Origin of the sequence: Thermanaerosceptrum fracticalcis (genome assembly GCF_000746025.2) — a bacterium.
Taxonomy (GTDB): Bacteria; Bacillota; Peptococcia; order DRI-13; family DRI-13; genus Thermanaerosceptrum; species Thermanaerosceptrum fracticalcis.
This window is the reverse complement of the sequence record NZ_CP045798.1, coordinates 827839-885509: the sequence shown is the minus strand read 5'-3', so window position 1 is coordinate 885509 and position 57671 is coordinate 827839. Positions and strand designations below refer to the sequence as shown.

At 43.9% G+C, this 57671-nt stretch carries 63 protein-coding genes and 4 pseudogenes (2 of these 67 only partly in view); 50 read left to right on the top strand and 17 right to left on the bottom strand.

Translation table 11 applies throughout. The features are described 5' to 3' along the window. Window positions 1-273: the end of an aminotransferase class I/II-fold pyridoxal phosphate-dependent enzyme gene (locus tag BR63_RS04655; protein ID WP_034419875.1), read on the top strand. The gene continues 1239 nt to the left of window position 1, outside the view; only the last 273 of its 1512 coding nucleotides appear in the window; the start codon falls outside the window, past its left edge; the stop codon is at window positions 271-273. Window positions 274-294: 21 nt separating this feature from the next. On the opposite strand, the gene BR63_RS04650 is transcribed toward BR63_RS04655, so the two are convergent. Then, on the bottom strand, window positions 295-1218 hold the full coding sequence (locus BR63_RS04650) for a L,D-transpeptidase family protein (RefSeq protein WP_051965377.1): 924 nt from the start codon (window positions 1216-1218) through the stop codon (window positions 295-297). 234 nt (window positions 1219-1452) lie between these two features. Between BR63_RS04650 and BR63_RS04645 the strand changes: the two genes are divergently transcribed. The 16 genes from BR63_RS04645 (at window position 1453) to BR63_RS04575 (ending at window position 19484) form a co-directional block, all read left to right on the top strand. Further along, on the top strand, window positions 1453-2316 hold the full coding sequence (locus tag BR63_RS04645; RefSeq protein WP_034419878.1) for a patatin-like phospholipase family protein: 864 nt from the start codon (window positions 1453-1455) through the stop codon (window positions 2314-2316). A 229-nt stretch (window positions 2317-2545) separates the two neighbouring features. Continuing rightward, window positions 2546-3868, top strand: coding sequence for a tRNA (N6-isopentenyl adenosine(37)-C2)-methylthiotransferase MiaB (miaB, locus tag BR63_RS04640; RefSeq protein ID WP_034419880.1), 1323 nt, complete (start codon window positions 2546-2548; stop codon window positions 3866-3868). A 160-nt stretch (window positions 3869-4028) separates the two neighbouring features. Continuing rightward, window positions 4029-6662, top strand: coding sequence for a DNA mismatch repair protein MutS (mutS, locus tag BR63_RS04635; protein ID WP_034419881.1), 2634 nt, complete (start codon window positions 4029-4031; stop codon window positions 6660-6662). A gap of 30 nt (window positions 6663-6692) precedes the next feature. Further along, complete coding sequence (locus BR63_RS04630) at window positions 6693-8357, top strand: hydantoinase/oxoprolinase family protein (protein WP_034419882.1); 1665 nt, start codon at window positions 6693-6695, stop codon at window positions 8355-8357. A 4-nt stretch (window positions 8358-8361) separates the two neighbouring features. Continuing rightward, window positions 8362-9678 carry a histone deacetylase family protein gene (locus tag BR63_RS04625; RefSeq protein ID WP_034419884.1) on the top strand — a complete coding sequence of 439 codons (1317 nt, stop codon included), beginning with the start codon at window positions 8362-8364 and terminating at the stop codon, window positions 9676-9678. A gap of 9 nt (window positions 9679-9687) precedes the next feature. Further along, window positions 9688-11505, top strand: a complete 1818-nt coding sequence (mutL, locus tag BR63_RS04620; RefSeq protein ID WP_034419886.1) for a DNA mismatch repair endonuclease MutL — start codon at window positions 9688-9690, stop codon at window positions 11503-11505. Window positions 11506-11578: 73 nt separating this feature from the next. Then, complete coding sequence (locus BR63_RS04615; protein WP_051965378.1) at window positions 11579-12304, top strand: class I SAM-dependent methyltransferase; 726 nt, start codon at window positions 11579-11581, stop codon at window positions 12302-12304. Beyond that, complete coding sequence (gene miaA / locus BR63_RS04610; RefSeq protein WP_051965379.1) at window positions 12301-13293, top strand: tRNA (adenosine(37)-N6)-dimethylallyltransferase MiaA; 993 nt, start codon at window positions 12301-12303, stop codon at window positions 13291-13293. The genes BR63_RS04615 and miaA overlap by 4 nt, the downstream gene beginning before the upstream one ends. 36 nt (window positions 13294-13329) lie before the next feature. After that, a complete protein-coding gene (hfq, locus tag BR63_RS04605) occupies window positions 13330-13566 on the top strand; it encodes an RNA chaperone Hfq (RefSeq protein ID WP_034419891.1) in 237 nt (78 codons plus the stop codon). A 400-nt stretch (window positions 13567-13966) separates the two neighbouring features. Beyond that, the gene (locus BR63_RS04600) at window positions 13967-14383 is read left to right on the top strand and encodes a hypothetical protein (protein WP_034419893.1); all 417 of its coding nucleotides are present in this window, start codon (window positions 13967-13969) and stop codon (window positions 14381-14383) included. Between the two features lie 219 nt (window positions 14384-14602). Beyond that, complete coding sequence (locus BR63_RS04595) at window positions 14603-17218, top strand: PAS domain S-box protein (protein ID WP_051965380.1); 2616 nt, start codon at window positions 14603-14605, stop codon at window positions 17216-17218. A gap of 12 nt (window positions 17219-17230) precedes the next feature. Continuing rightward, window positions 17231-17491 (top strand): MCP four helix bundle domain-containing protein, encoded by a 261-nt coding sequence (locus tag BR63_RS04590; RefSeq protein ID WP_034419895.1) that lies wholly within the window; start codon window positions 17231-17233, stop codon window positions 17489-17491. A gap of 147 nt (window positions 17492-17638) precedes the next feature. After that, the gene (locus BR63_RS04585; RefSeq protein WP_034419897.1) at window positions 17639-17878 is read left to right on the top strand and encodes a hypothetical protein; all 240 of its coding nucleotides are present in this window, start codon (window positions 17639-17641) and stop codon (window positions 17876-17878) included. 127 nt (window positions 17879-18005) lie between these two features. Further along, entirely contained in the window at window positions 18006-18902 is an 897-nt protein-coding gene (locus tag BR63_RS04580) for a response regulator (RefSeq protein ID WP_420825493.1), read from the top strand. Further along, window positions 18829-18990, top strand: a complete 162-nt coding sequence (locus BR63_RS19460) for a GGDEF domain-containing protein (protein ID WP_420825492.1) — start codon at window positions 18829-18831, stop codon at window positions 18988-18990. Before BR63_RS04580 ends, BR63_RS19460 begins: the two co-directional genes overlap by 74 nt. A 158-nt stretch (window positions 18991-19148) precedes the next feature. Beyond that, complete coding sequence (locus BR63_RS04575) at window positions 19149-19484, top strand: hypothetical protein (RefSeq protein WP_034419898.1); 336 nt, start codon at window positions 19149-19151, stop codon at window positions 19482-19484. Here the strand turns inward: BR63_RS04575 and BR63_RS19960 are convergent. Further along, complete coding sequence (locus BR63_RS19960; RefSeq protein WP_420825501.1) at window positions 19474-19620, bottom strand: arsenate reductase family protein; 147 nt, start codon at window positions 19618-19620, stop codon at window positions 19474-19476. The two genes, BR63_RS04575 and BR63_RS19960, sit on opposite strands and share 11 nt — an antisense overlap. On the opposite strand from BR63_RS19960, the gene BR63_RS04565 reads away from it, so the two are divergent. Next, entirely contained in the window at window positions 19588-20586 is a 999-nt protein-coding gene (locus BR63_RS04565; RefSeq protein ID WP_187142901.1) for a hypothetical protein, read from the top strand. The two genes, BR63_RS19960 and BR63_RS04565, sit on opposite strands and share 33 nt — an antisense overlap. Before the next feature lie 135 nt (window positions 20587-20721). Here the strand turns inward: BR63_RS04565 and BR63_RS04560 are convergent, their stop codons facing one another. Both BR63_RS04560 and BR63_RS04555 read right to left on the bottom strand, forming a co-directional pair. After that, the gene (locus BR63_RS04560; RefSeq protein ID WP_034419903.1) at window positions 20722-22053 is read right to left on the bottom strand and encodes a hypothetical protein; all 1332 of its coding nucleotides are present in this window, start codon (window positions 22051-22053) and stop codon (window positions 20722-20724) included. Beyond that, window positions 22034-22270 (bottom strand): hypothetical protein, encoded by a 237-nt coding sequence (locus BR63_RS04555; RefSeq protein ID WP_034419905.1) that lies wholly within the window; start codon window positions 22268-22270, stop codon window positions 22034-22036. The genes BR63_RS04560 and BR63_RS04555 overlap by 20 nt, the downstream gene beginning before the upstream one ends. 433 nt (window positions 22271-22703) lie before the next feature. Here BR63_RS04555 and BR63_RS04550 point away from each other — a divergent pair. The 3 genes and pseudogenes from BR63_RS04550 to recD2 form a co-directional block, all read left to right on the top strand. Further along, window positions 22704-22799 (top strand): annotated as a pseudogene (locus BR63_RS04550) (SEC-C metal-binding domain-containing protein); the annotation flags it as partial. A 177-nt stretch (window positions 22800-22976) separates the two neighbouring features. Next, window positions 22977-23582 (top strand): annotated as a pseudogene (locus tag BR63_RS19955) (transposase); the annotation flags it as partial. A 731-nt stretch (window positions 23583-24313) separates the two neighbouring features. Beyond that, entirely contained in the window at window positions 24314-26452 is a 2139-nt protein-coding gene (gene recD2 / locus BR63_RS04540) for an SF1B family DNA helicase RecD2 (RefSeq protein WP_034420004.1), read from the top strand. A 536-nt stretch (window positions 26453-26988) separates the two neighbouring features. On the opposite strand, the gene BR63_RS04535 is transcribed toward recD2, so the two are convergent. Together BR63_RS04535 and BR63_RS04530 are read right to left on the bottom strand one after the other, a co-directional pair. Beyond that, a complete protein-coding gene (locus BR63_RS04535) occupies window positions 26989-27408 on the bottom strand; it encodes a PIN domain-containing protein (RefSeq protein ID WP_034419909.1) in 420 nt (139 codons plus the stop codon). Then, entirely contained in the window at window positions 27392-27619 is a 228-nt protein-coding gene (locus BR63_RS04530) for a type II toxin-antitoxin system Phd/YefM family antitoxin (RefSeq protein ID WP_034419910.1), read from the bottom strand. Before BR63_RS04530 ends, BR63_RS04535 begins: the two co-directional genes overlap by 17 nt. Window positions 27620-27890: 271 nt before the next feature. Between BR63_RS04530 and BR63_RS04520 the strand changes: the two genes are divergently transcribed. From BR63_RS04520 to larAH5, 25 genes and pseudogenes are all read left to right on the top strand, one after another. Beyond that, window positions 27891-28052 (top strand): DNA methyltransferase, encoded by a 162-nt coding sequence (locus BR63_RS04520; protein WP_243270065.1) that lies wholly within the window; start codon window positions 27891-27893, stop codon window positions 28050-28052. After that, window positions 28042-28254 (top strand): helix-turn-helix domain-containing protein, encoded by a 213-nt coding sequence (locus BR63_RS04515; protein ID WP_034419912.1) that lies wholly within the window; start codon window positions 28042-28044, stop codon window positions 28252-28254. The genes BR63_RS04520 and BR63_RS04515 overlap by 11 nt, the downstream gene beginning before the upstream one ends. Window positions 28255-28294: 40 nt before the next feature. Beyond that, window positions 28295-28471, top strand: coding sequence for a hypothetical protein (locus BR63_RS04510; protein ID WP_243270064.1), 177 nt, complete (start codon window positions 28295-28297; stop codon window positions 28469-28471). A 157-nt stretch (window positions 28472-28628) separates the two neighbouring features. Further along, on the top strand, window positions 28629-30533 hold the full coding sequence (locus tag BR63_RS04505; protein WP_051965381.1) for an MBL fold metallo-hydrolase: 1905 nt from the start codon (window positions 28629-28631) through the stop codon (window positions 30531-30533). Between the two features lie 29 nt (window positions 30534-30562). Next, window positions 30563-31375, top strand: a complete 813-nt coding sequence (locus BR63_RS04500) for a hypothetical protein (protein WP_153801987.1) — start codon at window positions 30563-30565, stop codon at window positions 31373-31375. A 188-nt stretch (window positions 31376-31563) separates the two neighbouring features. Next, window positions 31564-32139 carry a DinB/UmuC family translesion DNA polymerase gene (locus BR63_RS04495; RefSeq protein WP_161781847.1) on the top strand — a complete coding sequence of 192 codons (576 nt, stop codon included), beginning with the start codon at window positions 31564-31566 and terminating at the stop codon, window positions 32137-32139. 101 nt (window positions 32140-32240) lie between these two features. Next, window positions 32241-32527 (top strand): annotated as a pseudogene (locus tag BR63_RS04490) (AAA family ATPase); the annotation flags it as partial. Window positions 32528-32617: 90 nt separating this feature from the next. After that, on the top strand, window positions 32618-32845 hold the full coding sequence (locus BR63_RS04485; protein ID WP_081907984.1) for a UPF0175 family protein: 228 nt from the start codon (window positions 32618-32620) through the stop codon (window positions 32843-32845). 168 nt (window positions 32846-33013) lie between these two features. Further along, window positions 33014-33118, top strand: a complete 105-nt coding sequence (locus tag BR63_RS20120) for a hypothetical protein (RefSeq protein ID WP_476718256.1) — start codon at window positions 33014-33016, stop codon at window positions 33116-33118. A gap of 37 nt (window positions 33119-33155) precedes the next feature. Further along, on the top strand, window positions 33156-33317 hold the full coding sequence (locus tag BR63_RS19450; protein ID WP_476718257.1) for a DUF3368 domain-containing protein: 162 nt from the start codon (window positions 33156-33158) through the stop codon (window positions 33315-33317). A gap of 50 nt (window positions 33318-33367) precedes the next feature. Beyond that, window positions 33368-33611 (top strand): annotated as a pseudogene (locus BR63_RS04475) (IS4 family transposase); the annotation flags it as partial. A gap of 212 nt (window positions 33612-33823) precedes the next feature. After that, a complete protein-coding gene (locus BR63_RS04470) occupies window positions 33824-34804 on the top strand; it encodes an AAA family ATPase (protein WP_034419915.1) in 981 nt (326 codons plus the stop codon). A 76-nt stretch (window positions 34805-34880) separates the two neighbouring features. Continuing rightward, window positions 34881-35141 carry a hypothetical protein gene (locus tag BR63_RS04465; RefSeq protein WP_034419917.1) on the top strand — a complete coding sequence of 87 codons (261 nt, stop codon included), beginning with the start codon at window positions 34881-34883 and terminating at the stop codon, window positions 35139-35141. A gap of 111 nt (window positions 35142-35252) precedes the next feature. Further along, entirely contained in the window at window positions 35253-37043 is a 1791-nt protein-coding gene (gene hflX, locus BR63_RS04460; protein WP_034419919.1) for a GTPase HflX, read from the top strand. A 3-nt stretch (window positions 37044-37046) separates the two neighbouring features. Continuing rightward, window positions 37047-38318: a methionine gamma-lyase family protein gene (locus tag BR63_RS04455; protein ID WP_034419921.1), complete on the top strand. Its 1272-nt coding sequence runs from the start codon at window positions 37047-37049 to the stop codon at window positions 38316-38318. Between the two features lie 14 nt (window positions 38319-38332). Then, a complete protein-coding gene (locus BR63_RS04450; RefSeq protein ID WP_034419922.1) occupies window positions 38333-38812 on the top strand; it encodes a DUF456 domain-containing protein in 480 nt (159 codons plus the stop codon). A gap of 88 nt (window positions 38813-38900) precedes the next feature. Next, window positions 38901-39995 (top strand): D-alanine--D-alanine ligase, encoded by a 1095-nt coding sequence (locus BR63_RS04445; protein ID WP_034419923.1) that lies wholly within the window; start codon window positions 38901-38903, stop codon window positions 39993-39995. 5 nt (window positions 39996-40000) lie between these two features. Continuing rightward, the gene (locus tag BR63_RS04440; protein WP_034419924.1) at window positions 40001-41020 is read left to right on the top strand and encodes an Ldh family oxidoreductase; all 1020 of its coding nucleotides are present in this window, start codon (window positions 40001-40003) and stop codon (window positions 41018-41020) included. Between the two features lie 387 nt (window positions 41021-41407). Continuing rightward, on the top strand, window positions 41408-41734 hold the full coding sequence (locus BR63_RS04435; protein WP_034419925.1) for a UxaA family hydrolase: 327 nt from the start codon (window positions 41408-41410) through the stop codon (window positions 41732-41734). After that, window positions 41734-42906, top strand: coding sequence for a UxaA family hydrolase (locus BR63_RS04430; protein WP_034419927.1), 1173 nt, complete (start codon window positions 41734-41736; stop codon window positions 42904-42906). The genes BR63_RS04435 and BR63_RS04430 overlap by 1 nt, the downstream gene beginning before the upstream one ends. Window positions 42907-42976: 70 nt before the next feature. Continuing rightward, window positions 42977-43720 carry a FadR/GntR family transcriptional regulator gene (locus tag BR63_RS04425; protein WP_051965383.1) on the top strand — a complete coding sequence of 248 codons (744 nt, stop codon included), beginning with the start codon at window positions 42977-42979 and terminating at the stop codon, window positions 43718-43720. Between the two features lie 79 nt (window positions 43721-43799). Further along, window positions 43800-44261: a tripartite tricarboxylate transporter TctB family protein gene (locus tag BR63_RS04420; RefSeq protein WP_051965384.1), complete on the top strand. Its 462-nt coding sequence runs from the start codon at window positions 43800-43802 to the stop codon at window positions 44259-44261. A gap of 22 nt (window positions 44262-44283) precedes the next feature. Continuing rightward, window positions 44284-45795: a tripartite tricarboxylate transporter permease gene (locus tag BR63_RS04415; protein WP_034419929.1), complete on the top strand. Its 1512-nt coding sequence runs from the start codon at window positions 44284-44286 to the stop codon at window positions 45793-45795. Window positions 45796-45894: 99 nt separating this feature from the next. Then, a complete protein-coding gene (locus tag BR63_RS04410; protein ID WP_034419930.1) occupies window positions 45895-46869 on the top strand; it encodes a tripartite tricarboxylate transporter substrate binding protein in 975 nt (324 codons plus the stop codon). 109 nt (window positions 46870-46978) lie between these two features. After that, window positions 46979-48250 (top strand): nickel-dependent malate racemase, LarAH5 family, encoded by a 1272-nt coding sequence (gene larAH5, locus BR63_RS04405; RefSeq protein WP_051965385.1) that lies wholly within the window; start codon window positions 46979-46981, stop codon window positions 48248-48250. Between the two features lie 48 nt (window positions 48251-48298). Here larAH5 and lexA read toward each other — a convergent pair whose 3' ends face one another. Beyond that, window positions 48299-48907 carry a transcriptional repressor LexA gene (gene lexA, locus BR63_RS04400; RefSeq protein WP_034419931.1) on the bottom strand — a complete coding sequence of 203 codons (609 nt, stop codon included), beginning with the start codon at window positions 48905-48907 and terminating at the stop codon, window positions 48299-48301. Window positions 48908-49068: 161 nt separating this feature from the next. Between lexA and yneA the strand changes: the two genes are divergently transcribed. Both yneA and BR63_RS04390 read left to right on the top strand, forming a co-directional pair. Further along, complete coding sequence (gene yneA, locus BR63_RS04395; protein WP_034419933.1) at window positions 49069-49371, top strand: cell division suppressor protein YneA; 303 nt, start codon at window positions 49069-49071, stop codon at window positions 49369-49371. A gap of 74 nt (window positions 49372-49445) precedes the next feature. Next, window positions 49446-49634, top strand: a complete 189-nt coding sequence (locus tag BR63_RS04390; RefSeq protein WP_081907987.1) for a hypothetical protein — start codon at window positions 49446-49448, stop codon at window positions 49632-49634. A 153-nt stretch (window positions 49635-49787) separates the two neighbouring features. On the opposite strand, the gene BR63_RS19445 is transcribed toward BR63_RS04390, so the two are convergent. Continuing rightward, window positions 49788-49913, bottom strand: a complete 126-nt coding sequence (locus tag BR63_RS19445) for a glycine radical domain-containing protein (protein WP_243270063.1) — start codon at window positions 49911-49913, stop codon at window positions 49788-49790. A 215-nt stretch (window positions 49914-50128) separates the two neighbouring features. Between BR63_RS19445 and BR63_RS04380 the strand changes: the two genes are divergently transcribed. Next, window positions 50129-50434 (top strand): zinc-ribbon domain containing protein, encoded by a 306-nt coding sequence (locus BR63_RS04380; protein ID WP_081907988.1) that lies wholly within the window; start codon window positions 50129-50131, stop codon window positions 50432-50434. A gap of 255 nt (window positions 50435-50689) precedes the next feature. Here the strand turns inward: BR63_RS04380 and pdxT are convergent, their stop codons facing one another. The 6 genes from pdxT to BR63_RS04350 all read right to left on the bottom strand — a co-directional run bounded on the left by pdxT (window position 50690) and on the right by BR63_RS04350 (window position 54335). Further along, entirely contained in the window at window positions 50690-51280 is a 591-nt protein-coding gene (pdxT, locus tag BR63_RS04375; RefSeq protein ID WP_034419941.1) for a pyridoxal 5'-phosphate synthase glutaminase subunit PdxT, read from the bottom strand. Between the two features lies 1 nt (window position 51281). Further along, entirely contained in the window at window positions 51282-52160 is an 879-nt protein-coding gene (gene pdxS / locus BR63_RS04370; RefSeq protein WP_034419943.1) for a pyridoxal 5'-phosphate synthase lyase subunit PdxS, read from the bottom strand. 200 nt (window positions 52161-52360) lie between these two features. Then, the gene (locus BR63_RS04365) at window positions 52361-52708 is read right to left on the bottom strand and encodes a hypothetical protein (RefSeq protein ID WP_034419944.1); all 348 of its coding nucleotides are present in this window, start codon (window positions 52706-52708) and stop codon (window positions 52361-52363) included. Between the two features lie 41 nt (window positions 52709-52749). Further along, on the bottom strand, window positions 52750-53169 hold the full coding sequence (locus tag BR63_RS04360; RefSeq protein WP_034419947.1) for an Hsp20/alpha crystallin family protein: 420 nt from the start codon (window positions 53167-53169) through the stop codon (window positions 52750-52752). 215 nt (window positions 53170-53384) lie between these two features. Further along, a complete protein-coding gene (locus tag BR63_RS04355; protein WP_034419949.1) occupies window positions 53385-53726 on the bottom strand; it encodes a hypothetical protein in 342 nt (113 codons plus the stop codon). A gap of 120 nt (window positions 53727-53846) precedes the next feature. Then, the gene (locus tag BR63_RS04350) at window positions 53847-54335 is read right to left on the bottom strand and encodes a hypothetical protein (protein WP_153801988.1); all 489 of its coding nucleotides are present in this window, start codon (window positions 54333-54335) and stop codon (window positions 53847-53849) included. Between the two features lie 291 nt (window positions 54336-54626). On the opposite strand from BR63_RS04350, the gene BR63_RS04345 reads away from it, so the two are divergent. Further along, window positions 54627-55886 (top strand): IS110 family RNA-guided transposase, encoded by a 1260-nt coding sequence (locus BR63_RS04345; RefSeq protein ID WP_187142874.1) that lies wholly within the window; start codon window positions 54627-54629, stop codon window positions 55884-55886. 216 nt (window positions 55887-56102) lie between these two features. On the opposite strand, the gene BR63_RS04340 is transcribed toward BR63_RS04345, so the two are convergent. The 3 genes from BR63_RS04340 to BR63_RS04330 all read right to left on the bottom strand — a co-directional run. Next, window positions 56103-56357 (bottom strand): hypothetical protein, encoded by a 255-nt coding sequence (locus BR63_RS04340; protein ID WP_034421363.1) that lies wholly within the window; start codon window positions 56355-56357, stop codon window positions 56103-56105. A gap of 162 nt (window positions 56358-56519) precedes the next feature. Further along, window positions 56520-56663: a hypothetical protein gene (locus BR63_RS04335; protein ID WP_153802050.1), complete on the bottom strand. Its 144-nt coding sequence runs from the start codon at window positions 56661-56663 to the stop codon at window positions 56520-56522. Window positions 56664-56972: 309 nt separating this feature from the next. Beyond that, a protein-coding gene (locus tag BR63_RS04330) for a polysaccharide deacetylase family protein (RefSeq protein WP_051965605.1) crosses the window boundary here: on the bottom strand, window positions 56973-57671 show its 3' portion. 210 nt of this gene lie beyond the right edge of the window; the window shows 699 of its 909 coding nt (coding positions 211-909); the start codon falls outside the window, past its right edge; it ends in the stop codon at window positions 56973-56975.

Below are 57671 nucleotides of genomic sequence, written 5' to 3'. Positions count from 1 at the left end.
CAGGCCTTTTACAGCGAAACCAAAACACTTCCCCTCAATGAGGCGGAAGGAGAGATCAGTGCCGAAATGATTATGGCTTATCCGCCGGGGATTCCCATCATCTGCCCGGGGGAAAGAATCACCCAGGATATCATTGATTATGTCAACGTTCTCAGGAGTGAAATGGCGGAACTGCAAGGTACGGAAGATCCAGAAGTTAAGCAAATCAAGGTCCTTAATAAACGGCTTGTGCTCATCCAAAACAAAGATAATATTGCTGAACAGGTAATTTAAAAAGGGCGAGACAATCGCCCTTTAATATTTTATGCCCAGGAGTTCATATTCCTTATAACCAACTTGTCCCGTTGCCGGCAAACCATGGCTTTTCTGAAACTCCATGACCGCTTTTACCGTACCATAACCGTATCTTCCGTCTGGTTTGCCCTGGTAAAAGCCGCGCCGCCATAATTTCTCCTGGATAAACCATACATCGGAACCGCTGTCACCCTGGTTCAGTCTTTTCAGACCGCCGGACATATACCCAAAAGGATTACCAACCACTGTTACACTTGTGCCATATTTAATCCAGGGATAAATTGTTTCTACATCTTTATTCCACATGCGAAAACAGCCATGGCTGGCCATGGAGCCGATACTCCACGGTTTGTTGGTTCCGTGTATACCGTAAACCCCCCAGGGCACATTAAGACCCATCCATCTTGTACCAAAACCCGTGCCCCAGTTAACCGCCTTACTGGTTACTTTCCAATTTCCGATAGGGGAGGGTGTCTCCGCTTTACCAATGGCGATAGGGAACTGGGCATAGGGTATCCCATTGTTTAAAACAACCAATCTCCGTTTAAATGTATCAATAACAATGGAGACTTCACCTGCGGGAGGGGGTAGCAGTGGTTTCCTGGCCATCACTTTTTCCGCTTCACCGGCCAGCTTCAACCAGACATGGTATCTTACTATGCCATCTACAGCAAGACCCATTTCTTTCTGAAATGCTTTGACCGCATTAACAGTCATCTCATCATATTTCCCTGTGATTTCACCGAAATAGAAGCCGGTCATCAGCAGGGCTTTCTGGACTTCTTCTACCACAGAGCTGCTATTAAATGGATCAGCCTGTAAAATATCGTTGAACTCCTCCGTACAACAGGTTTCCTGATGATGTTTGTCTGGCACGGCATAACTTAAGGAACAAGGGAAAATAACCCAAAGACCTATCAACACGCTAACGATAACCCTTTTAGACAGCTTAATTATTTTAGCCTCACCTCCTGGAATATATTTTCTCCTTGTTATATCCCAGTAATACTGCCACTGGAAAGTAATTATTGGGAAATCCCCTTTGAAAACAGAACATGGTAGCATTTCCCAGGTAATATTTAGTATATAGTATTTTCACCAATCCAGGTACTGCCATCATATAGTGTAGTAGTATCCCAAATTCAAGGTGAGGAAACTATGACACTGGGATTAGTACTTTCCGGAGGAGGCGTGAGGGGAGCAGCCCACATCGGCGTGCTTAAAGCTCTCCACGAAGCCAAAATCAAACCGGCTATGGTTTCCGGCACCAGTGCCGGTTCAATTGTAGCAGGACTATATGCCTATGGTTATTCCCCCGAGGAAATAAAAATATGTGCCAAGGAGATTTCTTCCCGCTATTTTGACATAGATTACTCGGGCATCCTTGCTTCTTTGGTTAATCTATTTTTCCACGGTACCCCGACCATCAGTGGTTTAATCAAGGGGGATCATTTAGAATATCTCTTCAATAAGTTCACCAAAGGCGCCTATCTGAAAGATGCCAAGATTCCCTTGGCCATTACGGCCGTAGATATTAACAACGCCCATATTGTTACGTTCTGTTCCCATCCCCTGCGCACTTTGCTCACAAACGACTACGTCTACCTCTATAATTATCGGTTTTCCGAAGCCATCCGCGCCAGTATCGCCATTCCGGGCATTTTTAAACCGAAAATAATCAACAACATGCGACTGGTGGATGGGGGTATCCGGGATAATCTGCCGGTGGATATTATCCGCCTGATGGGGGCAAAGAAAGTAATCGCCGTTAATTTAGGTTACAGTGGTACTCCTGTACCGGGTGTAGATAATATTATTGAAATAGCCCTTCAATCCATCGACTTGATGATTTACCAGATCACCAGGCCCAGTTTAGCCACGGCCGACATTATCATTTCTCCGGAAATCGAAAACGTAAAACACAAAGATCTTTCCAAAATTGACTATATTGTCGACTGCGGTTACAAGGCTACCCAAGAGGCTATGCCGCGGATCAAACAAATGTTGCTAAATTATTACTAATTCTTTAGCTGCAAAATTACAGAAATTTTGCTATAGCAGTTATATTATGTGAATACTTGTGATAAAATTGAATCAGACCTAATCTCCTTCCCTCTTAAGGCCCCCTTGGGGCCATTTTTTGTGGGATTGAAAGAGGGAAAGTATTGACTAAAAAACTAAGATATGATTTCCTGTAACTAGCCCTTCTGGGTATACTAAGAAAAAAGACACGGAACGGAGACAGGGTACAATGAAATATCATCTTGTCACTTTTGGCTGTCAGGCTAATGAAAGAGATTCTGAAACTATTGCCGGCCTTCTAAGAGAAATTGGTTATGAAAGGGTGGAGGAACCTACCCAGGCGGACCTCATCCTTTTTAATACCTGCTGCGTCAGGGAAAAAGCGGAAAACAAAGTATTAAGCCGTATTGGTGAATTGAAGGACTTAAAGTCCCAAAATCCCCATTTAATCATTGGTATTTGCGGCTGTATGGTGCAGCAAGAAAAAATAGTGGAAAAAATCCGCCGGCGGGCCCCTCACGTTGATCTTATTTTTGGTACCCATAACATTCATGAACTGCCGGAATTGGTGCAAAGCATCAAGAATTTGCGAGTTCCCCAGGTCCATATCCTCCCTGACCGGGAAGAAATAGTGGAAGGCTTGCCCAGTCACAGAGAATTCCCTTTTAAAGCTTTAGTGAATATTACCTATGGTTGTAATAATTTTTGTACTTACTGTATTGTTCCCTATGTCAGGGGTAGGGAAAAAAGCCGTTTGCCCGAGCATATCCTTAAAGAGATTAGTGCGATGAGCGAGGACGGGGTTCTAGAAGTCATGCTCCTGGGTCAAAACGTTAACTCCTATGGTAAGGACTTGACTCCGCCTACCACTTTTGCCGAATTACTACAACAGGTCAATGCCATACCCGGACTGGCCAGGATTCGCTATATGACCTCACATCCCCGGGATTTTAGTGATGAATTGATTTCGACTATTGCCGGGTTAAATAAGGTATCCCGTCATTTTCATTTACCCGTACAGGCAGGTAGTAATGACATACTCCGCAAGATGAACAGAGGATATACGAGAGAAGAATATTTAACCTTGGTCAGGAAAATTAAAAATACTTTCCCCGAGGCCAGTATTACCACCGATATAATCGTTGGTTTTCCCGGTGAATCGGAAGAGGATTTTGAGGATACCCTTAAGCTGGTGGAGGAAGTGCGTTTTGATTCAGCCTTTACTTTTATCTACTCTCCCCGCACGGGGACACCGGCCGCCAAAATGCCGGAACAAATTGCGGAAAGCGTGAAAAAATCACGTTTACAGCGGCTGATGAAATTACAAAACCGCATCAGCTTAGAGATAAACCAGCAGTTAAAAGGTAAAGTGATGGAGGTTTTAGTAGAAGGAGAAAGCAAGACCTCCCCGGAGATGCTGACCGGGAGAACAGATACAAATAAAACCGTTATTTTTCCCGGTCCCTTAAGCCTCACGGGAAAATTAGTCCCCGTAAAAATAACAGTTCCCCAAACCTGGATTCTCAAAGGGGAATTAGTTGAGGTAATTTAATACCTTGCTGTACCATTAAAAAGGCGCGTCAAGCTTTGGCTGTGCGCCTTCGTTATTTTTATTGATCATCCCTAGTCATAACAAGCCTATGGTATAATGGTATGGAACAATTGAAAAATTTCCTCATTAAGAAACTATTGGCAATTAGGCAGGAGGATTTATGTTAGGCAATACACCCATGATGAAACAATATCAGACCATTAAACAAGAGCTGCCGGATACTATACTTTTTTACCGTTTAGGCGATTTTTATGAGATGTTTGGTCCCGATGCGGAACTGGCTTCCCGGGAATTAAATATAACCCTTACGGGCCGGGATGCCGGCCTCAAGGAGCGCATCCCCATGTGCGGCGTACCCTGTCACGCCGCCGAAAGCTATGTGGCCAAGCTCATTCAGAAAGGTTTTAAAGTAGCGATTTGTGAACAGGTAGAAGACCCTAAAGAAGCTAAAGGAATTGTCAGGCGTGAGGTTGTGCGCATTATTACCCCCGGTACAGCCCTGGACAATCTTTCCTTAACAGTACCTGCCAGCAACTATTTAGCCAGCATTACCGGGAATGAGGCAGGTTTGGGACTGGCTGTTTGCGAAACATCAACGGGTGACTTTTGGGTTAGCCAGTTCACGGGAACTGATCAGTTAAAAACCCTCAAGGATGAGTTAACCCGTCTTAAACCGGCGGAAGTCCTGGTGCCCGCCGGGGCAGCTTTTAACCCGGTGCATCTCTTTGCCAATCAGGAAAAGCCCTTACTTACATACTATGACCCCAAAGCCTTTGCATACCATCTGGCCCATAAAACATTAAGAGAACATTTTCCCCCGGATTCCCTTCGTACTTTTGCAGGCAGCGATTATGCACCGGCTGTCTGTGCGGCAGGGGCCATCCTCCAGTATCTAACTGAAACACAAAAAGCCCCCCCTCGCCAAATTAAGGAGCTAAAATATGTCAGCCTGCAAAATTACATGACCCTGGATGCCACTACCTTTCGCAATCTGGAAATCACCCGTACCATCCGCTTCCATGACAAAAAAGGAAGTCTCCTGGATATTATCGACAAAACCAAGACCTCATTGGGTTCACGTCTCCTGCAGCGTTGGCTGGAACGGCCGCTCTTAGACCTGAAAGTCCTGGAAGAAAGGCTTAGCGCAGTAGAAGCCTTGAGCCAAGACTGGGCGAAGAGACAAGCTATCCGTTCCGCTCTCGCTGAAGTATATGATTTGGAAAGATTGCTCACACGCATTCTCTACGGGAGAGCCAATCCCAAAGAATTACTCTCTTTCAGGCAGTCATTGTCCGTCCTGCCCCAGCTTAAAAATATTCTCCACTCCTTTGCAGGGTCCCATCTGCTCAATACTTTGCTGAAATCTTTTGACACCCTGGAAGATGTTTATGCTTTACTGGAGAAAGCCCTGGAGGAGAACCCGCCTTACAACCTGAAAGAGGGGGGCGTTATTAAATCCGGTTACAATCCTACCATTGACCAGCTTAGAGAAGTCAGTACCAATGGTAAAGAATGGATTGCCCGTTTAGAAACGGAAGAAAAAGAAAAAACAGGGATAAAATCTTTAAAAGTGGGGTTCAATAAAGTATTCGGTTACTATTTTGAAGTCACCAAAGCCAATTTAGCCTCCGTCCCCGGCTATTTTCAGCGCAAGCAGACTTTGGCCAACGGCGAAAGATATATTACCGAAGAACTAAAAAACCTGGAAAACCAGGTGCTGGGTGCAGAAGAAAGACTTTTAGCCCTGGAAGAGGAGTGTTATCATAATCTCTTAAAGGAGATTGGTAATTCGGCAGGCAGGATTCAAAATACGGCAGAAATCCTGGCCCACATCGATGCTTTACAATCCCTGGCCGAGGTTGCCGTACAGAACGGTTATGGGCGGCCCCTTCTCCTGGAAAAAGAAAAAAATCACCTGGAATTCGAGGAACTGCGCCATCCCGTTGTGGAAAAAGTACTAAAAGATACGCTGTATATTCCCAACAACCTGCACATGCCGGAAGCCGTAAATCTCTATATTATCACCGGACCTAATATGGGTGGAAAAAGCACTTATTGCCGCAGTGTGGCCTTAGCCGTTATTTTAGGTCAAATTGGCAGTTTCGTACCTGCTAAAAAGGCCGTATTCTCTTTACGGGACAGGGTCTTTGCCCGGGTAGGAGCCAGTGATGACCTGAGCAGCGGTCAAAGTACCTTTATGGTAGAAATGAATGAAGTGGCCAATATCCTGAGCCACGCTACCCGGCATAGCCTGGTCATCCTGGACGAAGTGGGCCGGGGAACCAGTACCTATGACGGGCTCAGCATGGCCTGGGCCGTCAGCGAACACCTGGTGCAAAAGGTTGCCGCCAAAACTCTATTTGCCACCCATTACCATGAACTTACCCAGTTAGCCAATATGGAGCCCTCGGTCCACAATCTCTCCGTAGCCGTCAGAGAACGGGGAGAAGAGATTATTTTCCTGCACCAGATCATGCCGGGAGCAGCCGATAAAAGCTATGGCATCCAGGTGGGCCGTTTGGCGGGCCTGCCCGATTCCGTGATCCAACGGGCCAAACAAATTTTAAAACTCCTGGAACATGACAACTTTAACAGGCAAATACTCGAGCAAGAGAATACTCTTTCCCAGGATGATCCCCTACCCCAACCTGAGTTGTCTCCAATGGAAAGGGAAGTGCTGGATACTCTTGTAAAGACTAATGTACTGAATTTAACGCCACTGGAAGCTTTAAACTATCTCTACCAGTTACAGCAGAAACTCAACAAGGAACAAAGAAACATAGCGGCCAAATAAGGGTCGATATATCTCGAGGGGGGATAACCTATGCTCATAGGTATCGACGTGGGCGGTACTTTTACGGATGGTGTCTTACTGGACAACTTCACAGTGAAAGAATGGGTAAAGGTTAGAACGAAAGAAGATTTAACCCGCTCCATCCAGGAAGTGTTAAATCATTTGCTGGAGCATACCGCTCAGAAGACAATAGAACGCCTGGTCCTAAGCACTACCCTGATCACTAATCTTCTGGCGCAGAAAAAATATGAACCTGCAGGTCTACTGCTTCTCCCCGGGCCGGGCGCCAACCCCTACCACCTGTCCCTGCCGGGTGAATTTGTGGTCCTTAAAGGTGCCATCGATTACCGGGGCCGGATCATTGAACCTATAGATCTGAAAGAAGTAGAGGAAGCCGCCGGCTACCTGCTCTCCAGGGGTTTAAAGAGGATAGTAGTGACCTGTAAATTCAGCCAGCGGAATAACACCCTGGAAAAACAAGTTGTTCGGCATTTACAGCATAAATATCCTGACTTAAAGGTGAAAGCAAGTTTCGAAACCAGCGGCCTCTTAAACTGGGTGCGCCGCATCAATGCCACCTATTATACCCTGGCTGTGGAAGAGGCCTGTCATCATTTTCTCAGCCACATCTCCCATACCCTGGAACGAATAGGGTTAAAAAGTCCGGTCTACATCATGAAAGCTGACGGGGGCACCATACCTCTGGACCTCTCCCGCAAATATCCCTTAGAAGCTATTTTCTCAGGCCCTGCCGCCAGTACCTTAGGGGGCATGGCCTGCACTTCCCCGGACATCACCAGTGTGGTGATGGACATGGGGGGAACCACCACGGACCTGGCTCTTGTTCTCAAAGGAACTCCTTTGCTTTCCTCAAAAGGAGCCACCATCGGTGGTTTTCCCACTCCTGTGCGTGCTCTGGCCGTGGCTTCTCTTCCTATTGGCGGAGATACCCCTCTAGTTGAAAACAACCGGCAGCTGGCTTTTGGCCAAAGAAAAGGACCTGCCCTTTGTTTGGGCGGGCCTGAACTGACGCTAACGGATATTTTGGTATATCTGGGCTACAGCTCTTTAGGCCAAAAAGAAACCATCGCACCATTTCTTCATGACTTAGCAAACCGTTTGGAGCTTTCACCCCGGGAAACGGCGGAAAGAGCCCTGGACCTCCTGATTTCACTGCTGGAAGAAGCATTAACACAGATGTATACAACCTGGGAAGAAGAACCGGCCTATAGAGTGTGGCAGGTGATGGCCGAAAAAAGCGCCAGGCCCCGTACTCTAATTTGCCTGGGCGGCCCTGCCGAAGGCATAGGGCAGTTATGGGCAAAAAAGAGAGAGTGGCAAGTAATTGTCCCCACCTATGCCAAAATCGCCAACGCCATAGGCGCGGCTTTGGCCTGTACCACCTTAAACCTGGACTTTGTAGCGGATACGGAAAACCTGGTTTTTTATACCAGTATAGGGGGAAAACAAGGGACGCTGGAACATCCCTTACGTACTTTGGACGAAGCCAGAGCATTTGCCTTAAGCTTGCTGAAAGAAATGAAAGGGGACTGGCAAAACCATGAGCTGGAGCGGGTGGAGACCCTCTATGAGGAAGGGTTTAATATTGTCCGGGAGTGGCGGACAAGAGGGAAAATATATCAGATAGGGCTGCAAACTCCTCCCGGTATCCTGGGAAAGGTAAAGGGGGCATAGAAAGATGGAGAAAACAGGTCTGATATTTTTCCCGGCCTTTGACTGGGCTATTTCCCCCACCCACCCGGAAAGAGAAGAGCGTCTCCTTTATACCAGAGACCAAATTTTTGAGGAAGGCATCATTGATCATCCCAAAATTATAGAATACAAACCCCGCCTGGCCGAAGAAATCGATATTCAAAGAGTCCATTTCTGCGTACCCGATATAAAGAGCCAAACCACTACGGCTCACCTGATTTCTGCCGGCAGCACCCTTAAATTAGCCGATGCCTTGATGAGCGGAGAAATCCATAACGGCTTTGCCCTGGTGCGGCCGCCTGGTCATCATGCCATGCGTGTGGTTCACGGCAACCGCGGCTTTTGCAATATTAATAACGAGGCCATTCTCGTTGGATATCTGCGCACGAAATACAAAATAAAGAAGGTAGCCATCGTTGATACTGATGTTCACCACGGCGATGGGACCCAGGACATCTTCTACCATGACCCCGATGTTCTGTTTATCTCTTTTCACCAGGACGGCAGGACACTTTATCCCGGTTCCGGTTTTGTGGAAGAAGCCGGGGGGCCGGGGGCTTATCTCACAACCATCAATATCCCCTTACCGCCCGGTACAGGTGACAAAGGTCTTTTAAAAGTATGGCGGGAAATTATCAAACCGGCCCTGGAGGCTTTTCAGCCGGAAATCATCATCAACTCGGCCGGGCAGGACAACCATTTTACTGACCCTTTAGCCAATATGAAAGTGAGCGCCCAGGGTTATGCCCAGCTCACGGCAGAACTTAAGCCCCATCTGGCTGTGCTGGAAGGCGGTTATGCCATAGAAACGGCCCTTCCCTACGTTAATCTGGGCATTCTTTTGGCCCTGGCCCAGGAAGATTTCAGCTGGGTGAAAGAACCGGGCTGTCATTCCGGCCAATTAGCACAATCCCAGGAAGTTGACCGCTATGTAGATAAGATTATTCAATACTGGCAAAGTAAGCTGGCCGGGAAGAGACCTGATAAAGAGCAACTGTTTGGACCTGACAAAAAATACGTAAGACAGCGCAGCATTTATTATGACACGGACCAGATCCATGAACACCAAACAGAGACGGTAGAATACTGCCCCGACTGCCCTGGACTTTACACAGTTTCCTCCCAGGCGGCCAAGCATTCAGGTAAAAACTATAAAATCTGGGGCTTATCTATTCCTTACAATGCCTGCCCGTCCTGCGTGCAAAAAGGGTATGACCTGTGGGAAAAACCAGGGAGTCTTCCCGGTTATCATTTCCTTTATCTACAGGATAAATCCAGAGACGTATATCTTACCGGAAAATAGGTGATAGATTTGCCCAAAGTAAACCTCCTCGATGAACTAACAGCCAACCAAATCGCCGCAGGAGAAGTCATAGAAAGGCCTGTATCTGTTGTAAAAGAATTAGTGGAGAATTCTTTAGATGCGGGAGCCCAAAATATTCTGGTGGAAATTCGCGATGGCGGTCTGACGCTCATTCGAGTCAGCGATGATGGTGTGGGCATGTCCCAAGAGGACCTTTGCCTTGCCATCAAGCGACACGCCACCAGCAAACTCCAGTCCATAGATGATTTGCAGAACCTCTATACCTTAGGTTTTAGGGGAGAAGCTCTTCCCAGCATCACCGCAGTAGCCAGAGTGGAAATTTTTACCCGTGAAAAAGAGGCCCCGGCAGGAACCAAACTGCGCATAGAAGGCGGGGATATCAAAGAAATTACCCCGGCGGGGTCACCGGTGGGGACCACAGTTTCTGTTACCGACCTCTTCTACAACACGCCGGCCCGCCGCAAATTCCTGCGTCCACCGGGTTATGAGGGGAGCCTGATTCATGAACTCCTGCTGCAACTGGCCCTCAGCCATCCCGAAATCAATTTCCGCTTGCTGAACCAGGGAAGGGATGTCCTGAATACCAAGGGAATCAACCGCCTGGAGGATTTACTTACCCATTTTTATGGCAATAATGTAAGAGAAGCGTTAATTAAAATTGAAGGAAAAGCCTCCCAGGGCCATGTCCAGGGGTTCGTCACAGGAGCTACATACCACAAAGTAAACAGGTCGGCCATTCATTTTTTTATAAATCACAGGCGGATCATCTCCAGGGAATTGATGAAAGCAGTGGAAGAGGCCTACGAAAATACCTTACCCAAAGGACGTTTTCCTGTGGCCGTACTGCATATTAATTTACAACCCTCTTTAATCGATGTGAACGTTCATCCCAGTAAACTGGAGGTACGCATACGCGATTCCTCTTTTAGTAAAGATTTATGCTTACTGCTGAAAGATAATTTACAAACAAATTTAAGCCTTCCTAAATTTCTTATTTCCATAAAAGAACCGGCTTCCTTCAGCCCCAAACCACTTCCCAGCCAGGAATCATGGCAGGATTTTTACAACTGGCAGGGCCAGGCTGTTCCCATAAAACAGGAGGAAAACGAAGAAGAAAGTAAATTCAGTTATCAAGATGACGTGGAAAAGCCCGTTCATACACCCCCTGCACAGGTCCAAGAGGAAGTACCCGCTTTCCAACATCATACTGGCGGCTTTGCGAAAGAAGATTTGCCCCTCTTAAAGATTATTGGCCAGATGGCCGATACCTTTATCCTGGCCGAGGGTGAGGATGGTCTCTATATTATTGACCAGCATGTGGCTCATGAAAGGATTCTCTATGAAAGACTGCTGAAACAGGCGGAAAGCGGTACGGTAGAAAGCCAGCTTCTTTTACAGCCTGTAACCCTTCAACTGACTGCGATGGAGGAAGAACTCATCGTAGAACACATCCTGCTCTTAAACGACCTGGGAATTATCTTGGAGTATTTCGGCCCACGCTGTTACCTTCTCCGTGCCGTTCCCACCGGTGTCGACGAGGACCCGGGAGATTTCTTTTTCCAACTCCTGCAGGAGTTAAGCAATAAGGTAAAAAAATTAACACCTGCAGACATTAAGAAAGAAGTTTTGCTCGTCGCTTCATGTAAAGGGGCCGTAAAAGCCAACCAGAAACTGACTCTTGCCGAGATGACCGGTCTCCTCCATGACTTAAAAAATACCGATCATCCCTCAACCTGTCCCCACGGCAGACCGATTTTTTATCGTCTAACGCATACAGAAATTCTCAAAGCTTTTCGGCGAATCTAAAGAAAGGGGGAGCATACACCTGAAAGTTGCAGTTACTACCTCCCGTGAACTCCCAGCGTTAATTGATCGGGCTGTGAAGATTGCTGAAGAATTAGATATACCATACATACCCCGGGCTAAGAATAGCCTGCAAAAATTAAAAGAGATATATGAGCTGGATTACTTGCTGGTGGTTGAACAAAATCAGGTAATCCTCAAAGGAAAAGAGGTCCTGTTCTGGCATCCCAGTATGGCCGTTCCCCGTTTAAAAGCCTTAAGAGAAGGGAAAAATGACCCCATGTTGGAGGCAATGAAACTAAAGCCAGGCTATCACGTACTGGATTGTACCCTGGGGCTTGGCTCTGATGCTCTGGTGAGCGCCTATGGGGTAGGAAGCGAGGGACACGTCACCGGACTGGAATCCAGTAAATATATTGCTTTTATCACCAGGTGGGGACTTGAGAATTTTAACGGTCAGAACACCCATGTCAAAGCCCTTTTATCCCGAATAACCGTGATTAATCAAAGATATGAAGAATACTTAAAGAACCAGCCCGATGACCGCTATGAGGTAGTATATTTTGACCCCATGTTCCGTAAAGCCCTTCATAACTCACCATCCATGAATGCTTTACGGCCCCTAGCCAATCATCATCCCCTGGAGCAAGGGTCTATTCATGAGGCGTTACGTGTGGCAAAATTCCGGGTGGTCGTCAAGGAAATGGCAGGCGGCTTAGAATTCTTAAGGCTTAGCCCTGATTATGTTGTCGGCGGTAAATATAGTCCCATTGCTTATGGTGTTTGGGAAAAGAATGAGTGAAAAACCAAAACTTTGGTAACAATAGGAAAGGGGAGCATTACTTGTTACCCGTCATCGTGATTGTAGGACCTACAGCTGTGGGCAAGTCTAAACTTGGTGTGGAAGTGGCCTTTCAATTAAAAGGGGAAATCATTTCCGGGGATTCTATGCAGGTATACCGCGGTATGGATATAGGTACAGCCAAAATAAAACCTGAAGAGATGAAAGGTATTCCCCATTATCTCATCGATATTAAAAATCCTGATGAATCCTTTAGTGTTGCTGAATTTCAAAAACTGGCCGAAGAACATATCAGTCTTATCAGGGCCAAAAATAAGTTTCCCATGATTGTAGGTGGCACAGGGCTCTACATCCAGTCGGTAATAGACCCCTATGAATTCACGGAACAAAAGGATATTACAGAACAACGTAAGAAATTTTACACATTGGCTGAAACCTATGGTAAAGAATACCTTCATAACTTACTGAAAGAGATAGATCCGGACTCAGCGAAAAAAATCCATCCCAATGACCTTAAGCGGGTTACCAGGGCGTTGGAATATTTTGCAGAAACGGGAAGGCCCATTTCCCGGAATAAAAGTGCTTTCCTTAAAAATAAACAAAAATACAATACATTTTTTATCGGTCTAACCATGGAGCGCTCCATACTTTATCAAAGAATTAACCAGAGAGTAGACCAGATGATAGAGGAGGGATTAGTCGAGGAGGTTCGTGAACTGCTGGCCAAAGGATATTCCCCGGAACTTCCGGCACTGCAAGGGATAGGCTACCGGCAGATTATTGGGTATCTGAAAAACGAATATGATTTAGACCACGCCGTATACCTCATCAAAAGGGACACACGTCACTTCGCCAAGCGGCAGTTAACCTGGTTTCGCCGGGATCCCCGCATTAACTGGTTTAATGTTGATCCCCAAAAGAATATTGAAGAATTAATTCCCGAAATAGTTTCTTTATTTAGCAGGACTATCCATAATGATGTAGAATAGAAAAGAGAAGTTATCTAAGTTTCGGAGGGACACAGTATGACAAAACAACAAATAAACCTGCAGGATTCATTTTTAAATCAGGTCAGAAAAGACAACATCCCCGTGACAGTCTACCTTGTTAACGGTTTTCAATTAAAAGGCAATGTTAAAGGCTTCGATAATTTTACCGTTATTCTTGAAATGGAAGGCAAGCAGCAAATGGTCTATAAACATGCCATTTCTACCATCTCACCCTTCCGGCCCGTCAATCTATCCGCGGAACATAAAGCCTAGCACGAAAGTCCCCATACCGGGGACTTTTTCATTTCTTAGAGGTGGGCACGCTCCACTATTCCAGGCACCATTCCGCCGAAAATGCATAATTTGTTAACCCCCTGAACTAATTGTTACAAAACCTGACAAGGCCCCGGTGAAGCTTTCCAATCTTAATATGTTCAAACAAAAGGATTTCGGCAAAGAGGCAATCGATACTATGGTCAAGACTATAGGCAATTGAGATTGAAAGGGGCCTATGGTATAATCTTATAAAAGCATTGTATTATTTTACGATGAGAAAACCATGTCTGTTCACACCGTAAAAATAGAATTAGAACTACCAAATTAAGCAGGTGTGTCCCTCCCCTTATTAGTCTGAAGAGGTGATATAAGTGCATCAAATTTTATGGAGAGAGTGATGCATCAGGCTTTGGATATCGCAAATCTTGATAATGAAGTTGACGTTGATGAAGTAACCCTGGAAGCACTAAAAAAGTTGTATGAATGTTCAAAGAAAAGTGGGGTGCCTATTTCTTTTGACGTTGCAGAGATTGTTGAGCCAGCGTTACATTCTTTTGAAAGAGTAATAATGCCGGGAAGTGTAGGTTTGACACTTCATAACGCAAATCAAGAATTTATTGTAGAAAATGTATTTTTTCATCCGAAGTTCTCTGGACTCTGCTATAGAGGTAGATATACTTCTCAGAAGAAAAATTATAATACCGTTATTATTTTTCCAATAACATCTCTTGCAGAAATCCTGGGGGAGAGCCAAATAGGGTATTACAACTACCATACTGGAGAACTACATAAGAAATTAGAACAAGACATATAATACATGCTTGATTCCAGCGCAGAAAGTAGAGGTTTTTTACCCACCTGGTTTCATGATAGGGATTGTAGGATAATCTTCCTCAGAACACGAAATGAGGAGGATTTTTTTATGACAAAAGCCGAAATAAACCTAGCGAAAAAACACTATACAACTTCCGCAGCCGTATATATCAGTACCTTAGATATAAAGAACTTCCGGACCAGGATAGGAGGGTAAAGGATGGAAGAAAAATTTATGCAGGAAATTTTGCGGCAGGCGCCCTTCGGCTATGCTTACCACAAAATATTGCTAAATGACCGGGGCGAAGCCAAAGACTATATCTTTCTGGATATAAATCCTGCTTTTGAAGAAATGACCGGGTTAAGAAGGGAAGCTATCCTTGGGAAAAGGGTGACGGAAGTCCTGCCAGGCATCAGAAGCAGCGGTTTTGACTGGGTGGATTTTTACGGCAAGGTAGCCTTGACCGGCGAAAGGCAGGATTTCACTCAATATACAGAGCCTCTGGGGCGCTGGTATAAAATAACCGCTTTTGCTCCTCTAAAAGGGTATTTCACTACCATTTTTCAGGACATCACCTTGGAAATGGAACGTATACAAACTTTAGAGATGCAAAAACAAAAGATTCGAGAATTGGCCACAGAACTGGAAACCGTGTTCCAAGGCACCCAGGACGCCATGTTCCTTGTAAGGGTGGAAAACGGTGAATTCCGCTACATCAGAAATAACGCCGCCCATCAGACATTGACAGGTTTCAGTCTGGAGGAACTGCATGACAAAACCCCTGTTGAACTGGCAGGGAAAGAAATAGGCGAAAATATTGAGGTTAACTACCGGCGGTGCGTGGAGGCCGGGACGGCCATAATTTATGAAGAAACCCTCGAGCTTCCCGCTGGTGAAAGAGTTTGGCTGACAAGCCTCACTCCTGTATTTGAAAATGGAAAAGCAAAATACCTGGTGGGCGCAAGCAAAGATATCACGTTGCAGAAAAAGGCAGAAAAAGAAAGGGAAGAACTCCTCCGCCGCCTGCAGACCATGTTCAATGAACATACCGCTGTCATGCTCCTCATCGAGCCAATAACCGGCAAAATTGTGGAAGCCAACCCCGCTGCCTGTGCTTTTTACGGCTATACCAGGGAAGAACTCATTAGCATGCATATCCAGGACATCAACATGCTGCCCAAGGAAGAGGTAGAAAGACTGCGGCTTCTGGCCCTCCGGGGAAAAGAGAGGTATTTTGTTTTTCCTCACCGCTTGAAGAGCGGGGAAATCAGGCTGGTTGACGTTTATTTCTGCCCTGTAACTCATAGCGGAAGGAAATTGCTTTTTTCCATTATCTTTGATGTTACTGACCGGGAGAAGTATAAAGGAGAACTGCACCGGGAAAAAGAACTGCTGCGTACCACCCTCCTTTCCATCGGCGACGGCGTGGTCACCACCGACCAGGCAGGCAGGATAACGGCCCTTAACAGGGCAGCGGAAGAAATAACGGGCTGGAGTGAAGAAGCAGCAAAAGGCAGGCCCTTTGCAGAGGTGTTCAAGCTGATCAGTAAAAATACCGGCCAAGAGGTTGAAGAACCGGTAGCTAAAGTGCTACGGACGGGAAAAACTATCGGCTTGGCTAACCATACAGCACTGATCAATAAAGAAGGTCGCCAGATCCCTATCGCTGCCAGTGCAGCTCCCATCAAAGACGAGAAAGGTCAAACTTTCGGTGTAGTCATGGTTTTCCGCGATGTTACCCAGGAAAAAGAAAAGCAGGAAAAAATCCTCTACCTGAGCTACCATGACCCACTGACCGGCCTTTACAACCGCAGGTTCATAGAAGAAGAAGTCAAGCGGCTGGATATGTCCCGGGAACTGCCCCTGGCGGTAATCATAGGGGATGTCAACGGGCTGAAACTGGCTAACGATGTCTTCGGCCACGAAGAGGGGGACAAGCTTTTGAAAAAAGCGGCAGAGATCATAAAGGAAAGCTGCCGCAAAGAAGACATCATCGCCCGCTGGGGCGGGGACGAATTCCTCATCCTGCTGCCCCGGACTACGGCCAAAACTGCAGAAGAAATCATGAAGAGGATCAAAAACAGGTGTTTGCAAGTAAGCGGCGGAAAGGTGCAATTGAGCATAGCCATGGGTTATGCAGTGAGGACAAAAGAATCAGAAATCCTTAGGCAAACTATCAAAGAAGCCGAGGAATGGATGTACCGCAGAAAATTAATGGAGGGCAAAAGTTACCGTAGCGCCATTATCAATACCCTCCTTGCCACCCTGTATGCCAAAAGCACAGAAACGAAGGAACATGCCGAACGCCTGAAAAATTATTGCCTGATGATAGGAAGAAGAATGAAGCTTTCCGTCAAAGAACTGGATGAATTGGCTCTGCTGGCAGTACTGCATGACATCGGCAAAGTGGGTATTAAAGAAAGTGTCTTACAAAAGCCCGGACCTTTGACTTCCGCAGAATGGGAGGAGATAAAAAAACATCCCGAAATCGGTTACCGCATTGCTCAAAATACCCCGGAGCTGGCTTCTATTGCCGACTACATCCTGTGCCACCATGAGCGCTGGGACGGACAGGGATATCCCCGGGGATTAAAAGGAGAAGAAATACCTTTACTCTGCCGCATTTTGGCTGTGGCGGACACTTATGACGCCATGACCAGCGACCGTACGTACCGCAAAGCCATGAGCAGGAAAGAGGCAATTGCTGAGATAAAAAGAAATGCGGGGACGCAGTTTGATCCTGATGCGGTTGAAATATTTCTGGCGTTTATTAAGGAAAGGGGATGTATTGAACATTTGATGACAGTTTTAAAAGCTAAGAATTTTAAGAAATAAGTAGGCATTCCAGTGAATTGGTATAACAACTTAAAAATACGCACCAAGCTCATCGGCGGTTTTTTAGTCGTTGCCTTTATTGCCTTAGCTTTAGGCAGCTTCGGAGTGCACAACATCAGAAAAATTGACAATCTGGACATAAAACTTTACGAAACGATGACAGTCCCTTTAGGTGAAATGGCAATTATTGTAGAATCATATCAAAGGATGCGGGGGAATGTGAAGGACATTCTGCTGACAGATGACCCTTTGCCGTGGTGGCGGAAGAGGTGAGAAAGCTGGTCGAACATTCATTCGGCCCAGACGGCAAGCAGCATCCAAAATGTCATCCAAAAAGTACGGGCAGCCGTTGATAAACTCACTGCCAATGCAGGGGAGATCCTTCAATTTATCGATGATAAAGTAGCTCCCGATTATGATATGCTGGAAAAAACCGGTGAACAGTATGCAGAAGACGCGCGGTTTGTCAAAGCCCTTACCGAAGAATTTGCCGCCGCAGCTTCCCAAATTGCCTCATCCATCGGTGAAGTGAATACCGCCATTGAAGGAGTGGCGGCAGCCATTGAAGAAGCCACTTCTTCTCAGGAAATTGCCAATAATGTTACAAAAACTGCCAAAGCTCTGGAAGGGGTAGCCCAAACTGCCCAGGCTCAGGCGTAAATGGCCGAGAAGCTGAGTTCTCTGTGGCGAGGTTTAAACTGTAAATAATTGGTGGAGTAAAGCGATAATTTTGGGTGGTAATAAATGCGAATAGATAATATGCAAAAAAAATAAGAAGATACTGCTGGTGGAAGACAGCCGCTTAACTGCTAAGATTGTAGAAGATTTCTTGCATAAATGCGGGTATGAGATAGAAACCGCTATTACAGGGGAAGAAGCGGTGCAAAAGATAAGTGGCGGCTTTCCGCCGGACCTGGTTCTGATGGATATCGAATTGGCGGGGGAAATGGACGGAATAGATGACGCCCGCAGAATAATTAAATCCCGGGATATTCCCGTTGTATTTCTCACCGCCAACACATCCGGGGAAATTATTGATAAAATAAAAGAGGTTAAGGCTTATGGGTTCGTGTTAAAAGGCATAGATAAAGCTGCATTGCTATCCACAGTGGAAATGGCTTTGAAACATCATGAAGCAAATACCCATGCCAGAATGTTTGAGCGGCTTTTTGAAAACTCCTTGAATGAACTCTATATTTTTCATCCGAAGTCCTTAAAATTTGTTGCTGTAAACCGCGCTGCCAGAAAAAACCTGGGATATACAATCGAAGAACTGAACACCATGACACCCCTTGATCTCAAGCCCGAACTTAACCTGCAGAGCTTCAGGGAACTCCTTTCCCCTCTGGTCAGCGGGGAACAGGAGCAGGTCTTATTTAACACAGTGCACCGCCGGAAGGACGGTTCCCTGTATCCTGTGGAAATAAATTTACAGCTTTTGCGATTACGGGGAGACGTTAAAAGCATGGCTGAATTGATTAAGAACAGGATCCGCAAAATAGATACCCTGGCCCGCTGGGGCGGGGAGGAATTTGTTATACTTCTGGCCGGATACAACAGTAAAAAATGCGGCCTGTTTAGCGGAAGAACTGCGGGAAAGTTTAAGCAAAATGGATATACCGGGCGTAGGTCGTATAAATGCCAGTTTCGGAGTTGCCGGTTACTGTCCGGGGGACACGGTTGATACATTGGTGAATAAGGCAGACAACATGATGTATGAGGCAAAGGCTGCCGGCAGGAACTGTGTGCGGTATATGAATGAATGTGAATAGCTATTAAGATTAGCGACCCTGGGGTAACCCCGGGGTTTACTTTTGATACAACAATTTTGTCACTAACCCATGACAAAGAAAATGTCAATGACAAAAGTGCCGGTCTTATTGTTTTTATATGCCAGATACTAGTATTGTTAACCTATGAGGTGAAGGTAATGGGTGATACCCTAATACATTTCAAACTAAATTTGAAAACTGGTTTTTTCAAGTCTGAGCCATATATACTGACAATAACAGATGAATCGCTAACCTTTGTTCAAAGTCGCAAAAAATCGAGGAATGTAATAAATATTATTCCTTGCGCGAATGTCAAATCAATTGCTATTTTTGCGGGTTCACCCATGGAACTGGAAATCAGGACAGAAAAGGAGGCGTTTATTGGAACCTTGCAAGAACCTGTTGATTTGTACGGTGTGATTGCGTCCTTGGAAGCTGTTTTTGGCAAAAAGTTTTCCCACGTTTACAATTGCCATATTTTCTTTATCCTTTGAAAGTTATTTGTTCCAGAAAAGTTTGATAAACAGTTTCCTTAAAGCCGGTAATTAAATGTTGACCGTCTGTCAGAATGGGACGAACCATTATTGAAGGATTTTCTTGAATAAGGCCTATGATCTTTTCTTCCTGCATATTACCGAGATTGGGCTGGAGTTTTTTGTAAGTTTGGCTGTTAGTGGTCATTGTTTTTACCTTCGGCAAACGGTTCTTTTTTTACTTAGGGAGGAAGGTTGGGCTAAAGCCCTCCAGCCTATCAAAGACATGGTACCTGAATTTAAAAAGGCTTATGAAGCCTTGCGGGAAAAGTCCTATGCTCTGTTACTGGCCGGGGGTGGCGTAGGGTTGATTATCGCCAATAATTTTGCCAACTACAGCCGTTTCCCTGAGGCCCGTAATAAGATTGACAAGTATTTTGTCGTGCTGTTGATTTCTTTTGCGGTCAGTTATCTCATAGGGGAAGGGAAGAAAACCTGGCTTTTTAAATTTGCCAGGCTGGCCAGCAAGGATTTATCCCGCCTGCTGCAGAGAAAAATTCCTTATACCGACGACCACGGCCTTGTCCTCTTCACGGGCTTTGCTGTAGGGCTTTTGTTGGACGCACCCCTCATTTTATTGGAAGGGTACACTGAAGCGGAAAAAATGCCGGAGGCGGAAAAAAGCAAACTCCTGGCTGAACTGGCCAGCATAAAAAAACAATGGGATGAAGGGGAAAAAACGGCGGATAAAAGTGACCCCGGCTACAAAATCTTGAAAAATCAGTATGAGGAACACATAAAATATTTAGAAAATTCCATTCAACAAAAAGACTATGAAAAATACCTGCTGCAGGTTGACAAAGCCCAGAAGGAGGCAGAACTTGAAGCCCAAAGCCAGTGGGTCAAGCAAAGGCAGGTGGATTACATTGCCGTAAAAGAGGAAAAAGCCCTGCTGGAAGCGGCCTTAAAAGGCTACGGGAGCAGGAATAATGATGTGAAAAATATTGAAGAAAGGTTAAAGCAGCTTGCCGAGAGGGAAAGGGAGTTGACCCAAACCTTATCAGCCCACAATGCCATGAATGTTATGTCATCTTTTGCGGCATGCATAATTTGCTCTATGTAGATGCCTATATGGATGACATTACTATTGAAACCATGTCCGGCAGCGAGCTTTTTACCATCCTGATTAATTCCCTCCAGGGGCTTCCCCCCGGGGGAAAATAGAAATGAAAAGAAAGAACGGCCCTTGCCCGGAAGGTCAAGGGCCGTTCTTTCCAATATCGTGGCAAAGAGCTTTTAACAAAGATAAAACTTCCAGTTTGTCCCTACTTTTCAGGGGGATGCCGTTAATAAAGTCTTCCAGGTAACAGTAAAAGGCGTTGGTCATGTTTGGCTGGTTGATGGTAAAAAAGGTAAAAGGCGGGTCCTTTTTTATGATAATTACACCTGTTTCGTCCTTTACCGTCAGGCTGATGTCCCGGTGGAAGCTGCGGTGGCAAAGAAATAGTCGATAATTATTGTAACTTTCCAGCAGGTGGAGGATGTGTTCAAGGTGCAGTTGATATTCCTTTGGAGAGTAAAAGAGGACAGGGGTTCCGGCCAGTTCCGGCATTTCTACGGGGACCTGTCCGGATTTTATTTCCTGAGGAGAGGGCAGGGTTATGATTTCAGTGTAATAATGATGTCGGAGATTATTGATAAAAACCTGTTTCCTTGTATTCTGGACAGAAAGAATCTTTTCTTTGGTTCTTTTATCGGAGACCCAGCGGTCCAGGAGTCGGACCAGAAGTTCTTCCGGCATAGTGTTAACAGAGAGGGCATTGGATAACCTGAAACAGTCACCGACCTGCCCGGCAAATTCCGTAAGAAGATTTTCCAGTTGGGCTGATTTGGTGCCGGCAAAGACACGCATAAGGGGCCGGCACATGTTTAAATATTCATTAAATTCCCAAGTGAGAGTTTTGATGAAATTAATATCAGTGCTCAAGAGGTTGGCGGCTTTCTTTTCCAGACCGTGCAGGGTAGCGGAGGTCAGGGAAGCAATTCCCGGAGCAATAAACATTGTTCTCCGGAAATAATGTTCCCGGTACCTGGGGCAGTAGTACGGTTCAATGGCTCCTGTCATGTAAAAAGGCAGCCAGAAATCGATGGCGGCAAACATCTCTGAAATGTCGCGGCTGATGGTGTGGATGATTTTCACTCTGTTACCTTTTTTTATCACCTCAAAAAACAAGGAAATAAAGTTTGCAAGAAAGGCCCTGTCGTCCCTGAACCACTCCATGCTTTCGTCGCTGTACAAAAGCAGGGTGCAGGGGGCTTTTTGTTTTAGAACAGCGGATAAAAATTTGAGGACACCCTTCTGTTTACCTTCGAGGCCGTAAAACACTTCCGCCTTTAGGGGCACGGCTGCGGGGACAGCTGTTTCTTCCCTGGGGTAAAGGCAAAAGTCTCGTAAATTATCTATATTTTGCAGTTTTTCTAAAAATTTATCAATTAGCATGTTATCGGGCAAAATCTGGTCAGCGAGCCACTGGTGCAGCAGGTCTGCCAGCAAGACGGTTTTTTTGTATTTATCCGGTGGCAGGCCCATAATTTCCCAGAGAGCAGTCTTCTGAAAATCCAGCTTTGCCTGCTCTGAAAAGTATAAGGCGATTTTTTTTTATGTATGGACTATCCTGGGCAGGTACGCGGTTGCCTGTCCGCCAGCGGCTGACCAGGGAGGCATCGATGGATAAAGCCTTGGCCAGGCGGTTGTTTGAAACTCCGAAGATTTCCATTAAATGATTGAGTTTATGGCTAAAGGGCATAGTAACTACCTCCTGTGTATAATCCCATTATACCACGGCAAAAGCTGGATGTACCCGGATTATGCTGCAAGTTGAAAGTTGCGCGCTAGTCTGGAATAAGCACGCGGTTGATCATAGAAAAAAATACTCCTTCTTTTCAATGTTGTAAAAATGAACGGACTAAGTGTGGTGACTAATCCTCTTGCTCTAAAAGATAATTATTAAACTATCTTAGTAGCCTTTTTGTTATTTTAAAGGAATTGTCGTTTTTTAAAAGATTATAAAATAGAGCTACCCTGTGTTATTGCTTGTACACAGCATTGTAGATTTTCGATTTACGTTAATGAGGATTGTATGCCATATGCCAAATAATGCTAAGTTGTTTAACAAATATAAAAAGCTATGTCCGGAGAGATTTGAATCTGGAGATGAAGATGGGGAAGATTACCAATTAAAGCCGTACAAGCGCTCAGAACCTAAGGTAGGGCGCAATGATCCATGTCCCTGCGGAAGCGGAAAAAAATACAAGAAATGCTGTGGAAAATCATAGTTTATATCTATGACAACATAAATATTTTATATTATTTTTCTATATGATTCTTAGATATTATTAACTCAACTTTCGCAGTTGATTGATCCACTCAAATGTAGTAGCATAAAATTTTTGCCATAAAAATAGCAAAGCACCTGTATTTCCTGGCATAATGGAGGTAGCTACACCAAAATTATGAAAGGAAAGGTGCTTCGCTTGACCTCTATTTTATCAGATTTATATGACAAGGTCCAAACAGAATCCAGAGTCGCTCGGTTCATAAAACAATTCAATGTGGTTCGTGTGTTAAAAGAGTCTGGATTCAATAAAATTAAAGGGTTTTCCTTAATTGGTATCGTCGATTTTCTTCTGGCTTTAGTATTTACCCATAAAAATATGTTTCGGACAATGCAGTCATCCAAAGAGTTGGTTCAATTTGCCAAAGACACCACGTATCGCTTTTTGAACGATCCTCGTTCGGATTGGCGGCAATTTCAGTTGAGGCTGGGAGCCCAAATTATAAAGGATTACCTTAGTCTTTTGACTTCCAAAGAACGGGTCCGAACTATTGTGTTCGATGACAGTGCCTATTCACGGGATAGAAGTAAAAAGGTGGAACTTCTTGCCCGAGTTAAAGACCATGTTACCGGGAGATACTTTAAGGGTTTTCGAAAATTTACTGCCGGATGGACGGATGGAGCTACATTTATTCCACTGGCCTTTGCTCTACTGAGTTCAGCTAACCCGAAAAACCGTCTTTATGAGCAAGGTCCGGATATTCCCCAAGGTTCCCCGGGAGAGCATCGGCGTAAGGAAGCCGTACAACCAGGAACTACTGTAATGTTGGATATGCTGGATCAAATATTGGTTCTCATTCGAATTTACGGTTTGCGCTGGGATATCGAAGTTTACTTTAAGATGTGCAAGTCATTTTTACGCTTAGCCAAAGAATTCCAATCCCGCACCTATGATGCCATGATTGCACATACTACCATTGTCTGCATTCGCTACATGCTCTTAGCTGTTGAGAACCGGGAACAGAAAGACAGCCGGACTCATGGAGAAATCTTTTACCAGTTTTGTGATGAAGTAACAGACCTCGATTTTACCCAAGCGTTTCTTTATTTTCTGGACTTGTTTACCCAGACACTTCGGGAAAATTTATTTCTTTCGGAATTGATGGTGGATCAGCTTCTGGCTGCATTCATGGCTAAATTACCAAGTTTTATTAAAAATCGGTTGTGCCTTAATGCAGCATAAACCTAAAAATTTGTCAACTGCGAAAGTTAAGTAAATAAGTTGCTGTATTCAGGTGGCCTACCTTACAAAGAAGGCGGCCTTTTTTCCTTTAGAAGTCAATATAAATAATGCCATCCCCTTGCGACAAGGGACGGCAGACCGTGAAAAAGTCATTTTGCTAAATGCTATTGCAGCAGCTAAATCAGTAGTGACAAAGGATGTGCCGCCTTATACAATTGTAGGTGGAAATCCAGCTGGAATATTACTTATTAGACTGATTGGCAGGACTTGGTATGGAATATTTAAGCGGTGTTGTTGAACGAATCACATATGAAAACGAAGAAAACGGTTTCAGCGTAATAAAAATAAAATCCAAGGGTTTTTCTGACCTTGTTACGGTGGTGGGGAATCTTGCTGTTGTAAATATCGGGTCCATTGTTCGTTTAAAGGGCGAGTGGAAGGTGGATAGTAAATATGGAAGGCAGTTTGTAGCACAGGATTACCGGGAAACCATGCCAGCTACTATTGCGGGTATAGAAAAATATCTGGGAAGCGGGCTTATAAAGGGTATTGGTCCTGTGTATGCTAAAAGAATTGTCAACCATTTCAAGGAAGATACCTTACGAATTCTGGAAGAGGAAGGAGATCGCCTGATTGAAGTTGAAGGAATTGGTCACAAGCGGCTGAAGATGATCAAGAAAGCATGGCAAGAACAGAAAGAAATCAAGAATGTCATGCTTTTTTTACAAAACAACGGGGTTTCTACAGCTTATGCAGTAAAAATATATAAAACCTATGGCAATGAGAGTATCGATATCGTGAAAGCCAATCCTTACAGGCTGGCAGATGATATTTGGGGCATTGGCTTCAAAACCGCCGATAAAATTGCTCAACAGTTGGGATTTGAAAGGAATTCCTTTGAGCGCTGCCGCTCAGGGATTATTTATGTATTAAATGAGTTGGCCAACGAAGGCCATTGTTATGCTACCAGAGAGCAGCTTTTAAATGAGGCAGAGAAGATGCTGGAGCTTGAAAAACCTTTGATTGGTGAGACCCTTGAAAGAATGATTGCAGAAAAGACAGTCATAGCCGATGAAGATAACGTTATTTTTCTTCCCCCCTTTTATCATAGTGAAGTGGGTGCAACCAAAAGAATCAAAGAAATCCTTGCTGTGAAGAGCCCTTACCAAAGATTAGATGTTCAGGACGTAATAGAGGCAGTGGAGCGGGAAGAAGGCATCCTGTATGATGAGGTTCAAAAAGAAGCGATAAGGACTGCGGCTGCTGCAAAGTTCATGGTTCTGACAGGCGGCCCGGGAACAGGTAAAACAACTACCACCCTTGCCGTCATCAAGGTTTTCGAGCGGCTTGGCGCCAGGGTGCTGCTGGCAGCACCTACAGGCAGGGCGGCCAAAAGAATGGCGGAAGCCACCGGCATGGAAGCGAAAACAATCCACCGCCTTCTTGAATACAAACCTCCTGAGGGCTATAAAAAGAATGCTGAGAATCCCTTGGAATGTGATGTTCTTATCATCGATGAAACTTCCATGGTCGATATTATTCTGATGTACAACTTGTTAAAAGCAGTAGCCGACAAAACAATCGTCATCCTGGTAGGTGATGTGGACCAGCTTCCTTCTGTGGGGCCAGGAAACGTGCTGAAGGATATCATTGATTCCGGCATTGTCAATGTGGTCAGGCTCACCAAAATATTCAGGCAGGCCCAGGGAAGTGCCATCATCACCAATGCCCATAAGATCAACCGGGGAGAATTTCCCCAACTTAAAGGAGGAAAGAACAGCGATTTTTTCTTTATCGAAGAGGAAGATCCGGCAAAAGTGGTACAAATCATCAGGGGGCTTTGCGCCAAGAGGCTCCCGGCATACTACAAGGTTGATCCGATAAAAGATATTCAGGTCCTTTGTCCCATGCAGCGCGGAGAAACCGGTGCACATAATCTCAACATGGTGCTGCAGGATGCGCTGAATAAATCGGAATTTTCCATCAGGTATGGCGGAACAGTTTTTAAACTTGGCGATAAAGTCATGCAGATAAAAAACAATTATGATAAGAATGTGTTTAATGGAGACATTGGCAACATTACGCATATTGATCAGGAAGAAAGAAGGCTGGTTATCAATTTTGACGGAGACTTTGTGGAGTATGACGCAACTGAGCTTGACCAAGTAGTGCTTGCCTATGCTACAACCGTACACAAGAGCCAGGGGAGCGAATATAAGATTGTGGTTGCTCCCTTCACAATACAGCATTACATGATGCTGAAGAGAAATCTGCTTTATACTTGCATTACAAGGGCTAAAAAATTAATGATTCTTGTAGGAACAAAAAAAGCAGTGGGAATGGCTGTAAGCAATAACAAGAGTATAAGACGCAATACCAAGCTTACTGAAAGGCTTTGCCATAGCAAATGACTGACGTTACTGGGCAGCTTGAGTTTAAGGTATTTCCAGGTAATTCGCTTCCAAAGCATCTTGGGTTATGCAGTAGCATTTTCGTAGATTTTTGCTATAAAACGAAGTAGGGGTCATTCCTCTAAGATAAGTAAGCAAGACGAAAACGGCTTATCCGACTGATGATGCCTTAAGAAAAATTGTCTATTTAGCAACTATAGATATCAGCAAAAAATGGACTATGCCGATTAAAGACTGGAACAATGTTATGGCTCAGTTTATCTTGTATTATGGCGACCGCAATGCCGAAACAGTAAAAATTCTATAGGAATGGTTATCTGGCCGTTTCTGTGATACGGAAATACGTTTTTTACAACATAGGATTACCTCCCCGTTGAGCTATATAAGGTATAAGTGTTCACCCATTTTTTGTATATGCTGAGTATACAAATAATGTACAAATTTTCTTTGATTTAATTATTGCAGAGAAACAAAGAAAAATTAAGCAAGCAAGACGGGCGCTGGGGAAGACAAAAGGCAGGTATTGGGAGTTATGCTTAATCAAGGGAGAAACGCTTCAGGAAATCCTCTGGCGTGATTGCTTCCACTGGAGAGCCTGCAAAATCCTTTACATTGCGCGTGATGATATAATCAGCTTTCATGCGTTTTGCACAATGAGCAAGAAGAGCATCTTCAAAATCATTGATTGGCAAATCAAAGGCTTTGACGCAGTCTGCTTTCGTAACGTCAACAACTTCTAAAATGTCCATCAAATTCAGCAGGGCATTTTTGACAGCTGCATGGTCTTGAAGATACTTTTTTGAAAGATAATAAATGTCTGTTACAGTGTTTGCAGTCATGGAAGCGTAGAGCTTGTCCTTTGCGGCAAGTATTAAAACCTGAGCAGAATTCTGGGCAAAAGGTTCGCGTTTGCCGAGCACGTCCAAAATAACATTAGTATCAAGCATGACGTTCATGTTTCGACAGCCGCTCCTCTCTTGCTTCGCTTTCAGAGATAGTGTTTGGCAGTATTCCAATAAGCGATTTTACAATATCGGTTTTATCTTCAGAGGCATTGGTTAGCTTTGCAACACGTTTGCCGTTTTTTGTAATGATGATATCTTCCTTTGCCGCAAGTTTTAAATATTTGCCTATATTGGTTTTAAATTCGGTAGCGGTTATGAGCATATGAAAACCTCCTTCTTAAAAGTTTGCGCTATATGCATTTATATTATACCATAAATCGTACAAAATAATCAAACTAAATTCGAACATTAACCAAGCAGAAGGGGGCCTAAAACCTTGTGAGAAATCGGCCAAGAGCAGGCGCGCGGTCGCGCACAAAAAATCGCGAAATTCAAGGCGGGGGGTTAAGGCGGCTGCAAAATGCCAAACCCTGGAAGCTGCGCGGAACAGAGGAATACAGGCATGCCTGAAAAAGCCGCAAAAAACGGCCAAGATGCACTCCGATAAGGGCGGCATTACACTTGAACCTTTTACAGGTTCTGGAACAACCATCATTGCGGCGAAACAGCTTGAAGGAAGCTGCTTATGTCTTGAGATAAGCCCTATTACTGTGACCTTGCGCTGTATACTGTGGAGGTGTGTTTATGAATTTTAGTGATATTGTTAAAGCCATTCGAGTATACTTGGGAATTACACAAGAACAACTTGCGCGTGATCTTAATATCAGCTTTTCAACAATTAACAGATGGGAGAACGGACGCACCATCCCCAGCAGGCTGGCAAAAATGCGTTTTATTGAATACTGTTTGCAAAGAAATGTTGATAATGCCATCATTGCCGAGTTGAAAGACTTATAGTGTGAAGGCGCCACGGATATTTTCGGAAAGGGGAAAGAAGATGGCAAGAGGAGATTTGCTCAAGAAGCTGTTCAGCAGCTTCAAGCATGAAGATAAAGAGGGCTTTTACAAGATAGCAAATGAAATAATCGAGGATGAACAGAAGAAAAATGATGGGATACTGGCAGATGAACTAAGGATGATTTTGTTCAATGGAAACTCTATAAGCACACGTTAAGCACAATCAAGCCGAGTGTTCCCAAAGATGCGGATAAGGATGTATCTCTCAACTGCGAGGGAGAACTGCCACCCGGGCTATGGCTGGATCTGGACGAGGCGGCAGGGATCTATAAAATAATACTTCGGGGTAGATATTTAAAATGAGGTGAAATAATATGATGCAATATATACCATTAGGTGGAGCAGATGAAATAGGGGCTTCAGCTCACTTACTCTTAATCGGCGCTAGTGCGTACTTGGTGGATTGTGGTCAGAGACAAGCTAGTCCTGATCGTCCTTTGCCAGATTTTGCATTAATGCAAGACCTGCTAAAAGGTAAAAAACTGACTGCCATTTTTTTGACACATTCTCACTTTGATCATATTGGCGCACTGCCATTGATATCCCATCTTTATCCGGGAACACCTATCTATGCCACACCTGCCACGTGCGATTTGACCCGTGTCCTCTTGTTTGACAGCATCAAAGTGATGGATATGCGAGAGGGAGAAGTTCCCCTTTATGATGAGGAATTGGTTAAAGAGGCATTGAATTGTTTACGGCCCGTACCCATGGGAAGTTTTGTGTTGTTGCCCGACGGAACAAAGGCGCATTTTTTTCAGGCAGGACATATCCTAGGAGCTGCCATGATCGGTTTGGAAACCTCAGTAGGAAGAGTTCTTTTCACAGGAGATTTTTCTGTATCTGGGACCAGAACAATAATGCCGGCGGCATTACCTAAATTTTCTCCCCATCTTGTCATTACCGAGGCTACCTATGGTGACCGCCATCATGCGGATCGTAAACGTGAAGAAAACAATTTGGTTACTAAAATTTTTCAAGTGATCCGAGATGGTGGACATGTTCTGGTTCCTGCTTTTGCACAAGGTCGGGCACAAGAAATATTATATTTGCTTCGTTTAGCCCGTTTGAGACAAAAGGACAATGAAAAATTTCCAATATGGGTTGATGGGTTAGTTAGAAGTATAAATACAGTATATTTAAATCATATTAACCAATTGTCAAAATTCTTGCAAAAAAGGGTTCACAATGGGCAGCATCCATTTTACAGTGACTCGGTCAGGGCTATCGGTAACCCGGTCAAAAATGAACGAGAAGCAGCCTTGGCAGGAAAACCCGCATGTTTTATTAGCAGTTCAGGGATGTTAACTGGCGGAGCCAGCGCCTATTATGCTGAAAAACTCTTAAGCTGTGAAAAGAATGCCATTTTATTAACTGGCTATCAGGATGAAGAAAGTCCTGGGAGAAGATTGATAGAATTATTGGACAAGCCGGCTGATGAGAAAAAAATTTTGCTAAACGGGCAGGAGATAACTGTCAAATGTAGAGTAGAAAAGTATAATCTTTCTGCTCATGCCGATCAGCAAGAAATATTTGGGTTTTTAACAGCCCTCAAACCGAAGAGAGTCATCTTAACCCATGGCCAGGCAGAGGCCAGGGAAGCTTTGGCAGCAGCCCTAAGAAACCGTTTGGCAGTTTACCTGCCAAATAATGGAGAGGTGTTGGATTTTACATTTGGTCAGTACACGAGAAGGCAGAATACCGCTAAAGCAGCTGCTGAAGGGGATCTGGCAGCCTTTTGGAAAAACACCTTACTTTCCAGCGGTATCAAAGAGTATCACTTGGATGAAATGGCAGCTAAAATAGGTTGTGATACCGGTTCGCTGCAGACAAGACTTAAACAGAGCAGCTTGTTTAAGGAAATTTATCAGAATATTTGGGTTCCCTTGTCTGAAGAGGAAATAGCTTTACAAGGCAAAAGAAAAGAACTAATGAATAATTTGGGTAATTTGGTAAACAAGTTAATTGCAGTTACCTATCGAAATAATCCATGTTTGGCCTATTGCATCTCTCAGGATGACTATGGGATCAATGTTGAAATACCTGGCCAGGCTGAACAGGTATATATAAAAGCGGAAGACATTATTGGTATCTGCGGGACCTTGTCACAAAGTCAGCCAGAAAATGTCAATAATAACTGGTTAGAATTATTATTTAACCAGGAGGAATCCTCTGTGCAAGACTTGCGAATTAAGGTGTTTGATCATGGAGACAGCTGACAGGCTTGGCAAAGCCACGGTTTTCGTGTTTGGAACAGAATCAGGCACGGGAAATATTTATTGCTGCCCTGAAAAACTATGATTTGAATAAAGTGGGGATGAATACTGAGACCGGTGAAGTGATAATTTATTTTTACTTTCCGCAAGCCTTGCCGGAAGAAATAAACAGCATGCTGCTTGACTTGCTAAAGCAAACCGGTTGGACCTGGCGGATTAATCAGGAAACTAACATGGAGGCGCTGAAATTGAAATTGGCAGAATTACTGCCAGAGGGAGTTTCGCTTGTTAAAGAACCATCAATTTACCGGGAAGAAAATAAAGTAAAAATAAAAGTAATGTCAGCGAGTAATCCAGATCAACACCAGTGGCAAAGAATAATGCTGGACTTTAATAAGGTGACAGGATGGAAACTTGAGGTGCAAACAGAAACCCAACCTACTGTAATGGAAATTCCAAAAACAATCGGCGGCAAAATGGAGATTAATGCAGCGTTTAACCATATCAAGAACAGGCTTAAGGCTGAAGGGGCAGAAATATATAAAACCTCATTAGTGGAGGGCTCCATAAGGGTTCAATTTATCACACCCCAGGCAGCTGAGCCATATAAACAGGTGCTAAGCAAGCTGGAAGAGGAAACCGGATATGCTATCAGTATTTACTTGGAACCTAACGCATCCGCACTATTTCAAAAAGTTAGAAGCATTATACCAGTTAAGAAAAATCCTAGTTTATTCAAAGACAGGAGGGAAATCAAAATAGTTGTTGATGAACCTATAGATGAGGAAACTAAACAGAAATTAGAGCAATTTTTTGCAGAAACCGGATATAAGGTTTCAGAATAAGAGGTAAGTGCAGGCAAGCGAGGTTGGTTCTTTCTTTGTTTAACATAAAGTTTTTAAATATTTTTTGAGTTATCATTTTCTATTTATTTCCACCAACTGCATAACTCCTGTTAGGTATAAGGACTATTGGCGACTTAGCCAGATATGATGTAAAAAGTCTGGAAATGAGGCTTAAAAGTCATGGAGTGTTGATCTGGCAGTATGCTAATGGGATAGAAAACTCAATAGTACGTAGTGCTCATATAGGCATCAAGGGGATAGGCAATTCAACTACAACTCCCTTTGACGTTGAGGATATACAGACGGCCAATATGTATCTTTTGTCCCTTACTGAAACTGTTGCAACACGTCTGAGGGAGGCTGGTTTCTGCTGCAGCCTGGTCTCGGTAGGGCTCAAAAATAACAATTTTAGATATTATTCGCACCAGTGCAAACTTAATTCACCAACAGACTCCACAGATGAGATTTACTGTATAACAAAACAGTTATTCAAAGAAATGTGGAAAGGAGAACCCCTACGGCATTTAGGAGTTCGTGTCTCTGACCTAACACCTTGTAATTTTGTGCAGTTGTCTCTCTTTTCACATAAAGACCCGGTAAAAATGCGGGCACTGGACAAAGCTGTGGATTATATTAGGTCGAAATATGGACCCCGAGCCATCACCAGGGCCATATTTACCCACTCTAGGATTCCAGCTCTTAACGGGGGAGTAGGAGAAGAAGAGTATCCGATGATGTCAAGTATGATGTCAAGTATACTATAGAAGATCAAAAATATTTCCTGGTAAATAATGTATGTAACGGTCTCGGCGGAATGAAGTCCGGGGAGACCGTCACATTTAGATATATTCAGAATGTTTTCCCTTGTATACACAAAGGCAATCCCGGAACAGGTAAAACAACGGTGGCCAGAATCGTGGGGCGCCTTTTTAAAGAAATGGGTATCTTGCAGAAAGAACACGTTATCGAGGTGGAACGGGGGCGGACCTGGTGGGAGAATATATTGGACATACTGCTTTAAAAACGCGGGAACAGCTTAAAAGGGCCCTGGGCGGTGTCCTTTTTATTGACGAAACATACTCCTTGGCTCGTGGAGGAGAAAAGGATTTCGGCAAAGAAGCAATCGATACCATGGTCAAGACTATAAACAATTGAGATTGAAAGAGGCCTATGGTATAATCTTACAAAAGCATTGTATATTGAGGTGAAAAACTATAAGAGTTATTTTTTAAGGGTAAAGCTATTACACAAGCGTTAATCGAAGCTGAGGCTTTAAAAAGGCTGGCCGCAACCTTTTACGCTGATGGAAGCTTATCCCTGGTCAAAGCGGCCAAACTAGCCAAGGTGTCCAAACAGGACTTCTTGGATTTCTTAGCTGAGCATAATATCCCACTTAACTACGATATAGATGAGGTAGAAGAAGATTTAACCATGGTTAAGGAGTTTCTGCAAAATGAAGGTAGTGTCTGACTCAACGCCTCTCATTGCCCTATCCCGCATCAATGAATTAAACTTCTACACAGTATATTCGGCACCATAATGATACCTAATGCCGTATACGACGAGGTGATCTTGTAAAAAGCAGGTCGTCCTGGTATTGAGGAGATTGCAAAAGCTTCATGGATTATAAAAGAAGAGGTGCAAAATCGCCTTGCTGTTTCGACACTCCAAATGGACCTTGATCGCGAAGAAGCCGAGGCTGTTGCTCTTGCAAAGAGCTTGAGGCAGATTACCTCTTATTAGACGAGAAGAAAGCCCGAGGAGTTGAAGAAATTCAGAAATTAAAATCATGGGAACTGTCGGCATTTTGGGTCTTGCTGCAATGAAGGGACTAATTTCGGATATAGATGATACTTTTAACAAACTAGAGCAAAATGGCTTTCGATTTACAGAGAATGTAAGGAAAAAGGTCAAAGAAGGAATAGATAAACACAAATCTTAATCTAAGATTACAGAGAGTAAGCTTTTCACTGTAAAAGGACATTGGGGTATAGTTGGTTTACCCATTCTCCACTTCTTCAGATTTTGATGAATAAAGGATTTCATGTCATTGGAATGATCAAGGAGCTAAAGCAACGTTATATCTATGATGGAAGAGCGTTAAGCTCTATTTAAAAGTCCCTAAAAATTCGAAAGCTGAAATCTTGGGTTCCCTTCGCGTTACGACTTCTTCCGGATTATCACTAAAATTTTATTTATTCAAAACCGGAATAACCGGAGAGAATGGCTAGCCATGGAGGAGTGCATCATGGAACATGTGCACCAGGTTTACCGGCGGGAGATTAATACGACCCAGAGTGCCAGTGATGTGGGCACTACCAGCCTAACACGAAAGTCCCCATTCCGGGGACTTTTTACTTAGAGGTGGGCACGCTCCACTATTCCAGGCACCATTCCGCCGAAAATGCATAATTTGTAATAGATTTCGCAGCATGGAGGTGATAGTTTTTGGCCATGAAATTATCTTTTCATCCCCAAAAGAAAAACGAACCCCCCGAACTAATTGTTACAAAACCTGCCAAGGCCACGGTGAAGCTTTCCAATCTTAATATGTTCAAACAATTGGAAAAAACACCCCCCGTCAGTGAAGTTGAACTGACAAGGCGTAAAAGAGTAGAAGGGATTTTGCAGGAACTGGATTCTCTGGTAGGCCTTGATTCTGTTAAAAAGTTGATCATGGAAATACAGGCTTTTGTGGAAATTCAAAAAAGAAGAGCGAAAGAAAATTTAATCACTGAACCCCTGGTTCTCCATATGATTTTTCGCGGCAATCCCGGAACAGGTAAAACAACGGTGGCCAGAATCGTGGGGCGCCTTTTTAAAGAAATGGGTATCTTGCAGAAAGGACACGTTATCGAAGTGGAACGGGCGGACCTGGTGGGAGAATATATTGGACATACTGCTTTAAAAACGCGGGAACAGCTTAAAAGGGCCCTGGGCGGTATCCTCTTCATTGACGAGGCATACTCACTGGCCCGCGGAGGAGAAAAGGATTTTGGCAAAGAAGCCATCGACACTATGGTGAAGACCATGGAGGACAATAAAGACAATCTCATTCTCATCCTGGCCGGCTACAAGCAGGAAATGAACTGGTTTTTGGAAACTAACCCCGGGCTAAGGTCCCGTTTTCCCATCCATATTGATTTTCCTGATTATAACATCCGGGAACTCCTGGCCATTGCTGAGCAAATGTTAACAAAAAGACAGTATAAACTCAGTGAAGACGGGAAAAACGAGCTGGAGCGATTACTGACCGAAAAATTGGCCAAATCCCATGAACACAGCGGCAATGCGCGCCTGGTCCGGAATTTTATAGAAAAAGCCCTGCGCCAGCAGGCTGTTCGTTTAGTGGGGGAAAGCAGCCTCTCCAGGGAAGAGTTAATTTTCATCATCGCCAGTGACATCAAGTTGGCTGCAGAAAGCTTATAATATCTTTCTCACTATACCTCCCGATGATTTATTACCTGGTTTGTTGTGTAATACTAGGGATGAGGAGGGGGATTATGTGAGTTTACCCAGCAGACGCACAAAAAGAGAGAAGAAGAAAAACTACTTGTTTTATTTTACTGTCTTATTTTTGGCTTTTTTATCCCTTGTTTCACTGTTCACGGAAAATTACCCGGCCCTGGTTTTAATGGCGGGTTTAAGTTTCATTTTAAGTTTACCCAGGCTGTTTTCCAAAAACCCCCGCTTGCTTCACCGTACTCTTTTGCTTGTTTTTTTCTTTGTCATTTGGTTAGGTGTCTTTCTTGGGGTAATTCCTTAAAAAGCGAAATAACTGGAAATTACCCCTCCCGTATGCTATAATTTGTGCAAAGCTGACACTCCTTTTAAGGAGTGTTTTTCCGTGCCAGGGCTAAAAAGGGAGGAGTAACAGGTGGCTCTTTATGGCAATACAACAAACATTCGTAAAGATGTAATGCTGCAACTGGAGAAACTGGCGGAAACAACTTTTCCCAAAGACCTCCTGGTAAGTCCGGAACTGGCGGAACAATTGGCCTTTCTCACCTTTAAAATCAACCGGGAGATAGGTGTTTATCTTGACCGTCACGGCTATGTGCTGCATGTCATGATAGGTGATGATAAAACCACGCCTTTAATTAAAGAAAATCTCCGCCGGGGAGAAGACCGCCTCTCGGGTCTGAGATGTATACATACCCATCCCAGCGGCGACAGCACTTTAAGTGAACCTGACTTGACCAGTTTACGGGAGTTTCGTCTTGACGCCATGGTAGCCATTGGCATAAGTGAAGACAAAGTTACCTCCATTAACGTTGCTTTTCTTGAGCCCAATCTGGAAAGCTTTAAAGTCTATGGGCCTTTCAGTCTTGAGCAAATAGACAAATTCCCTTTTACTGAGATCTTGCAGGAAATTGATAAAGCCATTTCTAAACCTCCCGCTTATCTGGTGAAGCAGGAGCAGGAAAGGGTTCTCCTGGTGGGTCTAAAAAAACAAGATACCGGTTTACTGTCTCCCGAAGAATCACTGGTTGAGTTGGAAGAACTGGCCAAGACCGCAGGTGCGGAAATAACCGGTAAAATCCTTCTCTCCAGGGATAAGCCCGATCCCGCTTTATATATCGGAACGGGAAAAGTAAAGGAACTGGCTTTGCTCCGGCAGCAGCACAAGCTTGATGTCATTATCTTTGATGACGAACTATCACCCAGGCAGCAAAATAACCTGGAAGAATCCCTGGGCTCCCGCGTGATTGACCGGACTGCCCTGATCTTACAAATTTTTGCCGACAGGGCCAAAACCAAAGAAGGAAAGCTCCAGGTGGAGTTAGCCCAGTTGAACTATATGCTTCCTCGTTTAACGGGTCAGGGTACCAGCCTATCCCGTTTGGGAGGGGGAATCGGTACCAGAGGCCCCGGTGAAACCAAGCTGGAAACGGACAGGAGAAGAATTCGTTTACGCATTCGCGACCTGCAAAAAGAGATAGAAGAAATAAAAAAACAAAGAGGTATCCTGCGACAGCAGCGTGAACATACCCAAATACCTGTAGTAGCCCTGGTAGGTTATACCAATGCAGGCAAATCCACCTTGTTAAACGCCCTGACCCAGGCCAACGTGCTGGCGGAAAACAAACTATTTGCTACTTTAGACCCCACCACCCGCCGGCTCCAGTTGAAACAGCGAGAAGTGTTGTTAACCGATACCGTTGGCTTTATCAACAAACTTCCTCACCAACTGGTAGCTGCTTTCCGTGCTACCCTGGAAGAGGTTGTTCATGCAGACCTGCTTTTGCACGTGGTAGATGCCAGTCATCCCTCTTATGAAGGACAAATTACGGCGGTTAACCGTGTCTTGGAGGAATTAAAGGTCCTTACGAAGCCCACCATCCTTGTTTTAAACAAGTGGGATCTGGTAAAAGACCCCTTAGAGGTATTGCCGGTAGCGGGGAAGTATGAAGCAGTTATCCCCATTTCAGCTTTAAAAGGGACCAATCTCCCTGAGCTCCTGGAGTTAATTAATGCTCACTTACCCAACAAACCCCTGCAAGTAAGATTATTAATACCTTTTAACCAAACCGCCCTGCTCAACACCCTATATCATGAAGGAGAAGTCATTCAAACAGAATATGTGGCGGAGGGTATCCTATGCGATGCCTATCTTTCACAACCCTGGTTAAATAAATTACAGCACTATATATGGCAGAAGGAGTAAATTATGTCCAGTTTCTCTCAATCCTTGAAAGAGGATTATCATATTGACGATCACATCCTAAAAGCTTTGGAAGAGGCCTATAGCGCATGTCAACCGTATTTTGAAGCTATCACAGAAACAGCTCAAATGAACCAACTCAAAGTATTAAGAGCCTTTCAGGCCAATAATGTGAGTGATTTTCATTTTCACGGTTCTACCGGCTACGGGTATGGGGACAGTGGACGTGATACCCTGGAAGATGTTTTTGCCTCTCTTTTCCGGGCCGAAAAGGCCCTTGTCCGGGTCCAAATCGTCTCAGGTACCCATGCCATTGCCATAGGGTTACTGGGCAACCTGCAAAGAGGTGATGAAATTATTGCCGTTACCGGCAGACCCTATGATACCCTGTTAAAAGTCATTGGCTTGCATGGAGAGTATGGTTCTCTCATCCATAATGGTGTAGAATATACGGAAATCCCCCTCACTCCAGATAATAAAATAGACCTGGAAACATTGTTCAGGCATATTACCGAGCGCACGAAAATCCTCCTGTTTCAACGTTCCAGGGGATATGACTGGCGTCCTTCTTTCGCTATTGAAACCTTAGAGAGTGCGATTTGTACCATCAAAGCCCGTTTTCCCCAGGTAATCTGTTTCGTTGACAATTGTTACGGTGAATTTGTAGAAACCCGGGAGCCCATTGAAATTGGAGCCGACCTGGTGGCAGGTTCACTGATTAAAAATCCCGGCGGCGGCTTGGCTTTAACGGGAGGATACCTGGTGGGCAAAGAAACTCTTATCAATAACAGTGCTACACGTTTATCGGCACCCGGTATAGGCCTTGGTGTCGGTGCGAGTCTTAACTTTAACCATACCGCTTTTCAAGGTTTATTCATGGCACCTCACATCGTGGGAGAGGCCGTCAAAGGTGCTGTTCTGGCAGCCAAATTTTTTGAACTCCTGGGTTATACTGTCAATCCTTCAGCAAAGGAGAAACGTACTGATATTATTCAGGCCATCCAGCTAGGCAGTAAAGAAAAAATGATTGCCTTTTGCCGCGGCTTACAGAAGGCTTCTCCCGTAGACTCTTCCGCCAGACCAGAACCCGCCCTTTTACCCGGTTATACGAACGAAGTTATCATGGCCGGTGGTACCTTTATCCAGGGTTCATCCATCGAACTAAGTGCCGACGGCCCTATCCGCCCGCCTTTCAATATCTACCTGCAGGGCGGTTTAAATCTTGCCCATATAAAAATAGGCCTGGTGCTGGCAGCACAGGAAATACTCCATACCTAAAAGGAGCGTTGCTGATGGAACCCTTGTGGACATGGTTGGCCCTGGCTTTAATGGCATTAGGGACCCTGGGAACTTTGTTTCCCATTTTGCCCGGGCTGCCCCTGGTAACCCTCGTAGCTCTTGTCTACGGCTGGCGAGAAGGTTTTGTCAAAATTGACACCTGGTTTGTCACTATAAGCATCGTACTTACCGTACTGGGACTTATCCTTGAATACATCTCCGGTCCTTATGTAGCCAAAAAACTAGGTGCGACAAAAGCCGGAGTGTGGGGAGCTTTACTGGGAGGCATTGCCGGCCTTTTATCCCTCGGACCCCTTGGGTTGCTCCTGGGCCCCTTCCTGGGTGGTGTACTAGGTGAACTCCTCTTCGGCAAAGCCCTTCCCCAGGCAGCCAAAGTGGGCTTTGGTTCCATGATCGGTACTTTACTGGGTAACATGACTAAGTTTATCTTAGCTTTGTTTATTACGGTCTGGTTTGCTTTACGGGTTTTTTAAGAGTGAAAAATAGAGCTGTAGATAATATCAATACTTTTTGCCGGGGAGCATAAAATGATGTTAAATAAAAAGTAAAGGTGGGTTAGCCATGAAAAAAGTGAAAGTTGCCCTCCTCTTTGGCGGACGTTCCGGCGAACATGAAGTTTCACGTAATTCCGCTTACTCTGTGGCTAAGGCTTTAAGTGATAAATATGACGTCTTTGCCATTGGTATTTCCAAAGAAGGTGAGTGGTATGGCCCCGTACCTCTAGAGGACATAAAACAATTTGTACCGGAACATTACGCGGATAAAAAAATAACGATCCTTCCCCATCCTGCCAGCGGAGGTACTATTTATCAACTACCCGGTCTTAAACCTGTCCACCAGGCCGAAGTATTCTTCCCCGTATTACATGGTACCTTCGGAGAAGATGGTACCATTCAAGGATTGTTGGATTTGGCCCAAGTACCCTATGTAGGTGCTGGTGTACTGTCCTCATCGGTAGGCATGGATAAAATCTTTATGAAAAAAATCTTTGCCGAGGCGGGTTTACCCCAAGTACCCTATCTATACTTTTTGAGAACACTTATTGATAATCATATTGATAAAATAATAACAGAAATAGAAGAGAAACTGGGTTATCCCTGTTTTGTCAAACCTGCCAACCTGGGCTCCAGTGTGGGAATTTCTAAGGCAGTAAATAGGGGCCAACTGGAAGAAGCCCTCAAAAAAGCCGCCCGCTATGACAGAAAAGTCATTGTGGAGAAAGGCCTTTCCGTCCGTGAACTGGAAGTAAGCGTTTTAGGCAATGACCAACCAAGGGCCTCCCTGCCCGGTGAAATAGTACCCTGTAACGAATTCTATGATTATAGAGCTAAATATATTGATGACCGCTCAGCCCTTTATATTCCTGCTTCCGTACCGGAAGAAGCGGTAAAAAGATTACAAGAACTGGCTGTAGCGGCCTTTAAGGCTTTGGATTGTGCCGGACTTTCCCGGGTAGATTTCTTCCTTACCAAAGACACTAATGAAATTCTCATCAATGAAATCAATACCATGCCGGGTTTTACTACTATAAGTATGTATCCTAAGTTATGGGAGTACTCCGGCCTGCCCATTACCGAACTTGTTGACGAGTTGGTTAGATTAGCTGTAGAGCGTTTCGCCGATAAAAAGAGAAATATAACAACTTATGAGGAGTAGAGAACATGTCCAAAGAAATTGTTTACACAGAAGAACAGCTTCTGAAGCACTGCCAGTCTCTTTTTGTAAAACACGGAGTACCGGAGGAAGATGCCCTTATCGTTTCCCGCATCCTGGTCCAGGCCGAGTTAGAGGGTGTAAAAACCCATGGGATCAGCCGTATTCCCAGTTACTTAAAGAAGATTAATTTGGGGACGATTAATCCCCGTCCTAACATTTCCGTTGTTAAGCAAAACCCTGCCAGCATTGTACTGGACGGGGACAATGGTTTAGGTCAAGTGGTAAGTCACAGAGCTATGGAAATGGCTATGGATTTAGCTAAAACTTCAAGTGTGGGTCTCGTTTCTGTCCGAAACAGCAACCATTTCGGGGCGGCTTCTTACTACTGTCAAATGGCCGCCAAACAAGACTTTATAGGCATGGCTTTTACTAATTCACCGCCGGGAATACCACCCTGGGGGAGTAAAAAAGCCTATTTCGGCACTAATCCCATTTCTTTTGGTTTTCCCACGGCGGGTGAATTTCCCGTGATTATTGACATGGCCACGAGTATTACAGCCCGCGGCAACATTATCCTGGCAGCAAAAAAAGGGGAAAAGATTCCCCTCGGTTGGGCTCTGGATGAGGAAGGGAAACCTACGGATGACCCTCATGCAGCTCTGGCTGGAGCAGTTCTTCCCATGGCGGGTGCTAAAGGATATGCCCTGGCTTTAGCCATAGAAATACTGTCTGCCCTTTTAAGCGGTGCAGAGATAGGTGTAAACATACCACCCGTAACAGATCTTGAGAGTAAAGCTAATATCGGTCATCTAATCGGCGCTATTAACATCGACTCCTTTTTAGCAAAAGAAATTTTTAAAGAACGATTACTCCACATGATTGAAGAAATTAAAGAACAGCCCTTAGCCTACGGGCATCATGAGATCCTTATCCCTGGTGAAAGAAGGTACAAAGAAACCTTGCGTAGAAGTAAAGAAGGAATAAAAATCAGTGCAGACTTAGCTAAAGAATTGGAACTTATCTAGAATAGAAGAATTTAAGAACAGGTCAACTTGCAGGTTGACCTGTTGCTTTTTGTAAACTGGTATTACCACAGACCAAGTGAAAAAATATTTAGTAAAAAATTCATTATAGAAGCAGGTATTTTAAATTTTATAAAGAATATGTATAGCAAAGTGGTATGACCACTAACCAACATTCCAGTTCTTAGAGATTGTTAAGCTGGGCAGGAAAGCAGTAGAACAAAGTTAAGTTTGAAATAACGGCTTATAGATGACTAGTGAAATCTATTTCAAACTTAATTGTGTTTGATTGTTTTCCCCTAAAAGCATGACAACGGATCAAGAACACAAAACCTTGTTCCGTTCTAAGAACTGTAAATATTAATAATAATTTATAAGGAGGTAACTAGTATGTCCACAAAAATTTCGTGGGTAGTTGACGAAGTAAAAGACAATGTCGCAACTATCCTCAGCACTGAGATTAAAGCTGGTATGACCATTCCCGTCTCAGTCGCCGGCCAGGAACTGCAAATCAAAGTAAATGCTGACATCCCCTACGGCCATAAAGTTGCCATCAAACCCATTAAAAAAGGGGAAACCGTTTTTAAATACGGTTTGAGCATTGGTACTGCCATGACAGATATTGCTGTGGGCGACCATGTCCACGTCCACAACATTGAACCCAATCGCGGCCGTGGTGACCTAGCCGCCGCAGCAAAGAAAGGGGAGTGCAAATAATGGGAACTAAATTCTGGGGATATAGACGTCCAAACGGCGACGTAGGTTGCCGCAACCATCTTCTAATCCTCTCCGGCACCATCTATGCCAACAGCGTTTGCGAAAGGGTGGCCAACACCATCACTGGTGCTGTACCTATCACTCACCACTTAGGGCGCTGCCAGACCAAGTCTGACCTGAGACAAACTTTCTGGACACTGGTTGGTATGGGCCAAAACCCCAACGTAGGGGCAGTAGTGGTTATTGACCATTTTAGAGAAGAAGGCTGTACTTCTGAAGAAATTGCCCACGAAATTGCCAAGACCGGCAAACCTGTGGAAATCGTCAACATTCGTGAAGCCAATGGCGCTATTGAAGCCACCGCTCAGGCTACAAGAAAAGCCATGTATCTCATGCGGGAAATCTCCAAACAGCGCAGAGAAGAAGCAGACATTTCCGAACTCTTGTTTGGCTTAAACTGCGGGACCTCTGATACTACTTCCGGACTATCCTCCAACGTGGCCCTTGGTGCCTGTTCCGATAGAATTTACCGGGAAGGCGGTCGTTCCATCCTGGCGGAGTTCCCCGAATTAATGGGTGCGGAGGATTGGCTCACTGCCCGTTGTGTTACACCGGAAGTAGCACAAAAATTCCTTGACTATATTAAGCAATATGAAGAGAGAATCCTGGCTACCGGTGAAGACATCCGCGGTTCTCAACCTACCGGTGACAACATCGTGGGCGGAATCAGCACCATTGAAGAGAAGTCCTTGGGCGGCGCCAAGAAAGGTGGTTCCCAGCCCATCCAGGATGTTCTCTGGATCTTAGAGAAGCCTAAGAAAGATCCAGGTCTTTACCTGATGTACACACCCGGTCACGGTTCCGAATCCATCACCGCTATAGCTGCAGCCGGTTCCCAGCTCCTGGTCTTCTCCACAGGCGGCGGCCATACCATCAACCATCCATTGATGCCCACCATTAAGATTACCGGTAACATCAATTCCTGGAACCGGATGAGCGATACCGTAGACTTAGACTTAAGCGGCATCTTGGCAGGCAAGGTTTCTATCGAAGAAGCCGGCGACATGATCTTCAACGAAGTAGTGGAAGTACTGAACGGCAAACTCACCAAGTGTGAAATTCTCAAAGAAAACACCGGTTTTGCTATCCACAGAATAGGACTTAGCATCTAATCATTTCATAAGAATAGGGGCCTGAACCCAGGCCCCTTCCCACAAACTCTCATTAGAGAGGTGTGTTATTTTGTTTAAACCCATACCGAAAGACCCCGTAAGCATACACGAAAAAATCGTAAAAGAAATCCAATCTTCCATCCTGCGCGGTAAGTTAAAACCCGGTGATAAGCTTCCTTCGGAACGCACGCTGGCAGAGCATCTGGGCGTCAGTAGGACATCTTTGCGCGAAGCTTTAAAAATTCTGGCTGCCTCAGGTGTGGTCACCATCAAACAGGGGCAGGGTATCTTTGTGGCGGAACAGCCTCAGCCGGATATCTATAAAGTTCTCTCTAACCGCGTCTTTACCGAAGACTACAGCCTTGAAGACTTATATGATCTGCGTAAAGTTCTGGAGACGCAAGCCGTTGTCTGGGCCGTGAGAAGGGCATCTGAACAACAGTTGCAGCAGCTCAAGCAAATCATTGCCGAAACCAGACAAAAAATTTCAGAAAATCCAAACAACAGTATTGCCATTCTTACTGAGCACGATACAAATTTTCATAATGCCTTGGCCGAAGCTTCCGGAAATAAAGTACTGGTACGTGTTATGCAAAACCTCCTGGACTTAATCGAAGAAACACGAACACGAGCCTTTTTGATACCAGGAAGGGGGAAGAAATCTTTGGATGACCACCAAAAAATTGTAGATGCCATATCTTCCCGTGACAGCGACGAGGCTCGTCAGGCAATGTATTATCATTTGGAATCGGTAGCGGAGGATATTCGTAAAGTTAATGAATCTACTGGTTTTATCAATATGAACAAAACGTGATTTTTGTTAGTTTATTTTTATTTCACATGTGAATTATTGCACAATTGTCTGCGGATTACAAAACAGAGGGGGTATATATTTGCGTAAGGCTAATATTATCGTTGCCTCTACACTCTTAGCTTTATCTATCTTTATTATTTATCAGGCCAAAAAACTACCGGCTTCCATACCTGGGGCCGGACTAGGACCTGGGGTAGTTCCATTCTGGTTAGCACTGTGTCTTGCCTTTCTTTCATCTTTACTTCTCATCACCAATCTTCTTAATATCGATAAATATGCCAGTGGGCAAATCATCCTCAGCCGTCAAGAATTGATGAGTGTAGGCGTTATCTTCTTAACACTAATTTTGTACATGATTTTTATGGAATATCTCGGATTTGGTATCGCCACCATATTCCTTGTAACTTTTTTAAGTAAGAGATTGGGTAATTATGCACTGTGGAAATGCAGTCTGCTGGGTATTGTTGTGGCAGTTGTTTCCGTGCAAGTTTTCCGGAACTTTTTAAGCATGCCTCTGCCCACAGGTTTTCTGGGTTTTTAGCGGATTAATGTGAGGTGATTCTATGTTAGAAACTTTATCTCAGTTGATGAATGGTTTTGCTATAGCCCTGGCTCCCCAAAATCTCTTATTTGGTTTTATCGGTTGTTTGCTTGGCACGCTCATCGGTGTACTGCCGGGTATAGGGCCAACCTCCGGTATAGCCATGCTTTTACCCTTAACCACAATCCTGGAACCCACAGCCGCCATTATTATGCTGGCAGGGCTCTATTACGGAGCCATGTATGGAGGTTCCACCACCGCTATCCTGGTAAACATTCCCGGGGAAGTTTCCTCTGTACCAACAGCCCTGGATGGTTACAAATTAGCCCGTCAGGGGAAGGCTGGTTTAGCCTTATCCATGGCAGCCATCTCTTCCTTTGTGGCTGGAACATTAAGTTTATTAGGCTTGACCTTCTTTGCACCTAACCTGGCCAAAATGGCCTTACAGTTTGGCCCCCCGGAATACTTTGCACTCATGGTTTTGGCCCTTAGCGTTGTCGTTAACCTTTCGGGAAGATCCCTTTTAAAAGGACTCATCTCAGGCTTTGTTGGTTTCTTAATCGCCTCGATAGGTATGGATCCTATGACGGGTGTTAACAGGTTTTCCTTTGGCAATCTAAATTTAATGTCGGGCATAGACTTCATCAGTGTGATCATAGGCCTCTTTGCCGTAACGGAGATACTATCCAACGTAGAAGAGAATGCAGTAGACGTATACCAGACAAAACTTACCGGACTATGGCCTAAGCTGAGCGATCTCATCTACACACTGCCCGCTATGCTGCGCTCCACCGTAATTGGTTTCTTTATGGGTCTTTTGCCTGGCTGCAGCCCGGGAGTCACTTCTTTCGTAGCTTATGATACTGAAAAACGTATCTCCAAGAACCCGGAGAAATTCGGAACTGGCGAAATACTGGGTGTAGTCGCCCCGGAAGGGGCTAACAATGCTACCACCAGCGGTGGCTTTGTACCACTAATGGCTTTCGGCATACCTTCTGGTCCTGCCCTGGCAGTATTATTAGGGGGTCTGATGATGTATGGTTTACAACCGGGTCCAACTCTCTTTGAAAAACACGGTGATTTTGTCTGGGCAGTTATCGCCTCCATGTATGTAGGAAACGTCATTCTTCTGATCCTCAACCTTCCCCTGGTGGGTTTGTGGGCCAAACTTTGTAAGGTTCCCTATCCTATCTTAGCACCCATGGTTCTCGTCTTCTCCTTTTTGGGGGCCTACAGTGTACGATTTAAACTCTTTGACGTGGGTATCGCCCTAGTCTTTGGTTTAATTGGCTGGATCATGAAAAAGACTGATTTTCCTGCCAGTCCCTTAATCTTATGTCTCATCCTGGCAGACATGTTTGAAACCTCATTAAAGCAATCCCTCAGTATGTCCCAGGGTAATCCCTTGATTTTCCTGTCACGTCCTATTTCTTTGGCTCTGATTGTAATCGCTTTGTTATTGGCAGGTTTCTCGATTTATACCAGATACAGCGATCCCAAGAAAGCAGCCCAAATGATGGTAGAATCGGAGTAACCTTCCTGCTTTAATATGAAAGTGAGGTGGTGACAAGGGTATTAATTCTCTTTCAAATCGCCAATTAACCACTATCTATTAAAATCGGGAGGGATAATTGTGAGGAAAAAATTTAATCTCTTAGTCGGTATCGTCTTAATTACCGCTTTACTCTTTACCCTGACAGGTTGCGCGAGCAAAGACTCTAAAGCTGTTTACCCAAGCAAGCCGGTTAACATGATTATTGCTTTTACTGCCGGTGGTTCCAGCGACGTTCAAGCCCGTGTTGTAGAAAAGTTCTGGAAGAAAGAATTCAATAACCAACCCCTCGTTTTTGACTATAAAGTAGGTGCAGGAGGCCAAGTCGGCTTCACCGAAATTGCAAAAGCAAATCCCGATGGTTATACAATTGGCGGCATTAACGTTCCTCACATTGTTTTCCAGGCTCTAAGTTCTCAGGCCACCTTTAAAACTGAGGATTTCGCCTATATTGCCCAAGTTGTGAAAGATCCCTTGCTACTTGCCGTGAAAAAAGACAGCCCCATTAATAATTTGAATGATTTCATTGCTGAGGCTAAGAAAAAAGATGGAAAAATGAATGTTGGTATCGTTGGTCCTTTCACCGCTCACCATGTTGGTATTTTCCAGTTAGCTGATGAGTTAAAAATAAAGGTTAACCCTGTTATCTTCAAAGGCGCCGCAGATCAAAACGTTGCCCTTTTAGGTGGCCACGTAGACGCTATGCTCGGTAACTTAAACGACGTTATGCGTGATCTTAATAACTTCAAAATTTTAGCCTTGGCCGATGATCAAAGACATCCCTGGATTAAAGATGTTCCTACCTTTAAGGAAATGAATGTTAACTTTAAGGCCGATATCCGCCGGGGTTTTGCCGCTCCTAAGAATATTAAACCTGAGGTTCTGCAAAAACTACGTGAAGGATTCCAAAAGATTTGTAATGATCCCGAATACCTGAAAGAAATGGAGAAAATAGGTCAGCCCGCTGCTTACCTCTCCGGTGAAGAATTTGAAAAATACGTTAAAGAATATACCGCTAACGCCAAGTCAGTCATCGAAAAGTACGGTCTCAAATAACCTTTTATTAGTGCCCTTTAAATTAGCGTTAAATTAGAGAAGATGTCAAAGTCCTTGACCACTTAAGTCAAGGACTTTGCTCTTACCATTTTCCTAAAGGAGGCCTATAATGCATAACCCTACCATACCCTATGGCAAAACCCATTTTACCTGGCCCTCAGACCAGTATCCCTATTTTCTTTCCGTCCATCCCAAGGATGTGCCGGCTCCTGCCAATGGGCAAGCTGAAGTGGCGAAAGCCATTGCCAACGCTATGGGGAAAAACATTGAAGACTTAAAGGGTACCAAAAAAGTAGTCATCGTAACCAGCGACTCAACACGACCAGTGCCGAACAGAGAAATATTCCCTCCCTTACTGGAGGCATTAGCTGGAATAGGAATATCTTATGAGAAGATTACCGTGTTAATCGGCACCGGTTTGCACCGACCTGCTCCCCCTGAAGAATTCCCTGCCCTGTTAGGGGAGGAAACCGCTCAAAAACTTACCGTGATTTCCCACGATGCTACAGACCAGTCTCAATTAGTCTACTTGGGCCAAACCTCACGGGGCACTCCCATCTGGATTAATAAGCATTATCAAGAAGCTGATGCCAGGATCCTGGTGGGCATGATTGACCCCCATCAAATCGTGGGTATCAGCGGGGGCGCAAAAGCTCTGGCTATTGGCCTGGGAGGAGAAAAACTGATCCAGGCTAACCACTCCATGCTAACCCAGCCCACTTGCCGCCTGGGCGTAGTAGACGGCAACCCCGCCCGGGCAGACATAGACGAAGTAGGGGAAATCGTTGGCATAGATTTTATCGTCAATGTCATCCTGAACAACGAAAAGAAGATTGTCAAAGCTGTGGCCGGAGACTTCCGTAAAGCCCATGCTGAAGGAATAAAACTAGCTCAAGAAATCTGCCAGGTGCAAGTTCCCGAAGCCGCTGATTTAGTTGTAGCGTCTCCCGGCGGTTATCCTAAAGATATCAATCTTTATCAGGCCCAAAAAGCTCTAGCCCATGCAGCCCTTGTCGTAAAAGAGGGAGGGGTCATTATATTATCAGCCCAGTGTAAAGAGGGAGTAGGGGAGGAGCGTTTTGAGGAAACCATGGCTTTAAGCCATACACCCCAGGAAGTACTAGAACGTTTCGCCCAATCTGAATTTCAAATGGGAGCCCATAAAGCCTTTCTCTGGGCACGTTCCCTGGCCAAAGCCAAAGTTATTCTCATCTCAGAAGGCATAACAGATGAGATGGCAAAACTTATGATGGTGGAGAGAGTTACTTCCCTCGACGAGGCTTTATCGACAGCCAGACAGTACCTGCCAAAAAAACCGAAAATTATTCTGATGCCAAAAGCATCCTCCACAATACCAATACTGGATGCAGAACAAATTTAATAAAAAACAAGCGTAAATATTAAAAAGCGCATTTTGAAAATGCGCTTTTTAATATTTACGCAGCAAGGCAATAACCTTACCTAAAATTAAAACATCTTTGGTAATGATGGGTTCATAATTACTGTTTTCCGGCTGCAGGCGTATATGGCTATTTTCCTTATAGAACCTTTTTACGGTAGCCTCGTCATCTAAAAGAGCTACAACGATGTCCCCGTTTCTAGCCGTGTTTTGTTTTTTAACGATAACCAGGTCACCGTCCTGAATTCCGGCTTCAATCATACTATCCCCTTTAACATTTAAAATAAAGACATCCTCAGACTTAATAAAATCCAGAGGAAGGGGAAAGGTGTCTTCAATGTTTTCCACCGCCAAAATGGGAGAGCCAGCCGTAACACGGCCGACAATGGGTACATTTACCATTTCTTTATTGGGCCTCAGGTTATGATCTATTACCTCAATAGCCCGGGGTTTAGTAGGGTCCCTTTTGATATAACCCCTGCTTTCAAGCTGATTAAGGTGATTATGTACCGTAGAGCTTGAACTAAGACCTACTGCCTCACCGATTTCCCGTACAGAAGGGGGATAACCTTTTGCTTTAATTTCCTTTTTTATATAGTTTATAATGGCAACTTGACGGTCTGTCAAATCCTCATACACAGGACATTCCTCCCGTACAATTTATCAGTATCATTATAACATAATATCAAGCAATCACAAACATCCGTTCGATCTTTACTTTAAAAATATTACAAAAACTATTGACACCAAACATGTGTTCTTCTATAGTATAGTTAGAACATATGTTTGGAGTGATAAGAGTGAAAGAGAGGAAACGAAACAATAACTTGTTGATCTTTTGCATTATTACATTAATCGGCTTATTATTAAGTGGTTTTATATTTAAACCCAAAGCCATCGAAGCCCAGGAGCCATTGGAAGTTTTAACTGTAGTAGTAAAAAATGGTGATTCCTTATGGAAAATTGCCGACCGGTATGATAACAATAAAATGGATCTACGCAAATATATTGATATCATTCAAAAATATAACAACCTTGACAACACAGTACTTCAACCGGGTCAAAGAATAAAAGTACCTATTTTTCACACTGCTGAGCGTTAATTATTGTCACTGGCAGCGGTGAGCATTATATGTTATATTAGTACTATCTTAATATAGAGATTGAGGTTATATATATGCCTGCAAAATTGTGTCAGCTAAACGAAACAAAGGTTTGTAACAGCTGTGATGAATGTTTGTACTGTGACCTGGACACCAATAAGATCTGCAACAATTGCTGTGAATGTCTTGATGAAAAAGATTATCGAGCCATCAAAATTATCGGTATTATCACAAACGAAGATGAAGCAAAGAAGTACAGATAAGAAGAGGACCCATTGAGGTCCTCTTTAACAATTTTATCACTTCCGATAATGGGTATTATGTTAACTAGCTAAATTTTTGACCTGTTTCAGGGCCGTTTTTGACCCCTCCCGAACTCCCTCCCCAGTTTGATGATAAGTTTTTAATATCAAATTTTACTTAATAACCGCTCCCGATACCCTCACGGTTAGAATTGCGTACTTTTCCGGCTGTTCCACGGCATCCAGTAGGGTATCTTTATGGATGACATTAACATTCAGATCATGGTCTCGCCTGGCCAAAATACCCAATCATGATATATTTCAAACTTGCCAAGAGCTTCAGGAACTATGGAATAGGTATTTCTCACTATTGACTTTTTCTGCTTTTGGGTTATACTGAATTAAGCCCGTTAATACTGGTGAATATACCCAAACCTTCTCGATTGCCAAGCTCTGGGAAGTTTTTTGGAATACTTCTCCTACGACGGGCAATAAAATCGTGGAGGTTTTTTTTTATGTTTACTGACAAGGTTTTGAGTTGCAAAGACTGCGGTCGTCAATTTGTCTTTTCCGCATCTGAACAAGAGTTCTTTGCTGAAAAAGGGTTTACGAATGAACCTGGCCGCTGCCCCGAGTGTCGTTCTGCCAAAAAGGCACAAGGCAAATCCAACAAAGGTGGATATGGCCGTACTCAACGCGAAATGTATTCTGCAACCTGTTCTTCATGTGGAAAATCCACTACAGTACCTTTCCAACCTACTGGAGACAAACCAGTATATTGTCGGGATTGTTATCAACCCCGTAGACGCAATAGTTGGTAAGTAGTTTTCGGTCAAACCTCCCCAAGTTGCTTAAGCCTGGGGAGGTTTTTCTGTTTTACGCATGTCAGCAAAGGTTTTGTTATACGCCACATCCCAATGCTCCTATCCGACGTACCCAATCATAACTGTACCATCCGGCACACTTACAGCCAATCTTATTTATCCATGACCATATATGTTCTGGCGAAGCCTCAACGGTAACGGCACGTGTTGCATTATAAGAAAACCCACAAAATGTGGGTTTGTCAATATCGCCTAAATGCTATTTCCCTTATCCATTATCATTCTGGCAAAATATTTATGAAAAGATAAGTCTTGTGTTAATTCGGGATGAAATGATGTGGCTAGCATGTTTTCTTGTTGTACTGCAATAATACGGTCATTTAATGTTGCTACAATATCAACATTAGCTCCGGCCCTTTCAACCCAGGGAGCTCTGATAAAAACCAGGGGAACCTCTTCATTTGACACTCGGGGAATGATCATGGCTGTATTGAAACTATCCAGTTGACTGCCATAGGCATTACGTCGTACTGCAATATCCATGAGACCTAAATGACAATACTCTTCATCGACAATTTCTTTGGCCAGCAAAATCATCCCTGCACAAGTTCCCCACACGGGCATACCTGTAGTTATCCTTTGAATAAGAGGTTCTATAAACTCAAAATCCCGTAATAGTTTACCTATAGTGGTACTCTCACCACCTGGTAAGATGAGCCCTGAAACCTTTTTCAGATCAGCAATGGTTTTTACTTCACAAGGATTCACTCCCTCAATGCGGGAGAGCATGTACAGGTGTTCGCGAAACGAACCCTGCAGCGCTAGAACGCCGATATTTACCACACTACCAGCCCCTAGTGGAAAGAATTTGTTCCTGTGCTATTTGGGAAATTTCTATACCATACATAGCTTCACCCAGGTCTTCAGAAACTTCAGCGAGAATTTCGGGACTGTTGTAGTATGTGGTGGCTTTTACGATAGCCCTGGCTCTCTTTTCAGGATTGGAGGATTTGAAAATACCAGACCCAACAAAAACCCCTTCGCTGCCCAGTTGCATCATGAGAGCAGCATCGGCTGGAGTTGCTATACCTCCGGCGGCAAAATTGACTACCGGTAGTTTGCCTTCTTCTGCCACTTTTACGACTAAATCATAGGGTGCTCCCATTTCTTTAGCTGCAGTCATTAGTTCCTCTTTAGGCAGGTTTTTGAGTCTCCTTATTTCAGCCATTATAGTGCGCATATGCCTTACAGCTTCCACCACATTACCTGTGCCGGCTTCACCCTTAGTTCTTATCATGGCCGCCCCTTCACCGATTCTTCTCAGGGCTTCACCTAGGTTTCTGGCTCCACAGACAAAAGGTATTTTAAAACTATGTTTATCTATGTGATACATGTCATCAGCCGGTGTTAATACTTCACTCTCGTCGATATAATCAATCCCCAGGGCTTCCAGGATCTGCGCTTCTACAAAGTGTCCAATCCTGGCCTTGGCCATAACAGGAATGGTTACTGCACTTTTAATCTCTTTTATCATTTTCGGATCTGACATCCTGGCTACTCCGCCCTGTTTTCTTATATCGGCAGGTACTCTTTCTAAAGCCATAACAGCTACGGCACCTGCTTTCTGTGCTATTTCCGCTTCTTTGGCATTTGTGACATCCATAATGACTCCGCCTTTGAGCATTTGGGCCAAATTCTTATTTAATTCATACCTTTCATTCATTACATAAACCTCCTTTTTTGTATTTCTGTAAAGGCGCCTGTATTTTGAAGTACCGGTTGGTATAACTATATAAGATATTTGACTCCTATAAAAGTGACAGTTTTGTTTATTTTAAACAGGACAGTTTTGATGATGCAGCCATAGCATAACCATCCCCTGTTATGGACATTGGATTGTCAGTCCGCTGATATAATTAGTTCTCAGACAAAATAAGGCTGGCGTAAATCTACACCTATATTTATATTTTTGGCATACTCAGCAAGGGTTTTCATAATGGTCGGTCCACGGAAAAACGGCAGCTTTCCCTGGCAGTAACTTCCGCCATATTTTTCTTCAATAGGGACTTCCATCTTTTTGAAATCCTTGACATCTTTTCCCCACAATTCTACCAATGCATCAACAAGTTCACTTTCATTGAGACCTTGACCTGTTTGCAGGGTTAAGAAATGATGCTCCTCTTTAGAAAACTGGCTCCCCGAATTACGGAAAGAAGTATTACTGACTGTGGTACATGTCGCAAATCCGGGGCCAAATTTAGAAACAACCAATAAATAAAAGGTCTTCCAACGAAGACCTTTTATACCGGAAATTATTTGATTTCAATGGTTTTATCTGTTTTAGTTTTTTTCGGAATAATAATGCTAAGAATTCCATTCTCATATTTTGCTTCTGCATTGGCTTCATCAAGATTGGTTCCCAGGTAAAATTGGCGGGTCACAGAACCATAACTGGTTTCCCGGTGAATATAATTTCCTTTGTCTTCATTAATTTCTTCCTTTTTCTCAGCTTTAATAGTGACGGTGCCATTTTGCACCTTTACTTCAAGGTCGCCCTTGTCATAACCGGCAAGTTCCGCATTTAGCTGATAGGCAGTCTCCTTTTCCTGGATATCCACTTTAAATGTGTTAGGGGTAATCGTTTTACTGAAAACTGTCATGGGCAGTGTGAAAAAGTCGTCATTTAGCAGGGAAAAAGGCGAAAATAAGTTTCTGTGTACTAAATTAAACATACCATTTACCTCCCTTAATAACTTAATCTGATTTTTAATTATATTCTATTCCGTTGGTCAATAATGGTCAAAGTTATTTTGTTTCTATTTTAGTCAATATTGGTCATAAAAAGCAAGTATTACTCCAAAGATCTCTCTCTTAATCATAATCTCTTGATCTTGCTTGACCTTTTGATTAAATAAAAGGACACCTATTTCGGTGCCCCAATCTATGCTTAGCTCTTGAGAATATAGATACCTATTGTTATTAGAGAAAATGCCAAAAAAGCCTTAAATACCGAGATATCATCTTTTAAGATAACCACTGAAAAAAGTAAAATGAGGAGATTATAAAAAAAAGACTGGATCGCAATCAGTAAGGGCATATTGCCAATAAGATCATGTCCTTTGGTAATACCTGTTCCTAACAAAGTATTGGCAATGTAAATGGCTGGTAATACCAAAAGATTATACTTGGCAATCGAAAAAAGATCCGGATTTACTGTTTTCGCCTGCCAGGTAATGAGAAAAGCCAAAAGAGTTGAACCGATCGCTAAGTATGTAACAACGATTGGCATTTTAACCTCCTTGCTGCTTTATATATTTCCCTGATTCAGTTTATTTCATCAATGTAGGGGATGCAATATAATTTCCTGTTCCCAATCACAAAAGAATAAGAGCGGTTTATCCGCTCTGGATTAGCTCTCTGTATCTTCTAAAATTTCCGTAACATAGTATTTGTTATTAATCTTCTCAACTTTTATGGCGATAAGCACTAAACCGGGGTCATTAACGGGACCGGAAAGAAAAACTCCTTTTACGTCTGGACCCATGTCAGCTAATACCGTTTTTATTTCATCTTTCTTATACTTATAAAATTCCTCTCCGTATACCTTTAAAACTTTTTCAACTGTAAGCTCTTTGGAGGTAAACTTGCTTAACACCTTTAGTGTGTTTGCATCTGCTATCCTTAACGCCTCCACAAATCCTTTGGCCACCTCTATATCTTTTGACTGGTCAATTTTAATACTCGCCTGTGGTTTTGTGTTTGTATTGATAGAAGAGTCTGCTTTCTTATTGTCCTGGGGTTTTACAACTTTTCCTTTGTCACTTACACACCCCGCGGAAAACAAAAGAATAATCAGGATAAGAAAGATAGTTATTGTTCGCTTCATAAAAACCTCCATCTCGCGCCGCCGGTGCGGGCGACACAAATAGTAATGAAAACAGGTGCACACCCACCCTGATTACAGTACAATCTGTCTGAGGAGAAGGCACACTACAAAGCACGGTGAGGCGAGTTGCAGACTGCCTCTTGGCTTAAATCAGTATAAAAACCAGTGTAAGGATCGCCTTACAAGCACAAATAAGTGGTGCCATGAGGCCGCACGCTAATCATTGTTTTAACTCAGCGTTAAATGTGCGGCGATCCAGTCACTGTCTTCTCCCTCACAATTTCATTGCAAGGAGGGAGAATTCTGAGAATCGTTTATCCCATCTGTTGTGGCGTCGATGTACACAAGACATTTCTCGTCGCTACGCTCATCACAACGCAGGGTATCGTTCCGAGTTACAAAAAAAAGCGTTTTTCTACCTTTAACAAATCCATTCTGGCGTTTAAGCAGTGGCTGATTGACAACAACTGCTTTGACGTTTGCATGGAGAGCACCGGGAAGTATTATGTTCCCATATACAATTTGCTGGAGGACAGCATCCGGGTTACCGTCGCCAACCCCAAGTGGGTTGCTGCTGTTAAGGGCAACAAGGATGATGTCAAGGATTCCAAGTGGATCGGCGATCTTTTTCGCCTCGGTCTGGTTCCCGGTAGCTTTATCCCGTCCAAGAACATCCGCATTTTGCGGGAGTATACGCGATACCGCTTCAAGCTCGTTTCCTGTAAATCCAGCGAAAAGAACCGCTTTCAGAACGCTTTCACCGTTTGCAATGTCGCCCTTGATGCTGTCGTTTCCGACATGTTTGGCAAATCTGCCTCTTCCATCACGGACTACCTTGTAAACTCGGATTCTTTCGATCCAAAACATTGCGTTTCCTTGCTGCAACGCTCCTTGAAGAAGAAAGCCGACGAGGTCATCGAATCTATTGAGGGTTTTCAAATGTCTGCGGAACAGAAGACACGCATCCGTTTCGTCCGCAAACACTTGGATTTCGTGGAGCAGCTCATTGCCGACCTCGACCAAACCATCGCCCGGTTGGCTGCACCCTTGGAAAGCGCCATTGCCCTACTGTGTACCATTCCCGGAGTTGACCGTAACATAGCCATTACGATCCTCTCCGAAATTGGTACGGATATGTCTCAGTTCTCATCCTCGAAACGCTTATGCTGCTGGGGGGGACTAACGCCCGGCAACAATCAATCCGCAGGCAAAAAGAAGTCCGTTCGCATTACGAGGGCCGGGGTTTATCTCAAGCCCACGCTCGTGCAAGCAGCCCATGCCGCTGTAAAATCGAATTCTTCCGCTTACTACCGTATCAAATATGAGCGGATATCCAAGCGCCGAGGGAAGAAACGAGCCATAATCGCCATTGCCAGAATGATACTTACAGCCACTTATCATATGCTCCAATCAGGTGAAGTCTTCAATCCTTGTGACCTCTACCATGTTGATATGCCGGTGGAGCTTCGCAATAAGCAAAAGGAGAAAGCTTTGAGGCAAGCTGCTAAACTCTTGGTTGCCCATGGTATCGTAAACCCCGAACATATCACGCTGCCTGCTTAATCTTTCTGCGCTCTGCTTCCGTTAGGGCTTGTTTGCTATACCCTTTTTTAAGCTCAGGGGTCTTCGACGCTTGTCGAGAATGTTTTCACGCTATCCTCCCACTGTAAAATGTTATCAAAATGTTATCCAATACGTACCAGAACTAAATTTAATTATAAGCAGAATAAAGGGTGTTTTCCAGAAGAAAACACCGTAAAGAAAAATGTTTATGACTATTTATACTTTGCTGGAGGTCGTCTGCTCAACCCAATGCCAGGTATTCACCTTCTTTTGCGCGTTATCAAATAATACAGCAGATTTCCATACTACACCGGGAGATGAGTTTTTATCATCGTTCGTACCGTCTATAAAGACCTGTAAATTGCAGCAGCCTGTAAACCAGTCCCACACTTTTACAACAATAGCAGGACGATGTTGACCGTTAGGCATCACAAAGTGCACTATTTTTCCTTCTATTAATCCTTCAAGCAAAATTACTCCCCCTTCCTATCCCCTGATACAATACCTTTCTTAATACAATGAAAATATTCGCCACAACTATTTTATGTTACACTAAGCCCATTTAGTTAAGGTACCTAGACAATACACACCCAAAAAAAGGTGACAATTTGCCACCTTTCTTTACTCCATATTTTAGCCTTTGTTTTTTAAAGTTTCCGAAGAGAATTCCACCAGTGATAAAGCTGTCTTTAGAAATTTATCTCTTTTTACTGGTTCTGCATTTCTTAGTTCCTCGATTAATTTTTCTATGGCGGTAGTTGCTACTTCCAATAACAAATTTATCACCTCACCCCAAAGATTATAAGTATAGTCTTGTCTTCAACCTTATATTTTATTTCCTTAAGCCAAGGCATTAAGATGAAAATTGGTAGGATGCTCAATCGCGATGGCGTATAATAGCGCCCTTATCTGCTGACTCCGCTAAAAGGATAACACATTTAGCACTACAATAATGACTGCAAAGTTGTCCCTTATCGTTTTTCACCCCTTTTTTCCATTATAGATTAAATCCACAGTTGAAAGCTCTGGATTTAATCTATATAGCCCCTGTCATGTTCTCGGTAAAATGGTGGTGTTTTACTAATATTATTTAAGTCGATACTCTTCTAACTTGACAAATCTATATCCTTTTTCTTTTAACTCTTTCACCCCTTCTATCAAACCTTCACTGGTAGAGCCTTCCGGGTGGTTCATGTGATAAATGATGATTGAACCGGGTTGGGCTTTTAGTGTAGCATGTTTGACTTGTTGTTTAGAGTAGGTAGCCCCTCCATCGCCAATCACATTAAAGTTAACCACTTGATAACCTAAGTCACCGACAATTTGCACGGCAATTTCATCGTAATAGGCAGTACCGGAGCGAAAGTACTTGGGTTTCCGTCCTGTATATTTTTCTATTTGCCGTGCATTTGTTTCCACTTCATCGATGATTTCCTCAATACCGGTTGTCCCTTGAACGTTATAAACGGACTTACCGTTAACGGATAAAGGTTTATGCCGGAAACCGTGATTTTCAATCTCAAAATTACTATTATCTGCTAAAAATCTGCAGTATTCTGGATTAGCTTCAATCCATCTACCGCTTAAAAATAAGGTGGCCGGAATCCCTTCTTGTATAAGAAAATCAATAAGTTCAGTATCAACTCCATTACTCAATTTACTCCCGCCACAGGCATCAAAGGTGAGGGCTATTATTTTCTCGCTTGTATCAAGTTTTGTCATAACGCCCGGCACATTTTCTCCCCATAATTTAGGCTTTCTATCACGATATTTAATCCGCAAGCT

Bases quoted from the DNA above. Each gene is read 5' to 3' on its own strand.
- BR63_RS04440 (WP_034419924.1), top strand. From the start codon at position 40,001: ATGTCCAAAGAAATTGTTTACACAGAAGAACAGCTTCTGAAGCACTGC.
- BR63_RS04530 (WP_034419910.1), bottom strand. From the start codon at position 27,619: ATGCTCATAACCGCTACCGAATTTAAAACCAATATAGGCAAATATTTA.
- BR63_RS04515 (WP_034419912.1), top strand. From the start codon at position 28,042: ATGAATTTTAGTGATATTGTTAAAGCCATTCGAGTATACTTGGGAATT.
- larAH5 (WP_051965385.1), top strand. From the start codon at position 46,979: ATGCATAACCCTACCATACCCTATGGCAAAACCCATTTTACCTGGCCC.
- BR63_RS04595 (WP_051965380.1), top strand. From the start codon at position 14,603: ATGGAAGAAAAATTTATGCAGGAAATTTTGCGGCAGGCGCCCTTCGGC.
- BR63_RS04585 (WP_034419897.1), top strand. From the start codon at position 17,639: ATGCTGGAAAAAACCGGTGAACAGTATGCAGAAGACGCGCGGTTTGTC.
- pdxS (WP_034419943.1), bottom strand. From the start codon at position 52,160: ATGAATGAAAGGTATGAATTAAATAAGAATTTGGCCCAAATGCTCAAA.
- BR63_RS04355 (WP_034419949.1), bottom strand. From the start codon at position 53,726: ATGCCAATCGTTGTTACATACTTAGCGATCGGTTCAACTCTTTTGGCT.
- BR63_RS04455 (WP_034419921.1), top strand. From the start codon at position 37,047: ATGTCCAGTTTCTCTCAATCCTTGAAAGAGGATTATCATATTGACGAT.
- BR63_RS04535 (WP_034419909.1), bottom strand. From the start codon at position 27,408: ATGAACGTCATGCTTGATACTAATGTTATTTTGGACGTGCTCGGCAAA.
- BR63_RS04645 (WP_034419878.1), top strand. From the start codon at position 1,453: ATGACACTGGGATTAGTACTTTCCGGAGGAGGCGTGAGGGGAGCAGCC.
- recD2 (WP_034420004.1), top strand. From the start codon at position 24,314: ATGGAATATTTAAGCGGTGTTGTTGAACGAATCACATATGAAAACGAA.
- BR63_RS19960 (WP_420825501.1), bottom strand. From the start codon at position 19,620: ATGCAGGAAGAAAAGATCATAGGCCTTATTCAAGAAAATCCTTCAATA.
- BR63_RS04600 (WP_034419893.1), top strand. From the start codon at position 13,967: ATGCATCAGGCTTTGGATATCGCAAATCTTGATAATGAAGTTGACGTT.
- BR63_RS04510 (WP_243270064.1), top strand. From the start codon at position 28,295: ATGGCAAGAGGAGATTTGCTCAAGAAGCTGTTCAGCAGCTTCAAGCAT.
- BR63_RS04415 (WP_034419929.1), top strand. From the start codon at position 44,284: ATGTTAGAAACTTTATCTCAGTTGATGAATGGTTTTGCTATAGCCCTG.
- BR63_RS04380 (WP_081907988.1), top strand. From the start codon at position 50,129: ATGTTTACTGACAAGGTTTTGAGTTGCAAAGACTGCGGTCGTCAATTT.
- BR63_RS04520 (WP_243270065.1), top strand. From the start codon at position 27,891: ATGCACTCCGATAAGGGCGGCATTACACTTGAACCTTTTACAGGTTCT.
- BR63_RS04505 (WP_051965381.1), top strand. From the start codon at position 28,629: ATGATGCAATATATACCATTAGGTGGAGCAGATGAAATAGGGGCTTCA.
- BR63_RS04555 (WP_034419905.1), bottom strand. From the start codon at position 22,270: ATGCCCTTTAGCCATAAACTCAATCATTTAATGGAAATCTTCGGAGTT.
- mutS (WP_034419881.1), top strand. From the start codon at position 4,029: ATGTTAGGCAATACACCCATGATGAAACAATATCAGACCATTAAACAA.
- BR63_RS04625 (WP_034419884.1), top strand. From the start codon at position 8,362: ATGGAGAAAACAGGTCTGATATTTTTCCCGGCCTTTGACTGGGCTATT.
- BR63_RS04575 (WP_034419898.1), top strand. From the start codon at position 19,149: ATGGGTGATACCCTAATACATTTCAAACTAAATTTGAAAACTGGTTTT.
- BR63_RS04360 (WP_034419947.1), bottom strand. From the start codon at position 53,169: ATGTTTAATTTAGTACACAGAAACTTATTTTCGCCTTTTTCCCTGCTA.
- miaB (WP_034419880.1), top strand. From the start codon at position 2,546: ATGAAATATCATCTTGTCACTTTTGGCTGTCAGGCTAATGAAAGAGAT.
- BR63_RS04560 (WP_034419903.1), bottom strand. From the start codon at position 22,053: ATGGGCCTGCCACCGGATAAATACAAAAAAACCGTCTTGCTGGCAGAC.
- BR63_RS04430 (WP_034419927.1), top strand. From the start codon at position 41,734: ATGGGAACTAAATTCTGGGGATATAGACGTCCAAACGGCGACGTAGGT.
- BR63_RS04350 (WP_153801988.1), bottom strand. From the start codon at position 54,335: ATGGAGGTTTTTATGAAGCGAACAATAACTATCTTTCTTATCCTGATT.
- BR63_RS04630 (WP_034419882.1), top strand. From the start codon at position 6,693: ATGCTCATAGGTATCGACGTGGGCGGTACTTTTACGGATGGTGTCTTA.
- BR63_RS04390 (WP_081907987.1), top strand. From the start codon at position 49,446: ATGCCTGCAAAATTGTGTCAGCTAAACGAAACAAAGGTTTGTAACAGC.
- BR63_RS04450 (WP_034419922.1), top strand. From the start codon at position 38,333: ATGGAACCCTTGTGGACATGGTTGGCCCTGGCTTTAATGGCATTAGGG.
- hfq (WP_034419891.1), top strand. From the start codon at position 13,330: ATGACAAAACAACAAATAAACCTGCAGGATTCATTTTTAAATCAGGTC.
- BR63_RS19460 (WP_420825492.1), top strand. From the start codon at position 18,829: ATGGATATACCGGGCGTAGGTCGTATAAATGCCAGTTTCGGAGTTGCC.
- BR63_RS04445 (WP_034419923.1), top strand. From the start codon at position 38,901: ATGAAAAAAGTGAAAGTTGCCCTCCTCTTTGGCGGACGTTCCGGCGAA.
- BR63_RS04435 (WP_034419925.1), top strand. From the start codon at position 41,408: ATGTCCACAAAAATTTCGTGGGTAGTTGACGAAGTAAAAGACAATGTC.